The organism is Pseudomonas sp. EA_15y_Pfl1_P101, assembly GCF_963970835.1.
Classification (GTDB): Bacteria; Pseudomonadota; Gammaproteobacteria; order Pseudomonadales; family Pseudomonadaceae; genus Aquipseudomonas; species Aquipseudomonas tritici.
This window is the reverse complement of the sequence record NZ_CAXAPA010000018.1, coordinates 57,672-115,342: the sequence shown is the minus strand read 5'-3', so window position 1 is coordinate 115,342 and position 57,671 is coordinate 57,672. Positions and strand designations below refer to the sequence as shown.

Here is a 57,671-nt window from a genome sequence, read left to right as displayed (position 1 = left end):
CAGCGGCCTGATCAGTACCAATAATCGCTCCACCGTCAGCAAGTTCCCCGGGCTGGGCGATATCCCGATCCTCGGGGCATTTTTCCGCGACTCAAACATCAGCCGCGAAGAAAAAGAACTGCTGATGATCGTCACGCCGCACCTGGTGCAGCCGTTGGCCGCCAACGCCCAACTGCCGTCGCTGCCTGGTGAAAAATTGCGCAGCTACGACCCGAACTGGTACCGGCTGTTCTTCCTGGAAAACGGTAATTTCGACCGTCGCAGTGGACTTTCCCAATGAGCGATAGCCTGAACCAGACCTTCCTCGCCATCACGCGCAACACCACCGACCTGGAGTGGCTGCAGGGTGCCCTTGCGCCCCTTGGCCAAGTCGTCAGTGCCGGCACCGGCAGCCTGGACGAACTGCTGGCGCTGGTGGACGTGACGTCCGCCAATCTGGTGTTCGTCGGCCTCGACCGAGAAAACGTCGTGGCCCAGAGCGCGCTCATCGAAGGTGCCCTGGAAGCCAAGCCGATGCTCGCCGTGGTCGCCCTCGGCGATGGCATGGACAACCAACTGGTACTCAACGCCATGCGCGCCGGTGCCCGCGACTTCATAGCCTACGGCTCGCGTTCCAGCGAAGTGGCGGGGCTGGTGCGTCGCCTGAGCAAGCGCCTGCCAGCCGTCGCCCACAATGCACAGCTGGGTGGGCTGACCGTACTGTTTGGCACTCAGAGCAACGCTGACGGCGCAATACTGGCAACCCACCTGGCCTTGGTCGTGCAGAAAAGCGGGCAGCAGACCTTACTGCTCGACCTGGGCCTGCCACGCAGCGACAGCCTGGCCTTGCTGGGCCTGGAGAGTACGTTCAATTTCGGTGATGCGTTGCGGCATTTACGCCGCCTTGATACCACGTTGATCAACAGTGCGTTTACCACCGCCCTGGATGGCCTGCGCATCCTGGCGTACGCCACCGGTGACGAGCCACTCAAACTGACCAGCGCCGCCGAGCTGTACATGTTGCTCAGCGCTCTGCGCCAACACTTCCAGCACATCGTCGTGAACATCACCGGGCAGCCAGACAGTGAAGCGCTGCGCACCTTTGTCAGCCATTGCGACAAGCTGCTGTGGTGCACCGACCAGAGCGTACTGGACTGTCGCCGCAACCTCGCGGTGATAAGCCGCTGGCGCGAAAAAGGCATGAAGCTTGATCACGCCAAGCTGGTGATCGACCGCTACATCAAGGCCTGTGCGCCGGACACCGACGCCCTGGAAAAAAGCTACGGCCTTGAATGCGTCGCCGTGCTGCCCCTGAGCGCTGAGCTGCGCCTGAACGTGAAAAACCAAGGCCAGACCCTGTTCGCCCTGGCCCCACGTGAACCCCTGACCCAAGCCGTACGCACCTTGGGCGAGCGCCTGGCAAAACGCTCCGAGGGCCTTGCAAAGCCCTCAATGCGCTGGTTTGAACGCATCCTGGGGTCGGGACGATGAGCGGCGAAAAACTGTTTGGCGGCCCGGCCCGCAGCGTCAGCGGCAACAGCGATCACGATGGGCTGAAACTGGTGCTGCATCGCTACATCATCGACGCCATCGAGGAGTCGGGCAAAAACCTGCTCGAAGGCACGCGCCAGTCGCTGGCGCAATTTGTCATCGACAAGGTTTCGGAATACATCACGCGCATGCGCCTGGCGATTTCGCGCTATGAGATAGAGCGCCTGGCCGAAGAGATAGTCGACGAACTCACCGGTTTCGGCCCACTGGAAGTGCTGTTGCGCGACCCATCGGTCACCGAAATCCTGGTCAACGGGCCGCACCGGGTGTTTATCGAACGTGATGGCCTGCTGCACCAGAGTGACTTGCGCTTCATCGACGACCACCACGTGGAACGCGTGATGCAACGTATCCTTGCGCCGCTGGGCCGGCGCCTGGATGAGTCCTCGCCGATGGTGGACGCACGCTTGCCCGACGGCAGCCGGGTGAACGCGATCATCCCGCCGATTGCCCTGGACGGCCCGTGCCTGTCGATTCGAAAGTTTCGTAAAGACATGCTCAAGAGCAGCGATCTGGTCGCCATGCAGACTATCGACCAGAGCATTTTCGGGTTCTTCCAGGAGGCCGTGGGCAGGCGCTGCAACATCCTGATCAGCGGCGGTACGGGTACCGGCAAGACCACTTTGCTGAATATTCTCAGTCAGTTGATCAACCCCCACGAGCGCCTGGTAACGATCGAAGACGTTGCCGAGCTGCAATTGGGCCACCCGCACGTGGTCCGCCTGGAAACCCGTCCGCCCAACGCTGAGGGACACGGCGAGGTCAGGTCCAGCGACCTGATCCGCAACGCGTTGCGGATGCGCCCGGACCGCATCATTCTCGGGGAAATTCGTGGTGTGGAAGTGCTCGACGTAATGACCGCGATGAACACCGGTCACGACGGTTCCATGAGCACGGTACACGCCAACAATGCCCAGGATGCGTTGCTGCGCCTGGAAACCCTGGTGGGCCTGACCGGCCGCGTGATCGCGGAAAAAACCTTGCGGCAGATGATCTGCGCCGCGCTGGACGTGATCATCCAGCTGACGCGCATGCCCGATGGCCGTCGCTGCGTGAGCGAGGTAGTGGAAGTGGTCGGCGTGCGCGATGACGTGTATGTCACCAACACCCTGTTCCGCCTGGATCGGCGCACCGGCTTTGGTTTCTTGCGCGAAGCCCTCAACCCGGCCGGCGACAAACTGCGCCGCGAATCGGCCTTGCCACCCTAGGGAGCGCGTGATGACTGGACCGGCGTTGCTGCTTGTCTGCCTGCTGCTGATCGGCTTGTCGTTCTGGCTGCTTCAACATGGCCTGCGCAAGGCCCGGACGGATCGCGTGCTGGAGCGCCTCGGCGATGGCCAGCCCGAGGCCCAGGAGCCGAGTACCCGATGGACCGGCCTTGAACGCATGTTCCTGCGCGCGGGGCTGGGCAAACCTACAGACCGTTTGGGCCTGTGGCTGAGCGCCTGGGTCATCGGCGCATTGTTGGGCGGGTTGCTCGCCGACGGGCTGGGCCTGTTCGCGATGATCGTGGGACCGCCGCTGGTTTTGCGCATGTACATCAGCTGGCGCTACCAACGTCGCGTGCAGCGTATGGTCGAGCAACTGCCGCAGTTGCTCGACCACAGCGTACGCAGCCTCAAATCCGGCAGAACCCTGGCCGATGCCATATTGGGCGGCGTCGATAGCGTTGAAAACCCACTCAAGGATGCGATGGGCCGCGTGCAGCGCAACGTGCGCATGGGGGTCAGCCTGCCGGATTCGGTCAGCGACTTCGCCGAGTTCTACGAACAGGACGAATTCCGCCTGTTTGCCCTTGGCTTGAAGGTCAACCATCGCTACGGCGGCAACGCCAGCGAACTGCTGGAAAACCTGATCAAAATGATTCGCGAGCGAGAACAGGGCGCACGTCAACTCAAAGCCATGACCGGCGAAACGCGCATGACGGCCTATGTGCTGGGCGGCCTGCCCGTGTTGATCGTGGGTTACTTCATGGTGGTCAACCCCAGCTATTTGATGACCATGTGGAACGACAGCACGGGGCGCATGATGCTGTTCACCGCGCTGGCCATGGACCTCGGCGGCACTTTTATCATGTGGCGCATGCTGAGGAGTGTCTGAGATGGCACTTCTGGCCTGCGCCTTGTTGTTGCTCGCAGCCGTGGTATTGGTGGGCGGCCAAGAGCTCGAGAATCGACGTCGCAAGCGCCGGGTGGCTGAACGCTTGCAGGGGCGGATGAGCGGCGATGCAAGGTTCGGCACGCTCATGCGTCAATTGGGCGCAAGCACCCTGGCGCAGCGCTCGGTCAGCCTGGACAACGAGACGCAGGTCCTGCTCAACCGGGTCGGCTGGCGCAAGGCTAGCCAGCGCTCACTGTTTGCTGCGTTCCAGATTGGTTTGCCTGTCGTGCTGCTGGGCCTGACGCTCCTCGGCCAGCAACTGCTGTTTCCTCATGCAGACCCTGCCTGGATTGCCCCGATATTTGCGCTGGGCATCGGTTACCTGTTGCCAAAACGCGTGCTGGCTGCGGCGGCCAAATACCGCCAGCAGGCCATCGCCAAAGAAATCTCAACGTTCATTCCGCTGCTGCGCATCCTGTTCGAGTCGGGCATGGCGATTGAGCAGTCGCTGCGCGTGCTGGGCAACGAAGCCGAACGCCTGCTACCCGCGCTTACCCATGAATTGCGGCTGATCCTGGCGCGTGTCGATTCCGGCCTGGAGCTGAGCGAAGAGCTGGGCAAGACCGCACGCTTGCTCGAAGTGGATGAATTCACCGACACCTGCATCATCCTGCAGCAATTGATCCATCAGGGCGGCGGCGCGATGAAATCCTTGCTGGCGCTAAAGCAGTTGCTCGACGACCGACGCCTGACTCGCCTGCAGGAATACATCTCGAAGATGTCGGCAAAAATGTCAGTGGTGATGATGGTGTTTCTGTTCCCCGCGTTGCTGATCGTGCTCGGTGGCCCTGCGTTTATCGGCATCGCCCGCGCTTTGAATCACTTTTGAGGAGACGTTGATGAAAGTACTGATTGCCGGCGTGGCCCTGCTAATGCTCGGCGGCTGCGCCACCAACGGCCAATCACCCTGGGCCGCGTTGATCTCGTCCGGCAGTTGCGCCAAGCCGAGTTCAGACCAGGGATTGGCGCTCAACCTGTCGGACGACCTGGCCAACGAAGGCAAGCTGCACGCCAGCCTCGCCAACCTGCAAAACCTGCCCGAGTCCTTGCCCCAGGTGCGCCAGCGCAAGGCACGCGCTTACCGCTTGCTGGGGCGCAGCGAGGCCGAGCCGTTCTACCGCAGCCTGCTCGGCACCTGCATGACCGCTGAAGGCGAACACGGTTTGGGGCAATTGGCGGCGGCCAAGGGCGACAACGACCAGGCGATGGCGCATATGCAGCGAGCGGCGCGGCTGGCGCCCACGGACGAAAAAATCCGCAATGACCTGGGCGTGGTGTACCTCAACCAATTGCGCCTGGAAGACGCCCGCTTTGAATTCATGACCGCCATCGAGCTCAAGCAGGGCAATCCCTTGGCTGCCGTCAACCTGGTGACGCTGTTGATCTATCAGGACGACTGGGGTCAAGCGGCGAAAGTGGTCAGCCAGTTGGGCCTGACCCCCGAGCAAGTCACCGTTGCCCAGGCACGCGCGGAAAAACTCAAGGGCTCCCGCGCGGCGACGCGCAAAGTAGCGGCGGTGAGCGATGCCCTGCCGGTGACCCTAAAGTAAGGAGTGATTGATGAAAGCACATTACCTTATTGGCCTGGCGATGCTACCGCTGAGCGCACTGGCCCTCGAACCCGGCCCGTCGTCCCCGCAACAAGCGGAGACGGAAAACTGGCTGGCCTTGCAGGTCAATGGTCGGGCTGCTTCGGCGACGCCGCAAAGGACCACTCCCGCAGAACGGGAGCAAGCCTTGCAGCGCTGGCTGGACAGTAATAAGCATCCGATTCCGGAGTTCTTTGAATCGGAGTCGGGAGGGTCTGCCCAAGGCGGGAAGAGCCAGTGACACCCTAGTGGGCGGTGAACCGTTGGCGAATCGCGGAGTTATTCGGTGACAAGGCCAACGCCAGCTGGGTGCGGTTGCGCATGTGGGTGAGGCGAAGCACCTGGGACACGTACAGCTTGACGGTGTTCTCGGTGATCCCCAGCTCACAGGCAATCTGGTAGTTGGTCTGGCCCTTGCCCACCAGACGTGCAACGTCAAGCTGGCGCGGCGACAGCTGGTTGAAAATGGTCGGAATCTCCACGGGCCCAGCCTCTTCGGCGACCAGCTCGCCATCGTCCACCAAGCCGGGACTTGGGCTGCGGCGCACTTTATCGAGGTCCTGGTACAGGTCATTGATGGATTCGGAGAGGTATTGCAGCTTCTGGTTCAAGTGCCCCAGTTGCAGCTCTTTTTGCCGTTCTTCCAACGCCGCTTCCTGGCGTTGCAGGCCTTCGAGCAACTCATCGAGATTGATCGGCTTCTGGTAGTAATCCGAGATCCCTGCGCGCAGGGCCTTGATCACGTCCTGCTTGTCGACACGCCCGGTCAGCATGATCGCTTCGAACGCCCGCTGCTTGCCCGCCACCTTCTGCATGGCCTGCACCAGCTCGATGCCATCCATGTCCGGTATATGCAGATCGCACAGGACCAAGCCAATGTCGGCATCCTCGCCGAAGCGTTGCAACGCATGCCGACTGGATTCACAAGGGACGCAGCGGTAACCACTGCCTTCAAGAAATTCGCAGAGTTCTTCCACGATCATCGGCTGATCGTCGACAACGAGCACTTTCACCGCCGAGGTAAGCTTGTTCACACGCCACTCCATGCCCGGAAAGCCAAAAGATTGAGCTATCCCTTTTGACAAAAAATCCTACACATCCAGTTAATAAACGTAGACCTACTTTCTGACTCTGTACACAGTGACAGAGGCCTCGTCAGCCTAATCGATCCAAAGCCAATATAGCCCAAACCCAGTCAATACAAAGGGCGCAAAAGGCTGTTTTGTTGACGCTCCCGCAGCCGCGATTAGAAGAGGCGCGCTAAGCCTTTGACGCACAATCACCCAGCCACTTTGGAACAGCGCTGCGCCGATTAAAGACCACAATAAATAGTCCAGCGTACTGGCCAGCGCCAGGGCGGCCAGCAGCTTCACATCACCCGCGCCAAAGCGGCCCAGCGCATAGCCGGGCAAGGTCAGCAGCAGCGCCACGGCAAAGGCCCCGCCACCTTCGCCGGCGGGCGCTCCGAGCCAGGTGGTGCCCGTCCATGACAGGTAGAACAGCGCCAGCAGCGCCGCCCCCAGGGTCAAGCCGTTGGCGATTTGCCGTTGACGCATGTCCTGCCACGCACAGAGCCCCAACCAGAGCAGTATCACCACGCCATGGATCACGTAAAAAACATCCCTTTTTGCTGAATGATTCTATGCTCATATCAAGTAGTAGCCGTCAGGGTAGACGCAGTCATGAAAACAAGCCTCCCTAGAAAGCAAAAAGGTGCGGCGGCGATTGAGTTCGCGCTGGTCTTCGGGATCTTTTTTGCGGTGTTCTATGGATTGATCAGCTATAGCCTGCCTCTGTTGTTGATGCAGTCGTTCAACCAGGCGGCAGCGGAGGCCGTACGCCAGGCGATGGCGGTGGACCCGGTCGCTGCGGGCACTGCCTATGGCACCGAGCTGATTGATCGCGCCAAAACCAAGGCGATCCTGCAGTTGGACTGGATTCCACCCAGCTTCCAATTTACCGACGATTTAATCACCGCCGCCTACAACGGCACTACGCTGACTGTGACGATTAAATACCCCACCAGCCGCCTCTATTCAGTGTTTCCGGCGTTGGTAGTGCCGGGCATAGGCACCGTGCCGAATCTGCCGGCCAACCTGACAGCCATTTCGAGTCTGCAGTTTTGACCTCGGGGGATAGCCTCTTCGGGCGCCTGCTCGGCCGCACCAGCGCAACGCCCCTCGACACGCCCGGCGCACCCACGCCAGGGTTGCACCTGCAACTGGATCACCAGGGCCACGTATTGAGCATCAGCGGCACGCTGCGCCCGCAGCTCGCGTCGCATGGAGTGGGCGAAACCCGGCCGCTATTGCGTGAACTGTTGTGCGCCAGCAGCACCTTGAGCATTGAAGGTCGCCCGGCCGACTGGCAGCGCCAGAGCCTGGACCTGGACCTGGACTTCCAGGGTGCTACCGGCCAGGTCTTGCACACCCGCGGCTGGATCGAAGCCGAGGGTGACGGCTGGAGCCTGCGCCTGCTGGACGTCAGCGACTTGCTGGCTGGCTCGCAACTGGCCCAACACCGTGAGCAGAACCATCAACTGACCTGCCAGATGAGCGGCCAGTTGCGGGTGTGCAGCCTGGCCCGACTGCCCGAGGTGTTCAACGAGCACCTGCGAAGCGTGGCGCAGCGCTGGCGCATGCCCTGCCTCGCGCTGGCGTTGCTCGATGAAGAAGACCAGGGCTGGCGGATCTACAGCCACTACGCCGCCCACGATGCCCCCGCCTTGTGGCGGACCGGCCAACACCTGGGCACCAGCCTCGACAGTGTGAGTGGCAACACGCCGTTGAGCCTGGCCCAAGAGCGCAGCGACAACCTGCGCCTGCAGAGCATTTTCGGCAACGCCGATGGATTTTTGGTGCCCTACCGTGACAGCCAGGGCGTCGCCGCATGGTTACTCTGCGGCCTCTACAACGGCCAGCAACACACCCGCGAACAGGACTGGCTGAACCTCACCGCCGCCCTCGCCGCCCCACTGCTGAGCCGCTTGCGCGAGCAACGCTATCATCAACAGCTCGACCGCATGGAAGCCCTGCAAGGCCTGCTCGGCACCGGCTGGTGGGAGCTGCTGCCGGCTACCCAAGAAATCCAGCTCGCCCCGCAGTTGCTGCACAGCCTCAGCCCGGAAGACGGTCCCACCCGCCAACCGCTGGGCCTGTGGCTGGAACTGATCCACCCCGCCGACCGCCAGGAACTCAACAGCCGCCTGCACGATCTGCAAGCCCTGGGCAAACCGCTGCTGACCACCGTACGCCTGCAACGCACCGACGCCGAGCACAACCCCCTCTGGTACCGCGTACAGGGCCAGGTGCTGGGCATGGGCGATGACCGCCGCTGGGTCGGCTTCATGCTCGACATCAGCGACATCAAGAACCAACAACTGCAAGCCGCCGCCGCCCATGCGCGCCTGGACAACCTCATCGCCAGTTCACCAGCAGTGATCTATGTGCAGCGCTATGTCAGCGGCGCCCTGCACCCTGCGTTCTTCAGCGATAGCCTGCTGCCCCTGCTGGGCTGGACGTTGGCCGAGTGTAACCACGACAGCCTGGCATCGCTGATTCACCCCGAAGACCGCGATTTGTACTTCGAACGCACCCGCCAACTGTTGCGCGAAGGCGCCGTGCGCAGCCGCTACCGCCTGCGCGACAAACAAGGCCAATACCATTGGCTGCTGGATGAGGCCAAATTACTGCGCGATGACCTTGGATTGCCGCTGGAAGCCGTCGGGCTGTGGCTGGACGTCACCGAGACAACCCAGGCTGCCGAGCAGATCAAACAAAGCGAAGAGCGCTACCGCATGCTCGTCGAAGACTCCCCGGCAATGATCTGCCGCTACCGCCCGGACCTGACCCTGACCTTTGGCAACACGCCGCTGGCCAATTACCTGGAATGCCTGCCCGCACAGCTGCCGGGGCAGAACCTGGGTAACTGGCTGTCGGAAGAACAACACCAGGCCTTTGTGCAACGTATCGGCCAATTGAGCGCGGAATTTCCGGTCAGCACCGCCGAAATCAGCCTGGAATTGCCCGGCCGCGAACACGCCTGGTGGGTATGGTCAGACCGTGGCGTGTTCGATGAACAGGGCACGCTGGTGGAAGTGCAAGCGGTGGGCCGCGACAACACCGAAGTGCGCCGCTCCCAGCAGCAACTGACCCAAAGCGCAAAAATGGCCACCCTTGGCGAAATGGCCACGGGCCTGGCCCATGAGATCAACCAGCCGCTTAACGTGATGCGCATGGCGATCGTCAATGTGCTCAAGCGGCTAAGCACTGGTGATGCTCAAATCGACTACCTCACTGACAAGCTCCAGCGCATCGACACCCAGGTGCAGCGCGCGGCGCGGGTGGTGGACCATATGCGCGTGTTTGGCCGCCGCTCGGAAATCGAACAACAGCCCTTCGACCCGTCACAGGCGGTAGAAGGCACGCTGTCACTGCTCGGCGAAGGCTTGCGCGGCAAAGGTGTGGAGGTGCGCGTCACGCCAGCGGACGCTGCGGTGCAGGTCAAAGGTTACGTCGACCAGCTTGAGCAGGTGCTGATCAACCTGGTGGTCAATGCCCGTGATGCGCTGTTGAGCAAACAGGACAAGGACCCGGCGTTCCGCCCCTGGATCGCAGTGCATTGCGAGCACGACAGTCGGCATGCGCGGATCTGGGTGGAAGACAACGCGGGTGGCATTGACCCTCGGTTGCTGGAGCGGATTTTCGAGCCGTTCTTTACCACCAAGCCGATTGGCGTGGGCACGGGGTTGGGGTTGTCGGTGAGCTACGGGATTGTGGACAACATGGGCGGACGGTTGAGCGTTGCCAAGGGGGAGCACGGTGCGCGGTTTTGTGTGGAGTTGCCGATCAGTTAGATCACCAGGTAGGCGCGACCCATGTGGCAACTGAGGTTGGCGCCGACTTCGGAGTTGCCGAGGCTGATCCCTAGGGCTAAGAGCAGCGTGTTGACGATGGGGTCGAGTATCGGAGTCAGGACGCTTTTTACAAGCGTGATCACCGAACTGATGATGGTAGCCATAGCACTTGTGACAGTGCCGTTCGCCGCACCGGGTGTGCTGCCGCTGGGCGGTACGTAGGTGACCTCTAGACCGTTCAACGTAGCCCCCAGGCTACTGACGATATTGGCGGTGCCAGGTGGGCTTTTATAGATCGTCGCCGCGTTGATGTCATTCACCGGAGAAAACAGCAACGTATTAGTCTGCGCGCCCACCGTGGACAACGCTCTCAGATTCAAGCCGCCGCCGACGCCTGCTGTGCGCGGACCGCAAACCAGTGTCAGCAGGCAAAAGCGCTGGCCAAAGTCGATCAGCCTCACTGGCTGCACGTTGACAGGCGCAGACGATGAAAATGCCGCCACCGGATCCACATAACCAACGCCCAGGGTAGCGAGTGAGGTGGTGGCCTGCACCGTCAAAGACTTAGTGGCCGGTGTGGCGCAACTGAAGTCGGTTACATGGCTTTGCGCACTGGCCGCCTCGATATAAATGCTCAAGGGCTGGGTGATATCCACGTCAGTGAGATTGCACCCCAATAAGCACACGACACCGGCCACCGTATCAACAAGGTTCAGGTTCAACAAACCGCCGACCACCTTTGACACTGGCGTCGCAAGCCCGGTCAGAATCGGTGAAACCCCAGAAACCATCTTGATTACCGGCGCATCAATGGTGACCAAAGTGCGCACTTGGGCGGTTCGTACAAAAATCTGATCTGTCTGCGGGTTATTCAGGAGTCCGGCCTTGGCCTTTGCGGGATTGCCAATCGCCGACAGTTGCGGCGGCTTGATGACTTTGGTCTGGATCGAGACATTGCCCACCAGTGGAATATTCACCTGCGTTGCGGCACTCACCGCGCTCTTGCTATTGGACAGTTGCGCCACAGTCTCAAGCAGTTGAAACAACTGCAGGCTGGTATTCAAGGCAGCGGCCGGTGTTCCAGTGGCGACCTTCAGCAGGTCTCCGACCTTCAACAGCTGTGTGTTGGGCGCGATTGCTTTCACTGAAATCACGTCGTTAATGATCGCCGTGGCCACCGAGCCATTTTTTTGCAGCACCTTTACCGCGGCTTCGATCAACTGGCTGGCGGACACAGCGGTGTTGAGCAATGCATCGTAGTCACCTGCCTTGACATTCAATTCAATCGCCAACTGATCCAAGTAGCTGAGCAGATTAACGTTCGTCGTCAAAAAGCCGTTCCAGGCCGCCGCCGTCAGGGACAGGTTGCCGCCCAAAAGATTGCCGATGACCATGTTCAATATAGGAGATTTACTGGCATCGACCGTTCCTAGGCTGCTGCGAATCGTCAGCTGCGCCACCGGTGGCGCATATGCAGCAACGGCGGTGGCACTCAAGATCATCTGGGTGGACATTGGCCCGCCGCTGAACATGCTCCAGATCCCACCGGCAATGCTGGTCATCACGCTACGCGTGGCCACCACACGCACGGCATCGTTTTTGGTGGCGTCTGCGGTGAATACGCGGATATTGCTGGCATTGGTGGTCAATGTGCCGCAGGTCACGGCCAGGCCACGGCTGTTGTCGCCGGCGACCACGGTGAAGCCGTTGCGCGTGGCGTTTTCCTTGGCGTAGTCATTGGCGCTGGTGGTGGGCGTGCACAGGCCACCACGGCTGGCGGCCTCCACGGCCGAGGTGTCGGCGATGGATTGCAATTTGCGCTTTTCCAGGTGGAGGCGGCCGCTGTCTACCGCGAGCAGCATGAACACCAGGGCCACTGCGAGGGTGCCCGCAGCCATCAGGCCAATCGCACCACGCTGACGGGAACCAAGTCGGGGAGACATCAGGCACTCCTTAGCGCTTACTCTCCTTAGTTGGTATTGAGTGTAGACAAGGGCTGGCCAGTCTCCACAAATCAATGTGGGGGCTGGCTTGTGTGGGAGCCGGGCTTGCCCGCGATGCAGGCACCTCGGTTTTTCAGATGCCCCGAGGTGATGCTATCGCAGGCAAGCCAGCTCCCACAGGGTTCAGCGGTGGTTTTAGTGGGGTGGGTAGCTGGAGAGGATTCGGGTGATCGTGGTGCGGATGGCGTTGTTGCGGTCCTGCGGGCTGGGCGAGTTGGCCATCATTTGCTCGTCGCTGCCGCGCCAGACCAGTTTGCCGTCTTTGCCGTCGAGCAGGTCGATCTGGAGGGTGGCGACTTTGTAGGTGATGTTGCGGGTTTCATTGTACATCGGCGCGCCCCAATAGCCGTTCCATGGGCCGCCCCATGCGCCGCCATAGTTGGTGGTGACTTGTTGCTGGCGGTCTTCGACGATCAGGTAGGCCTGTACGTTCAAGTCGGCCTTGCTGCCCGGTGCCGCTGAGCGCAGGCCGCGTTGGTCGAGTTGTTCGCCCACCGCCTGACGGATGCGTTGTTCGGTGAGGTCGCTCTTGATGCGCGGGTCATCCGGGCGATATTGCAAGGCCGGGTCTTTCCAGGCCCAACTGCGGTAGGCGCCAAAATCACGGCTGGCGTCAAAATCGTGGTTGACTTGGCTGGTCTGGCAACCGCCCAGCAACATGACAACAGCGAGCATAGCGATACGACAAAACATGGGTTTTCTCCAAAAAGCGACCCGCGCTCAGGATGAGAATAGCTGTTAACTGGGAGGATACGCCGTCATTGCCTTTTGCACCGCCTGGCGCAAGGCATCTCCCCGTTCACTGAGGCTGCCCTGGCTGCCCGTTTCCGCGCTGGCACTCCACACCGGCTGCCCCGTGCGGGCATCGAATAGATTGACGCGCACCACCACGACCTGGACTTCATAGGTGCGTACGATCGGCACCGAGTTGTACATGCCATAGCCATTGCCATAGCGGTTGTAGCCGCCGTAACCGTAGCCATAATCATCCTGGACCTGCTTGAGGCGCTTTTCCTGGCGCACATCGGCGCTCACCAGCAGGTCTGCCGGGCGGTTGTCGTGCAAGGGACGCAGACCGCGCTGGTCAAGCGCGCCGCTGACCGCTTCGGCAATTTGCGCCGAATCCGCCCAGGCCGTGCCCGCCGGGAGCTGGCCATTGCGCCACGCCCAGTTGCGGTAGGCGCCGTAGTCGCGCACGGGCGCGGGATAGGCGCTGGCATCAAAGGTATTGGCTGCCTGCGGCGGCGCCGGTGGAATCGGCGCCGAAGCGGAGACATAAGGGTTGGGGCTCGAACACGCACCCAAGCCGAGAGATAACAGGATCAAACAGAGACGACGCATTTCGACCTCCGCAGACTGGGCCGTTTAAACCGGACGGCAGACCCAGTGCAAATAACGCCCAAGTCCGGCAAAGCTTGGGTGACGACGGTGAGCGAGTTCCATCTCCAAAAGGCCCTGCAAATCCGCGCGGGCCTGGAATTCCACCGGCATATAGTCGTGGAATACGCGAACGCCACTTTGGCTTTCGACCTGCCAAAGGCCTTCGAGTTGCGCCGCCAATTCACGCGGGTCGAGCGGCTGCTGCGGGGTGAGGCTCTGCTTTTCGCCGGCCATGTCGTTCTTGCGCATTTTGCGGAAGTGGCCTTTGAGCAGGTTGCGGTAAATCAGCGCATCGCGGTTGTAGAACGCCAACGACAACCAGCCGCCAGGCAGCGTGAGCTGATGCAGCACCGGCAGGATCGCATGAGGTTCGGCCAGCCATTCCAACACGGCGTGGCACAGCACCAGGTCGTAGGGTTCGGTGAGTTGGCCGAGCAGGTCTTGCCAGGGCGCATGAATAAAGGTCGCGGTCTGCCCGGCGTCGGCAAAACGTTGGCGGGCGCCGGCGAGCATCGGTTCGGCAGGTTCGGCCAGGGTGACCTGATGGCCTTGCTCCGCCAGCCACAGCGACATGTGGCCCAGGCCTGCGCCGATATCCAGAACGCGCAAGGGGCGTTTGGGCAGGGCTTCGGTGAGGTCGGCCTGGAGCACCGCCAGGCGAATCGCGCCTTTGGCACCGCCGTAGATTTTTTCGGCAAAGCGCGTGGCCAGTTGGTCGAAATGACGATCACTCATGGGCAAACCGCCGTTCGCTGTCGGCCAATTTGGCGCGCACCACCTCGTTCATGTCCAGGCCCAGTTCGCTGCACAGCAACAGCAGGTACAGCACAATATCGCCGACTTCCTGGCCGGCGTGGGCGAGTTTCTCAGCCGGGAGCTGGCGCGATTGGTCTTCGCTCAGCCATTGGAAGATTTCCACCAGTTCAGCCATTTCTACGCTGGCGGCCATGGCCAGGTTTTTTGGGCTGTGGAACTGTTTCCAATTATTTGTATCGCGAATGCGGTGCAGGCGTTCGGTGAGGTGTTCGAGGTTCATGCGGGGGCTCCTGAAGATGGGTAGCTTCGGGGGGATTGGCGGTTAAGGCAAGTGAATCTGTGGGGGGTTGAGGAGGCTCGACAGCTGCTACGCAGAGGGCCCGCTCTAGAGGTGTAGATGCCTGGGCTGCAATGAGGCTCTAGTCGATGACGCTGAATTCTAGGCGGGCGGTTTGGCCGGCTTCGTCGAGGACGCTGAGTTGGTAACGGCCCAGGTGTTCGAAGCTGGCGTTGATGAAGTCCTGGTTGGCGCTGTCGCCCAGTGGCGCGCCGTTGAGGAACCACCAGCGCCGACCACTGCCGCCGAGGGCGGAGATTTTCAGGCGCAAGGTTTGCTGGCTGGCGGCGGGCAGACGCAGCTGGTCGCCCTCGCGTACGCCAACGATCGACAGCGGTGAAGACGCGGCCAGCGCCGGTGGCGGGCAATCGGAGTCAGCGGGCGGGATGCGTGCTTCGCGGCGTTCGGCCCTTGGCAGCCAGGGTTCCAAGGGCGCAGGCCACAGGGCGATGTTTTTCGGCTCTGCCCCCGGGCAATGGGCGTCGACCCGCGAGCCTTTGGCATTGACCCATACGCTTTCCATCAGGCCCACGCTCAACGGTTGGTCCAGTGCCTGCAAGGTCGGCGGCGTGGTGTTGTCCAGCGTCCAGGCGAAGCGCTGGCGACGGCAATTGGGGTCGCTGCGGCTCATGGGCTGGCCTAGTGGCCAACAGATCGCTGCCACGCCGACATTGGCAGGCACAGGTTTGACCGGCGCGCTGATGCCGCGCTGGCTGTCGCGGTTGCTCAGTACGTCGTGCACCTGCAACATCAACGGCGCCGCCGAGGCCAGCCCGAACTGGCCCGGCACCGGTGTGCCGTCCGGGCGGCCGATCCACACGCCGATCAAGTAACGCGGCCCCACCCCAATCGCCCAGGCATCACGAAAGCCGTAGCTGGTGCCGGTCTTCCAGGCCAGCATCGGGCGCTGCACCAGTTCGGCCCGCGGGTCGCGGTCGGGACGCGCCTGGCCGCTGAGGATGCGCCGCACAATCCAGGCGGACCCTGGCGACAGTAATGGTCGCTCCCTAAGCGTATCATCCGGCTGTAATCGAATAGTTGCACTCCTGCCGTTCCGGGCGAAGGCGCTATAGCCGCTCACCAGATCTTCCAGACGGCTGCCTGCGCCGCCCAGGATCAAGGCCAGGTTCGGCTCGGCCAACGCCGGCAACGCCAAAGGCACGCCGCCAATACGCATCTCGGCGGCGAACCGCTTCGGCCCATAGGCTTCCAGCAACTGTACCGCTGGCAGGTTGAGCGAACTGGACAACGCCGTACTCGCCGGCACTGCGCCGGTAAAACCCAGGGAGAAGTTGCCCGGCCGGTAATCCCCGTAACGCCGCGGCACGTCCTGCAGCAGGGACTCAGAGTGAATCAGCCCGTCATCAAGGGCCATGCCGTAGAGAAAGGGTTTCAAGGTGGAGCCCGGCGAACGCAGTGCGCGGATCATGTCCACATGGCCAAAACGCTTGGCATCATTGATGTCCACCGAGCCGAGGTAGGCGCGTACCGCCATGGTTTCTTCCTCCACCACCAGGATCGCGGCGGAGGTGTGCTCCGGCAAGCGTGCACGCCAACCCAACAGCAGGTCTTCGAGGCGGCGTTGCAGGGTGGCATCCAGGGTGGTGCGGATCAGCGGCGGGCTGTCGGGGCGGTTCAGGCGGCGCGCGAGCAGGGGCGCCAAGCTCGGCTCCAGCCGCGGGGCGAGCAGCAGCGGTTCCTGCAGGGTTTCATCGACGGCGGCTTGCGGCCACACCTTGAACTCGGCAAGACGACGCAGCACTTTGTCGCGCGCTTCCTGGGCACGCTGCGGGTGACGGTCCGGGCGCAAACGGCTGGGTGCCTGGGGCAAAACCGCGAGCAAGGCGGCTTCGGCATGGGTCAATTGTGATGGAGACTTGCCCAGATACGCCCAACTGGCCGCCGCCACGCCCTGCAATGTTCCGCCAAACGGTGCGCGGTTCAGGTAGAGGTTGAGGATCTCCTCCTTGGACAGGTGCCATTCCAACTGCGCCGTGCGCCACAACTGGCGCAACTTGCCGTGGAAGGTACGCGAATGCGGATCCAACAACCGCGCCACCTGCATCGACAACGTACTGCCCCCCGACACCACACGCGCCCCGGTCAGGTTCTGCCACGTCGCCCGCACCAGCGCCAGTGGGTTTACGCCAGGATGCTGATAGAACCAACGGTCTTCATAGGTGAGCAACGCATCCAGGTAATACGGCGACACTTCGCTGGTTTGCACTGGATAGCGCCACACCCCATTCGCATCGGCAAACCGCCACAACGGCGTGCCATCCTCAGCCAACACCACCCGCGCCAAATCATCCTGAGGCAACGGCAACGGCCAAACCCGATCCGCTCCCCACAACAACACCACCACCAACACCACTGCCCCCAGAGCCCAGCGCAGTAAATGTGGGAGCGTACACCCGCAAATGACGCAACTTAATCGCAAATTCAACCGGGCAAACCTCTATGCTTGTAGGGAACTAGCCAGTCGCAATAACAACCAAAGACACGGATACGCCCACCTCTTCATCAGGACACACACATGCAGGTAGAAAGCTTTTTCGAATGGCTGGGCCAGGCGCTCGGTTCCATCATCCGCTTTATCGTCGACGGCCTCAGCGGCCTGTTCGGTGCCCTGACCAACGCCGGCGGCAACTTCGTCGAAGGCCTGTCCCGCACCTTGGGCATGGATACCTCGATCATCAGCATCATCACCCTGATCGTCGGCCTGCTATTCCTGTATTCAGCCGTACGCGCCTTCATGCGCGCCTCGGTCATCATGGGCATCATCTGGCTACTGCTCGGCCTATGGCTCCTGAGCTGGGTCGTCCACTAACCCACAGAGTATCCCCAAACTAATGTGGGAGCGAGCAAGCCCGCTCCCACATTTAGCCCCTATTTTATGTTGGAATATCAGCGCCCCTTGATCACCAAATCTGCCGGCGTCTCCCCCACCGCCTGCCAATTCGGCCGATACATCGACTCCACCTGCGGCGGTGGTACGCGATAAGTCCCCGGTGTCACCGCCCGCGCCAGATACAGCAGGTGCGTGGTGCCAGACCCCTCCAGATTAATCGCCGCCACATACCGATCATCCCTGAACTCCTGATGCTTGAGCGACGCGTTCTGCATCGACTCACGCCACTCCTTCACTTGGCTGCTGGCGTTCTCCAGGCTGGCGGCACTCTGCGCCAGGTTCTGGTTTTCAAGCTCCAGGCCAGCGGGCAGCAAATCCACCACCAAGGCATCCGGCACACGCTGCTTGGCACCGACCGCCAGATGCACCAGCACCAGGTCCCCACTGTTGAGGTTACGAAGATTCAACGGCTGGCCATTCATGCCCAGGTACTCACGGCGAATGCTCAGGTTGTCGCCGCCGGCAGCCGGTGGCAGCTGTGGATAACCCGAAATCGTCAGTTGCTGATACACCGGCGTTTCGCCCTGATTGCTCAAGGTTAAATCACTGGAAAGCAGCTTGCCTTCCAGCGCCAGCGTCGACTGCTGATCATTCAACGCCTGCACACCGCCACTGCCGGTGAGCGACACCTGCCAGTTCGAATCCGGCTTGGCGAAACCGAGGCGCCCCGCCAGGAACAGCGAATTACGCTCCTGGGTCGACAGATACGCACTGGCCGCCAGTTGATCCGACAGCGTAAACAAGCGCTCCTCACGCTTGCCCTTGGCCAAGTCATTTTCTTCCAGCAACGCCAGGATCATTGCCTGGTCGCGCAGCGGGCTGCCGTAATCGGCCAACCATTCACTGGCACTGCGCTGCGCCGCCAGCCCCGCCAGCAAGGCTTGGTCCGCGCGCGGCTGGTCGCCCATCTTCTGCAACGCGACAGCCAACTGCACCAGCGGCAAACCGGAGCGCGCGTCGCTGCGTCGTTCAAAAATGCTGCGCAACGCACCCAACGGCGCCTGCTGACTGCGCGCCAACACCATGCCGGCGTAGGCCTGCACGGCAAAGCGCGTGTGATCAGCGTTATCGCTGTAGTCGACATCGATCAAGTTGCGCTCCTGTACATAACGCAGCAGGCGTTCGCTGGCCTTTTTCATGGCTTCAGGCGGTACCGCGAAACCCTGATCTCGGGCGCGCAACAGGAAATCGGTGACATAGGCGGTCAGCCAGTACTCCTCTTCACCGTCGGCGCCCCACAAACCAAAACTGCCGTTGTAGCGCTGCATGCCCAGCAAACGCTCTATGCCCAGCTCGATCTTGCGCTTGCGCTCGCTGTCCGACTCGCCCTTTATCGACAGGCGCTTGAGCAACGCATCGTCCGCATACAGCGATGGGTACAGGCCGCTTGCCGTCTGTTCCAGGCAACCGTAAGGGTAAGCTTTGAGTGCACTTATCTGCGCACCGAGGTTCAACGGCGGCCGGCTCGACAGGCTCAGCAGCGCCTGACGCCCCGAGGTATCGAATTGATCCAGGGTACCCGGTGGCAAGGTCCACGGCTGATCCTTGAGTACCGCGCGATAATGCTTAAGCAGTGCCGGATAGGCCGGCCGCACGCCCAAGGTCCATTCACGCGTGAACGGCGGCAGGTGCTCACCTGGCAAGTCCAGCCCATTGACGGTCACCTTGACCTTGCCCTGCCCCAACCCGCCCCAGGCTTTTACAGGGATGCGCAGCGTGGTGCGTTGGCCTTGTGTCAGCTCGACGGTTTGCGCGCCACTGTTGACCAGTTCCAACTGCCCCTCGGCAGTCAGTTGCACATCAAGCTTCTGCGCCTTGCCCGACAGGTTGGACAGGTCCAGCGCTAACGTTGTCTGGTCACCACCGGCCAGGAAGCGTGGCGCCGACAGTTCGGCAATCAGCGGCGCGGCAATCACTGTCTTGGCTTCGGCCATGCCATAGCGGTCATCGCCCCAGGCCTGGGCCATCAGGCGCAGTTCGCCGTTGAAGTCGGGAATGTTGACGCTGACTTCGCCCTCGCCCTGCTCATTCAACGTCACCGGCGCGCTTTGCAGGGCGACGATGGTCACACTGGTGTCCGGACGCTTGCCGCCCTTGGCCAGCGCCGCGTCACCACCAAACGCCAGGCTGGCCAGGCGACCCTGGCCGGCCTCGATCAACTGGCCGTAGATATCGAACTGGTCCACGCCATACGCCTTGCGGCCGAACAGGCTGGAGTACGGGTCCGGTGTCGGGTATTCGGTGATATTGAGGATGCCCACGTCCACCGCTGCCACCAGTACGTGCACCTGTTTCGGCACGCTGCCATCGGCATTTTTTGCCGATATCTTCACCGTCAGCGGTTGTTTGGGGCGCATTTTTTCCGGCGCAGTGAGGGTCACGCCCAGTTTGCGCTGGGTGCGATCCAGCGGCAGGTGCAGCAGGCCCACTGCGCGTTTGGGGGTGATATTGGCTTTACGCTCGCCTGGGCGAATCACCAGGGCACTCACGTACAAGTCATGCCGCGACCATTTCGGGTCGAGCTTCACAGCGAAGCTTTTGCCCTCGGCCGGCACGTCGATTTCCTGCCACCACAGCGGCCCTTCGGCGGACTCCACCAGCAGGTAGCCTTTACCGGCTGCCGGTGGCGTCACGGTGACATTGGCGGTGTCACCATCGCCATACGCTGGTTTGTCCAGCGCCAGCTTGACCTGATCGGGGCGCACGGCGCCGCCTTCGGTGTTGTCCTGGGCCTGGTAACCGGCCCAGAAGCGCAGGCTGCTGACCAACCCGGTCTGCGGGTCTTCGACCTCGACGCGGTACGGGCCCCACTCCACCTGGAAGCTGACCTTGGCGGTGTCGCCAGCCTTGATAGTCAGGGTCTGCTCGTCGAGGTTGAGGAATTTCTCGTTGAAGTGATAGCTCCAGCCATCGTTCTCTGAGTAATTCCAGTAATAGTCACGGCGCTCGCGAACCAGGCGCACCTTGAGGTTTTGCGCGGCGAGTTTCTGCCCATACTGGTTGGCCAGCAGTACTTCAAATTCCGCCGGGCCATCGCCATTGGTTTCGGTGCCGTCAAACAACCCGCGCAGGCCCGGAAGCTGCTCGGCGGGCCAGATCGGCTGCACCAGACGCCGCGTGATCGGGCGCCCGCCGGACTCTTGCAGGCTGGCTTGCACGATTAATTGCAACGGCGACTTCGCGTCGGCCCACTTGCTTTCCAGGGTCAGCGCTTCCTGGCCCTTGGCGTCGAGCACGCTTTCATCCAGTTCGAAATCCTGGCTCAACTCTTCTTCGGTAACAGAGCCGAACTGGTAGCCCGGCAACGACTTGACCGCTTCGCGCAACGGGCGCACATAAACCTGACCACTGACGCGGTTGCCCGATGCTGGCGCACCGTACAGGTAACGGCCGTTAACCTGAATGACCGGGTTGTCCGCGGGGCTCAGCGCGGTGTCGCTGCCCTTGAGTTCCAGCGCCAGGCGCTCGGGCAGGAAGTCTTCAACGAGAAATTCATACAACTGCGGTTTGCCATCGCCCAGGTCGAACACCAACTGCCAGCGCCCAGTCGGCGCTTCGCCGGCCAGTTGCAGCGGATATTGATAAAGACCGGAGGCATCCGCATCCCAGACAAATTTGCGGCTCACCTGCTCATCCGGGCGACGCACTTCCACGCTCACCGGCTGCGGTTTGACGGCATGGCCATCCTTGTCCCGCAACAATGCATTGAGCAGCACCGTTTCACCGGGGCGATACAGATCACGCGGGCCGAACACAAAGAACTGCAAGGGGTGGGAAGGCTGGCCGCCAATGTCGAACTCGGCCAGGTCCAGTGCAGCGCTGTCGAGGCGCAACAGACTGGTCTGCTCACCCTGCTTGGCCAGGAGCACCTGAGCCTTTTTCGGCAGCGGCAACTCAGCGTGGCCGCCCTTCTCGGTCTTGCCCTGGCCCAACACACGGCCTTCGGCGTCGAGCACTTCGAGGTCAACCCCGTCCAGTGCCTTGCCGCCTTCCAGCGCCTGGGTAAACACATCTAATCGGTTGGCGTAGCGGTGCACCGACAGGCCGATGTCACTCAAGGTGAACAGCGTGGCCGGTTGCGAATAGTTGTAGGTGCCCGACGCACGCATCACCGCCAGGTACACGCCCGGCTGCTGCAATTGCTTGAGGCCGGCGATCGGCAGTAAAAGGGTTTCGCGGGTGTTGCGCGCTGGGTTCAAGTCGAAACGGCCACCGTAGACCAGGTCGGCCAGCGGCAGCAGTTCGCGGGATTCGTAACTTTGCAGGCTGGTATTACGCCCCCACTGCGCCAGGAATGACGGCAAGGATTCGGGCTTGATGCGGAAGAACTCGACGTCGATCTTGTCGACGTTCAGCGCGATCACTGGCAGGCCTTCGGCCAGGCGCGTCGGCAACAAGGTGCCACGGCTGGCGAAGCCGACAGTGGCTTGCAGGTCGCGGGTTTCCAGACGGGCGATGTACTCGGCGGCGAGCGTGTTGTCGTTGACCGCCTTCACCCCGGCATCCACCGTAAGCACCAGTTTGCGCTGTGGCTCCAGGTGGCGAAGGCGCAGTTCCATGAGGTTGTCGGAGATTTCCCAGGCGCCATCGACCTTGCCGGACTTGCTGTCCACCAAGTGCAATTTGTCGGCGAATTTCTGATCGCGGTCCAGCGGAATGGAAAAGCTCACCGACAAGGTACTGGCCCCATCGAGCTGCACTTCAGACACGTCCACCACGCTCAACTCACGCCCGGCGTAGCGTTGCTTCAGCGCCGCCACATCCACCGCCGCTTTAGCCGGCGTGGTTGCAACCGTTGCCACCGCAGGAGCGCTCGGAGCAGTCGGTTTATCGGAAGAATCGCAGGCGCTGAGCAGGGCCAGCGCGCAGGCCAGGAACAATCCTTTGTTAAGCATGAGACACTCGTAGTGAGAGGGACCGAAGGGCTAACTATATATCAGCCAGAGTGGGGCCGATGAGATGCTGCTCACATTGACCGACGGAGGGTGGTTTGGTTCTGAGCTGCCCCCAGCCCCAGCCAAATCCCACAAGCACTGAAGATCAAAATGTGGGACCTGGCTTGGCTGCTCCCACATTGGTTCTGCGGCGTGTCTGACGGCCAGTTACACTGCTGCTCTCCCAAGGAGCCCCCATGACCAACCTGCTCACCGACTGGCGCCACCGCCCCACCCACCGCCGCGTCTGGGCCCTGGCCGCGCCTATGATTCTTTCGAACATCTCGGTGCCGCTCGTAGCGCTGGTCGACAGCATGGTCATCGGCCACCTGCCCCACGCCCACCAACTGGGTGCCGTGGCCGTCGGTGCCAGCCTGTATACCTTCCTCGCCTGGGCCATGGGTTTCCTGCGCATGGGCTCCACCGGTTTCGCCGCCCAAGCAGCCGGGCGCAATGATGGGGCGGCGCTGCGGCAAATCCTGCTGCAAGGTTTGCTGTTGGCACTGGGCCTGGCGATGCTGCTCGGCACCGTGGGCATCCCGCTGAGCCATCTGGCGTTGCAGTGGATGCAGCCCTCCCCCGAGCTCAATCAACTGACGCAGGATTTCTTCCACACCCGTCTGTTCGGCCTGCCCGCCGCGCTGGCCAGCTACGCGCTGGTCGGTTGGTTCCTCGGCACACAAAACGCCCGCGCGCCGCTGGCGATTCTGTTGACCACCAACCTGGTCAACATCGCCCTGAACCTGTGGTTCGTACTGGGCCTGGATTGGGGTGTGGTCGGCTCCGCGCGCGCCTCGGTTGTTGCTGAATGGACCGGCGCCCTGCTGGGCCTCGCACTGACGCAAAAAGCCCTGCGCGCCTACCCCGGTCACATCGCCTGGGCGGCACTGAAGTTGTGGGAAAGCTGGCGTCCACTGCTGGCGGTCAACCGCGACATCTTCATCCGCAGCCTCGCGCTGCAATCGGTGTTTTTCATGATCACCGTGCAAGGCGCCCGCCTGGGCGACGCTACCGTGGCCGCCAACGCGCTGCTGCTCAACGGCCTGTTGCTGACCGCCCACGCCCTGGATGGATTGGCTCACGCCGTCGAAGCCCTGTGCGGTCACGCTATCGGCGCCCATGACCGCCCAGCGCTGCGCCGTTCGCTGGTGGTGGCCGGCGGCTGGTCGCTGATCGCCAGCGTCGGTTTCGCGCTGCTGTTCACCGTCGCTGGCCACGTGTTTATCGCCATGCAGACCGATATTCCCAGCGTGCGCGAAACCGCCGACAGCTACCTGCCTTACCTCGCGGTATTGCCGTTGATTGCGGTGTGGAGTTACTTGCTGGATGGTTTGTTTATCGGCGCGACACGCGCGCGGGAGATGCGCAATGGGATGCTGCTGACGGTGGTTGTGGTGCTGCCCATTGCCTGGGCGTTGCAGGGGCTGGGTAACCACGGGCTGTGGATAACCTTCCTGGTGTTTATGGCGGTGCGCAGTTTGACGCTGTGGGCGATTGCCTGGCGTTTAAATCGGCAGGGGCTTTGGCTGGGCAGCAACTGAAGGAATTAGATGCAAATGTGGGAGCGAGCAAGCCCGCTCCCACATGGGATTTATGTCAATCCAGCTTAAGAGGACAGGTACGAAGAGCGGGTCAGGCCCAGGCGCAGCGCATCCAGGAACTGGGTACGCTCAGATGCAGAGATCTTCGCACTCGCACACTTGTCGCGGTAATGCGTCATCAACTCTTCCGGCGACAAGTGCACATACCGCAGCATGTCTTCAATAGTGTCGTGGGTCTCGATACCCGCGCTGTACACCGACCCATCTTCACGCTGGTAGATGTTCACCGAATCGGTGTCACCAAACAGATTGTGCATGTCACCAAGGATTTCCTGGTAGGCACCCACCAGGAAGATCCCCAGCAAGTAGTCCTCACCTTCTTTCAAGGCGTGAACCGGCAGGCTGGTCTCGATGCTCTGCTCGTCGACGTACTGCTTGATCTTGCCGTCGGAGTCACAGGTAAGGTCTTGCAGTACGGCACGGCGCAACGGCTCTTCGTCGAGGCGGTGCAGCGGCAGGATCGGCAATACCTGGCCGATGGCCCAGGTGTCCGGCAGGCTCTGGAAAACCGAGAAGTTACAGATGTACTTGTCGGCCAGCTTGTCGTTGAGTTCGTCCAGCACTTGGCGGTGCGAGCGCTGGCGGGCTTTCAACGAGTTATGCAGGCGACGGCACACGGCGAAGTAGCACTGCTCGGCCAGGGCTTTTTCGGCCAGGGTCAGTTTGCCGTCGGCGTACTGGGTGGCCACGTCGCTCATGTAGTGAGTGGCGCGCCAGTAGGTCTCGGTGACCATCTCGATGTCGGTCGGGCCGAGCAGGTCCACCAGCCATTGCACGGTTTCCGGCAGGCTTTCCTTGTTTTCGATGGTCGGGATTTCGTCGTTGTGTTTCTCGACGTCGGTGACCTGCACCACCAGCATGGCGTGGTGGGCGGTCAGCGAGCGGCCGCTTTCAGAGAAGATGTTCGGGTGCGGCAGGCTCTGCGCGTCGCAGAACTCCTTGAGCATGCCCACGACCACGCCGGCGTAGTCGTCCATGTCGTAGTTGATCGAGCTGGCGTTACGCGAGTGCGTACCGTCGTAGTCCACGCCCAAACCGCCGCCGACGTCGATGTGGTCCACCGGCAAGCCGAGGTTGCGCAGTTCGCCGTAGTAACGAATGGCTTCCTTGAACCCGTGCTGGTAGTCGGCCAGGTTGGCGATCTGCGAGCCCATGTGGAAGTGCAGCAGGCGAATGCCCTGGTCCAGACCCGCCGCGCGGAAGCGCTCGACCACAGACAGCAGTTGCGCCGCCGACAGACCGAACTTGGACTTCTCGCCACCGGTGTCTGCCCACTTGCTCGACGCCAGGGACGACAAGCGCACGCGCAGGCCGACCTGTGGCTTGACCTTGAGGCTGGCGGCCTCTTCGATCACCAGCTCAACTTCGGACTCTTTCTCGATCACGATGAACACGTTGTGGCCGAGCTTTTGGCCCATCAGCGCGAGGCGGATGAACTCACGGTCTTTGTAACCGTTGCAGACGATGGTGCCGCCCTTCGGCGCCAGGGCCAGTACGGCCAGCAGCTCAGGCTTGGAGCCGGCTTCCAGGCCGATGGACACGTTCTGGGTGGCGATGATGTTCTCGATCACCGCTTCCTGCTGGTTCACCTTGATCGGGTACAGCGCGGTGTACTTGCTCTGGTATTCCAGGCGCTCGATGTTCGAATCGAAGGCGCCGGTCAGCTGGCGTACACGGTCTTGCAGAATGTCGGGAAAACGCACCAGCAACGGCAGCGACAGGCCGCTTTTACGCAACGCGTCGACTTGCTCGTAGAGGTCGACGGGCGTGCTGTTCGGGCCGTTCGGACGGACTTCAACGCGACCGGCTTCATTGATCGCGAAATACCCGGCCCCCCAATGGCGGATCCCGTAAACACTGCGGCTGTCCGCAACTGTCCATTGGCTGCCATCGTCTTTGCGTGTGCGTCGTACGGACATCGAAGTCCCCTATAAATGAAGGCGAAGGCGCCACCTCTCGCGGAGGCTGGCGCAGTCTAAAGAATGAAAATGACGATTTGCCTGCGAGGGAGGTAGACCTCATTCGCAGGACAGAGTTTAGACACAGGTCGGGAAGAGGCTTTCAGCCGCCGGACTTCTTGGCCTTGTAACCGAGCTTGATCAGCTCGGCCAACAGCAATTCAACGTGATCGCCCTGGATCTCGATGACGCCCTCTTTCAACGCGCCGCCGGTGCCACAGCGCTTTTTCAGCGTGGTGGCGAGCGCCTTCAGCGCGTCTTCTGCCAGCGGCACGCCGGTGATGGTGGTCACCGTCTTGCCGCCACGGCCCTTGCTCTCGCGTCGCACGCGGGCAATACCGTCGCCTTCGGGGATCAGGGTCTGTTTGCAGGTACACGCGTCCACGGGCTGGCGACAGTCCGGGCAGTGTCGACCTGCGTCGGTGGAAAATACCAGGCCGCCCAGGGCGGCGAAGGATGCGGCTTTTTTGGCCACCGGCAATCCTCTTGGGGGCTGAAAAGTGGCGCAGTGTAACGGCAAAAAGTCCACTTGCTAAGGGCCAAATGGCGCCATTTCATGCAACTTTAGCGACGTGACACCAGATAGCGCCGCAAGCCTTCTTGAGCGTCCGGGCAGTAAGGCTTTTGTTCAGCCTCCTGCAGGACTGTTTCAATAGGTAAAAAGCGCGCTTCCATGACCTCTTCAGGCTGCAGGCGCAGCGGCCCGTCCCAGACAGCGGAGTAGGATTTGCACCAGAGTTTGCTGTCACCGTCTTCGAAGTAGAAATGATCGTGCTCAGTCAACGCCACGCCGCTGACGCCCAACTCTTCCTCTAACTCGCGGGCCGCCGATAAGGCGTACGACTCGCCCGCCGCCACCATCCCACCCGCTGCCGTGTCCCAGAAACCGGGATACATGGCTTTGCTTAGGGTTCGCCGATGCACACACAGCTCACCCTGGGAGTTAAACAGAAAGATAAAGGTGCACCGGCCGATTAGGCCGCGTTGGCGCAAATCGGACCTGACAAGGGTGCCGAGCAGGTTGTCCTGCTCGTCGACCCAGCAGATCAGTTCAGCATCGGACGCCGCACGGTGCGCGGCCTCCTTTTGAATAGCGTCCATCATCAACCCTGGTTGAGGAGCTGACGCAAGTCGATCACTGCAGCGTTTGCCCGGGAAATGTAGTTGGCCATGACGAGCGAGTGGTTCGCCAGTACCCCGAAGCCACTGCCATTAAGGATCATAGGACTCCAAACCGGTTCCTGCGAAGCTTCCAGCTCACGGATGATCTGGCGCACGCTGACGGTGGCGTTTTTCTTGGCCAGCACGTCGGCGAAGTCGACTTCGATGGCACGCAGCAGGTGGGACAGGGCCCAAGCTTGACCGCGAGCCTCGTAGAACACGTTATCGATCTGCATCCATGGGGTTTCCACCACTTCTTCATCGACCTGCGGTACTTGACCCGGCGCCAGGGCCTCGGTTTTCAGAGCGGTGTTCAATTTCACCCGACCCACACTGGCCGACAGGCGTTGCGACAGCGAACCCAAGCGGGTCGCGACGTCGCCCAGCCAGTTGTTCAGGTTGTCGGCACGGGCATAGAACAGCGCACCGCGCTGATTCGGGTCAGACAGACGTGTTTCATAACGGCTCAGAGAGTTGATGCCTTCTTGGTACTCCGACTCACTGGACGGCAGCACCCAGCTCTTATTGCCGAAGTTGAAGCGCGGCTCGGCCTTGGCCAAATCGGCGTCTTCGGCCGACTGCGACTGGGAACGGGCGAAGTCCTTACGCAGAGCGCGCGTCAGGTCGCGCACCTGCACCAGCACGCCATATTCCCAACTCGGCATGTTGTCCATCCAAAGGCCAGGCGGGAAGCGGTCATTGGAAATGTAGCCACCCGGCTTGTTCAGCAAGGTGCCGGCTACGGTCTTGAGGGTTTCGACGGTCGTAAACCCTAACACCATCTGCTTGCCGTCTTTTTCGGCCGCAATCTGCGCATTTTGCTGGACCGGAAACAGCGCCGGCTCTTCGCTCCAGTACCAGCCAAGCGCGCCGGTGACCAACAGGTACAGGCAGAGGACGCTCAGCAACGCCCGGCTCAGCAGCAGCGTACGGAAGTAGCTGCGGTTGGCCGACTTGGGCTCAGGCGCAGGGCCTTTGGCGCTGCCTGCACGGTTTTTCCAGTCCAGCATGGCGATATCCTTTCAATCACTTGAGTTCATGCACTTGAATTGATGGCGTGCGTTCAAACACTCCGACCACAACCCTACCCCATCGTGCCCGCCCATGCGGGGCTTTTCGCCAAACTGGCGAACAGGGAGAGTTCGACTATAAAGGATGCACGCTTTTTCCGCTGCGCGACCACTGGGTCAGCAAATGACTATCAGGGAAGAGCAGTTTATTGACGCAAGACACTCATTCCATCGGAAAGATAGTGCTAGCATAGAGCCATTATTGGACCTCAGCGTGCCCCCTAACTAGTAGTCAGGATATGACCGAGCCAGAAGACCCCAGCCGTGAGCGTCTCAAGCAGCATTTTGCCCAGCGGGTAATTCATCAGGCACGTCAAATTCTTGAGATCTGGCAGCGCCTGCAACGCAGCGAATGGTCCAGCGCCGACCTCTGCGAACTCAGCGAAGCCAATTTGCGCCTGCTGCGCTTTGCCGAGCGCTTCGAACAACCCGAGCACGGCCAATTGGCGCGGCATATCGGCGAATCACTCAAAGCGGTGGACGACAACCGTGGCCGCCTGAGCAGCCAACTGATCACCGAACTCAACCGCTTGATGCAGCGCCTGTCGCGCACTGGACTGCGCCAGGGCGACCAGTTCGAACACACCTTCCTGCCGCCGATGCGCAAGCCAATCTACGTGATGCTGGCCGATCACGATCGCGCCGAGCGCCTGGCCAAGCAACTGGAATTCTTTGGCATGAGCGCCCAATCCCTCGACAGCGTGGCGGCATTTCGCGCGTCGATGGCCGAGCGCTTGCCTTCGGCGATTGTGATGGATGTGGATTTCTGCGGCGCAGGGCTGGGGCTCAAGCTTGCCGCCGAAGCCCAGGAAGGCCTGGAGCACAAGCTGCCGCTGCTGTTTTTCAGCCTGCACGAAACCGATACGCCGACTCGCCTGGCCGCCGTGCGCGCCGGGGGCCAGGAATTTCTTACCGGCACCCTGGAAGCCTCCAGCCTGCTGGAAAAAATCGAAGTACTGACCTGCGTCGCCCAGTACGAGCCGTATAAAGTGCTGATCATCGATGACTCGCGGGCGCAGGCACTGCACACCGAGCGGCTGCTCAACAGTGCAGGCATCGTCACCCGCACGCTGATCGAACCGATCCAGGCCATGGCCGAGCTGGCGGATTTCCAACCGGACCTGATCATCCTCGACATGTACATGCCCGCCTGTACCGGTACCGAACTGGCCAAGGTCATCCGGCACAACGACCGCTACGTCAGCGTGCCGATCATTTACCTTTCGGCCGAGGACGACCTGGACAAGCAACTGGACGCCATGAGTGAAGGCGGCGACGACTTCCTCACCAAGCCGATCAAGCCGCGCCACCTGATCACCACCGTGCGCAACCGCGCGGCACGTGCGCGCAACCTCAAGGCACGGATGGTGCGCGACAGCCTGACCGGCCTGTACAACCACACCCATATCCTGCAATTGCTCGAAGACTGCAGCTTCCGCGCGCGCCGCGAAAACAAGCCGCTGAGCTTTGCCATGCTCGATATCGACCACTTCAAGCGGGTCAATGACAGCCACGGCCACCCCATGGGCGACCGAGTGATCAAGAGCCTGGCGCTGTTTCTCAAGCAGCGACTGCGCAAGACCGACTACATCGGGCGCTACGGCGGCGAAGAATTCGCCATCGTGATGCCAGACACCGACCTGGAATCGGCCTGCAAGGTGCTGGATGAAATCCGTGAGCGCTTTGCGGAAATCCACTACCCGGCCCAGCCCGAGGATTTGTGGTGCACCTTCAGTGCAGGGCTGGTGGAACTGGGCGACGGTTCCGACAGCCTGATGATGGCCGCCCAGGCCGATGAAGCGCTGTACCGTGCCAAGAATGCCGGGCGTAACCGCGTGCAAGGGACGCACACGCCAAGGCAAAGTGCCATCTTTTCACCTGAATTCACCAATTCAGTCATAACGCTGTAATAGAAACGCAATAACTTCAGGCACTTATCTTTTGCTGTCGGTTGAAACCACGCATGCGCCTGAAGCTGCTGACCAATCTCAATACCCTTCTTCTGGTGGCCGTGTGCCTGGCGCTCGGGGCGACGCTGTGGTGGTCGCAGCGCGCTTTGGAACGGCCGTATTTATTGATGGAGCGCTACCTGGGCCTGTCGCAGGCATTTCAGAACCAGGCCGCGCGCAATATTGACGATTACATGGCCAGCGGCGACGCCCTGCGCCTGAGCAGCGCCAGCCAGAGCCTGGAAAGCCTGTTGCTGGATCTGGATCAACTGCCCGTCGACCTGGCGCAAAACGTGCGCCCCAGCCTGGTGGACCTGGATGCCTTCAGCAAGACCGACCTGCTCGCCGCCGGCAAATTAGCGGGTGACCCACAGGCCCTGCTGCTGCAAGCCGAGCGCGAACTCGGCGCGAACCTGGAGCAACTGAGCCAGTACGCCATCGGCGTCAACTCTGCAGAGGCCGCACGTTACCTGCCGCCACTGCTGGCGGCGTCCCAGCATCTGGCCAAACTGTCGCTGGCCCGCGACAAACTGGTGAGCAGCGGGCGCGCGGAACTGGCTGATGATGTGGAGCGCGAAGTCGGCAATATCCGCAGCCAGGCGGATGTGCTGGAACAACTGCCGCTGTTGGGCGTGAAGGCCAGCGCCGAATCCAGCGCGGATGATTTTTCCGCGCTGATGGGCCTGGAAAACACTGAAAAAACTGAAGCACAGGACACCGGCGTCGACCTCAAGCGCGAACTCAATAGCCTGCTGAAACGCTACCCTGCTGAACTCAAGCGCACTCGCGAACAGATCCAGCAACGCGCCGAACTGGCCGCCGCTACCCACCTGAAAATCAACGCCGTGCAGCAAGCCATCGCCGGTCTGGAGCCCGTGGTGCGCGCGCAGCACGGCAAGATCCAGGGCGAAGTGCGCCTGCTGCAAGGCGTGATGATCGGCCTGATCCTGCTGATCGCGCTGTTGATCGACACCTTGCAACGCCGCCTGGCGCGGGTGCTGACCAACTTGGCACCGGCCTTATCGACCTGGGCCGAAGGCGACTTCAGCCAGCCGATTGCCTTGGGCAAGACCAACCGCGAGCTGCACGATATCGAAGCCTCCTTGAACCGTCTGCGCGCCTACCTGGTGGACCTGGTGGGCACTATTCGCGGCAACGCCGAGGAAGTTGCCGGCAGCAGCCGCGCCCTTGCCGAACTGAGCAGCGGCCTGCATGACGGCGCCGAACGCCAAGCCGGCGATACCGCGCAGATCCGCGACTCGCTGGGGGAACTGGAAGCGACCATCCAGCAAGTCGCCGGCGATGCCAGCCAGGCCGCGGACGCCAGTCGCAGTGCCGGCCAAGCGGTAGAGCAAGGCCAACGCGTGATCGGCCTGAGCCTGACCGGGCTGCACGCCCTGGTGGGTGAAGTGCAGCAAAACGCGCAGATGATCGAAAAACTCGCCGAAGAATCCGCCACCATCGGCGGCGTGCTCACGGTGATTCGCGCGATTGCCGACCAGACCAATCTGCTGGCCCTCAACGCCGCCATCGAGGCCGCCCGTGCCGGTGAAGCCGGACGTGGTTTTGCCGTAGTCGCCGACGAAGTCCGCTCCCTAGCTCAACGCACCGCTGGCGCCACGGCGCAGATCCAGACCCTGATTGCCGGCCTGCAAAGCGCCGCCCATCAATCCGTGCAAGGCATGCGCGCCCAGGTCGAACACGCCGAAGCCACCGCCCAGCAGGCCCAGGCGGCGGACGGAGCACTGGATGAGATCGTCGGCGCGATCCAGACCATTTCCGACACCGCCGTGCGCATCGCCGATGTGACGGCGCAGCAGAGTGGGGCCGTGAGTGAGATTCGCGATAACAGCGAGCGGATTCATCAGATGGGTGAGGATAACTTGCTGCGCATTGGTCAGGGACGCCGCCAGGGCGAGCACTTGTTGGTCCTCGGTGGGCAGCTCAATACTGCGGTGCAAGCCTTCCGCGTCTAATCCGATCTCCCGCCTCACGACGATCCAAAATCATATGGAGATCAGAAATGTGTGCGGGCTTGCTCCCTCCCACATTTGATCTTCAGTGCACTCAGAACCGTATTATCAATGACCAGAACCCACTACTTGGTCACATACTTTTCGCTATCCTCGCTAATCGTGCTGCCTACTGCATAGAACTGGACAGTCACAAAGGCTTTGCGGCATAGTCGCCGGGTTCTGCCGTACTCACATCAATAACAAGGAACAGCCGATGGCGACCTTACTGGTTCTTCACGGACCCAACCTGAACCTGCTCGGCACCCGTGAACCGGGCGTCTACGGGGCAGTTACCCTGGATCAGATCAACCTCGATCTTGAGCGCAGGGCGCGTGAAGCCGGCCACCATCTGCTCTACCTGCAAAGCAATGCCGAGTACGAATTGATTGATCGCATCCATGCCGCGCGCGGCGAAGGCGTGGACTTTATCCTGATCAATCCCGCCGCTTTTACGCACACAAGCGTTGCATTACGTGACGCGCTGCTGGCGGTGAGCATCCCATTCATCGAAGTGCATTTGTCGAACGTGCACAAACGTGAACCTTTCCGCCATCACTCTTACTTCTCCGACGTAGCGGTAGGAGTGATCTGCGGCCTTGGCGCCAGCGGTTACCGACTGGCCCTGGAGGCCGCCCTGGAACAGCTTGAACAACCGGCCAAGCGCCCCTGACCGACCCTTGGGAGTTGATGATTCATGGATATCCGTAAAGTTAAGAAACTGATCGAGCTGCTGGAAGAATCCGGTATCGACGAGCTGGAAATCAAGGAAGGCGAAGAGTCCGTACGGATCAGCCGTCACAGCAAGACGCCAGCCCAACAGTTCTACGCGCCACAGATGCAAGCGCCGGCTCCGGCCGCTGCTGCTCCGGCCGCCGCACCTGCTGCCGCCGCACCTGCAGCACCCGCAGCGCCTGCGCTGAACGGTTTCGTGGTCAAGTCGCCAATGGTCGGTACTTTCTACCGCACCCCGGCACCCACTTCGCCAGCCTTCGTTGAAGTCGGCAAGACGGTGAAAGTGGGCGACACCATCTGCATCGTTGAAGCGATGAAGATGATGAACCACATCACCGCTGAGAAAGCCGGCGTCATCGAATCCATCCTGGTAGAAAACGGTCAGCCGGTTGAGTACGACCAGCCGCTGTTCACCATCGTTTGAACCGCGGAGCGCCTTCGATGTTGAAACCTGCGAAGAAACTGCAAAAAGTCCTGATCGCTAACCGCGGCGAGATCGCGCTGCGTATCCTGCGCGCCTGTAAGGAAGAGGGCATCAAGACCGTCGCTGTTTACTCGACGGCCGATACCGAATTGATGCACGTGAAACTGGCGGACGAAAGCATCTGCATCGGCCCGCCACTGGCCACGAACTCGTACCTGAAAGTCTCGAACATCATCGCGGCCGCTGAAGTGACCGGCGCTGATGGCATCCACCCGGGTTACGGCTTCCTCGCGGAAAACGCCGATTTCGCCGAACAAGTGGAAAAATCCGGCTTCGCCTTCATCGGCCCGAAAGCCGACACCATTCGCCTGATGGGTGACAAGGTCTCAGCCAAGGACGCCATGATCGCGGCCGGCGTGCCCACCGTTCCTGGCTCCGACGGCCCGCTGCCTGAAGACGAGGAAACCGCTCTGCGCATTGGTCGCGAAGTCGGTTACCCGGTAATCATCAAGGCCGCCGGTGGCGGTGGTGGTCGCGGCATGCGCGTGGTGCACAAGGAAGAAGACCTGATCGAGGCCGCCAAGCAGACGCGCTCCGAAGCGGGCGCCTGGTTCGGCAACCCAATGGTCTACCTGGAAAAGTACCTGACCAACCCACGTCACGTGGAAGTGCAGGTACTGTCCGACGGCCAGGGCCACGCCATCCACCTGGGCGACCGCGATTGCTCCCTGCAACGTCGTCACCAGAAGGTGCTGGAAGAAGCGCCGGCACCGGGTCTGGACGAGAAAGCGCGCGCGGAAGTGCTGGCTCGCTGCGTCAAGGCGTGCATCGACATCAACTACCGTGGCGCCGGTACCTTCGAGTTCCTCTACGAGAACGGTCGTTTCTACTTCATCGAGATGAACACTCGTGTGCAGGTAGAGCACCCGGTTTCGGAGATGGTCACCGGTATCGACATCGTCAAGGAGATGCTCAGCATCGCCGCTGGCAACGTGCTGTCTTTCACACAGGACGACGTGAAGATCCACGGCCACTCCCTGGAGTGCCGGATCAACGCCGAAGACCCGAAAACCTTTATGCCAAGTCCAGGCCTGGTCAAGCATTTCCATGCGCCAGGCGGCAACGGCGTTCGCGTCGATTCGCACCTGTACAGCGGCTACAAGGTTCCGTCCAACTACGACTCGCTGATCGGCAAGCTGATCACCTGGGGCGCTACCCGCGACGAGGCTATGGCCCGTATGCGTAACGCCCTGGACGAAATCGTGGTCGACGGCATCAAGACCAACATCCCGCTGCACCGGGACCTGGTTCGCGATGAAGGCTTCTGCGAGGGTGGTGTGAACATTCACTACCTGGAACACAAGCTGGCCAACCAGTAAGTGCTCCACCCAACAAAGCCGCCTTCGGGCGGTTTTGTTGTTTCTGGATCACCTGGATTTTGTGGACCCACATTTGAACGCAGTGCAGTCAGTGGTGTCGTCTTCTGCCCGCCGCTCGCGTAAACTTGCGCCCTTTCGCAGCCCCACCCCGCTGCACACTCATTTTCTCAAAGGTGCCCGCCATGCCTTGGCTGCAAGTCCGTCTCGCCATCAGCCCAGAACAAGCCGAAACCTATGAAGACGCTTTCCTCGAAGTGGGCGCTGTCTCGGTCACCTTCATGGACGCCGAAGACCAACCGATCTTCGAACCCGAACTCAACACCACCCCGCTGTGGTCCCACACCCATTTGCTGGCCCTGTTCGAAGACGGCACCGACGCTGCCGCCGTGCTGGCCCACATGGAATTGCTCACCGGCGGCCCATTGCCGGAGCATCACAGCGAAGTGATCGAAGACCAGGACTGGGAACGCAGCTGGATGGACAACTTCCAGCCGATGCGTTTCGGCCAGCGCCTGTGGATCGTGCCAAGCTGGCACGCCGCGCCTGAGCCGGATGCCGTCAACCTGCTGCTGGACCCGGGCCTGGCGTTCGGTACCGGCACCCACCCGACCACCGCACTGTGCCTGGAATGGCTGGACGGCCAGGACCTGACCGACAGCCACGTGCTGGACTTCGGCTGCGGCTCGGGCATCCTGGCGATTGCCGCCCTGCTGCTCGGCGCAAAGGAAGCTGTGGGCACCGATATCGACGTACAGGCCCTGGAAGCCTCCCGCGATAACGCCGGACGCAACAACATTGCTGAAAGCAAATTCCCGCTCTACCTGCCAGAGCAATTGCCCCAGGTGCAGGCCGATGTGCTCGTGGCGAACATTCTCGCCGGGCCGCTGGTGTCCCTGGCGCCGCAGCTGTCCAGCCTGGTCAAGCCGGGCGGCCGCCTGGCGCTGTCGGGCATCCTCGCTGAGCAAGGCGAAGACGTCGCCGCTGCCTACGCGCGGGATTTCGAACTGGACCCCATCGCTAACCGTGATGGCTGGGTACGCATCAGTGGTCGTCGGCGCTAGAATGAGCGCTTGCCTGAATCGGATGGCCGCATGACCGACAGTTTCGTCACCCAGTGCCCGCATTGCCAAGCGCGTTTTCGCGTCAACCACGCCCAATTGAGCGTGGCCCGCGGCGTGGTGCGCTGCGGCTCGTGCCTGCAAGTGTTCAATGCGGCTCGCCAGTTGCTGGAGCAGCGCGGCCCAGTGCCGGCGCCGCAGCCTGATCTGCCTGCTGCCGAGCCTGTTCCAGACATCACACTTGAGGCACCGCGGGCAATCAGCCAGAAGCAGTGGGCCGCCGAAGAGCTCGACCTGGACAACCTTGACCTGGACGAAGAACTGGCCAAGCTGGAACGTCGCGAGATTCAGCACACGCTGCCGGCGGGTGCAGAACGTCGCCAGCCCGGCGCCGAGCGTCACCAAAAAGAAGAATCCTTCAGCGCCAGCCGCGACACGGTTAAAACCGAAGAAGAAAAATGGGCCGCCAGCCTGTTCAGCGAACCGCCTGAAGAGCGCGGCCAAAGCACTGAAGCCAAAGCCGAGCCGACGAACGCACCTGCGACCAAGCTGCGCACCGAACCGTCCATGTCGCTCCACACCGACGATATCGACGATGAACCGCCACTGCGTTCAACGCCAGAAAATGACGATACCGATCCGCCGTTCACGCCATTGACCCAGTCGGCCGATGACGTTGAACCCGAAGAACGCCCCAAACCCCGGCGCAAGCGCCCGCGCGCCGAAACGAGTGTGCACGACGACCAACTGCTGGATCTCGAAGACGACCCGCTGCACCTCTACGCGCAAAAGCGTCCGGCCAGCCTGGGCCGTCGCCTGATCTGGCTGTTGCTGGTACTGATCGCTGCCGCCAGTCTCGCAGGCCAGTACATCGCCTACCAATTCGACGATCTGGCCCGCCAGGACGCCTATCGCCCCTGGTTCCAGGAACTGTGCCCTACACTGGGCTGCACCGTGCCGTCGCGGGTCGATATTGCCCATATCAAGAGCAGCAACCTGGTGGTGCGCAGCCATCCGGACTTCGCCGGGGCGCTGGTAGTGGACGCGATCATCTACAACCGCGCGATGTTCTCCCAGCCCTTCCCGCTGCTGGAGCTGCGTTTTGCCGACTTGAACGGCGGCCTGATTGCCAGTCGTCGCTTCAAACCCGCCGAATACCTCAGCGGCGAATTGGCCGGCGTTAGCGAAATGCCATCGCAGGTCCCGATTCATATCTCCCTGGACATCCTCGATCCGGGCAATAAAGCCGTGAATTACAGCCTGAGCTTTCACTCGCCCGAGTAAATCAAGGCCCGCATCTTGGATTGAATGGCTGGACCATCGGCAACCAAACCGGTGGCGATAAGAAAATAACTGTTCAGATTTTATCCAATTCAGCCTTTATCCAGTCATCGAGAGCGGGTATCATGCCAACCCTTTTTCGAACTCTAATGATCCGGCCCCACAACAGGGAAGTCCTATGTCGGCGGTACGCATCGGCCCATACACATTGCAGAACGGCTTGATTCTCGCCCCAATGGCGGGCGTCACTGACCAGCCCTTTCGTCAGCTGTGCAAACGTTTGGGCGCGGGTCTAGTAGTCTCGGAAATGGTCACCAGCGACATGAGCTTGTGGAACACCCGCAAATCGCGGATGCGCATGATCCACGAAGGTGATCCCGAGCCACGCTCGGTACAGATCGCCGGGGGAGATGCACAGATGCTCGCGGATGCGGCCCGGGCCAACGTGGAGTTGGGGGCGCAGATCATCGATATCAACATGGGCTGCCCGGCCAAGAAGGTCTGCAACAAGGCCGCCGGTTCCGCGCTATTGAAAGATGAGCAGTTGGTTGCCGAGATCCTGCAGGCCGTTGTCGCCGCAGTGGATGTGCCGGTCACCCTGAAGATTCGTACCGGTTGGGACCGGGATAACAAGAACGGCCTGACGGTGGCGAAGATCGCCGAACAGGCAGGAATTACAGCGCTGGCGGTGCATGGCCGCACCCGCGCCGACCTTTACACCGGTGAAGCCGAGTACGACACCATTGCTGCGATCAAGCAGGCGGTGTCGATGCCGGTGTTTGCCAATGGCGACATCGACTCAGCCGAGAAAGCCCGGCGCGTACTGCACGCAACCGGCGCCGATGGTTTGTTGATTGGCCGGGCCGCCCAGGGGCGTCCGTGGATTTTTCGTGAGATCGAGCATTTCCTGCGTACCGGCGAAGTGTTACCGGCGCCAGGGTTGGTCGAGGTGGAACGTATTCTGCTAGAGCATTTGAATGCCCTGCACGTCTTCTACGGAGACGTGATGGGCGTGCGCATTGCTCGCAAGCATGTCGGCTGGTATCTCGCAACCTTGCCGGGCGCCAAGGAGTTTCGCGCCCAGTTCAATCGTTTGGATGAAACGCAGGCACAGGTCGCCACCGTTCGTGAGTTCTTCGCCGAACGTGACAACAGCCTGGAAACAGGGGATGCAAAGGGGGTGGCCGCATGACGATGATGACCGAGACTTTAGTGAGTGGAACAACACCCGTGAGCGACAACGTCAATTTGAAACAGCACCTCAACACGCCGAGCGAAGAAGGCCAAACCCTTCGCGGGAGTGTCGAGAAGGCGCTGCACAATTATTTCGCCCACCTTGAGGGCGCTTCCGTCACGGACGTGTACAACCTGGTGCTCTCCGAAGTCGAGGCGCCCTTGCTCGAAAGCGTGATGAACTACGTCAAGGGCAACCAGACCAAAGCCAGTGAGTTGCTGGGCCTCAACCGTGGCACCTTGCGCAAAAAGCTCAAACAATACGATTTGCTGTAAGCATTCAATCCAAACAGAAAGGCGCCCGCGTAAAACCGGTCGCCTTTTTTGCTGACTCCTTTGCTTTTGATGGAAATTGAAATGACCGACCAGACTACCCGCCTGCCGATCCGCCGCGCCTTGATCAGTGTTTCCGACAAGACCGGGATCCTCGAATTTGCCCGGGAGCTGGAAGCCCTGGGTGTGGAAATCCTCTCCACGGGCGGGACCTTCAAACTGCTGCAGGACAACGGCGTGGCCGCAGTGGAAGTGGCGGACTACACCGGTTTCGCAGAAATGATGGACGGTCGGGTCAAGACCCTGCACCCGAAAATCCACGGCGGCATTCTCGGCCGTCGCGGTATCGACGACTCAATCATGACCGAGCACGGCATCAAGCCGATCGACCTGGTGGCCGTTAACCTCTACCCGTTCGAAGCCACCATCAACAAGCCAGGCTGCGACCTGCCGACCGCTATCGAAAACATCGATATCGGCGGCCCAACCATGGTGCGCTCGGCGGCCAAGAACCACAAAGACGTGGCCATCGTGGTTAACGCCAGCGACTACGCCCAGGTGCTAGAAAGCCTGAAAGCCGGTGGCCTGACCTACGCCCAGCGTTTCGACCTGATGCTCAAGGCGTTCGAACACACCGCCGCCTACGACGGCATGATCGCCAACTACATGGGCACCGTGAACCAGGCCGCTGAAACACTCTCGACCGAAGGCCGCAGCCAGTTCCCGCGCACCTTCAACAGCCAGTTCATCAAGGCCCAGGAAATGCGCTACGGCGAGAACCCGCACCAGAGCGCGGCGTTCTACGTTGAGGCAAAACCGGCCGAAGTCGGCATCGCCACCGCGACCCAACTGCAAGGTAAAGAGCTGTCCTACAACAACGTGGCCGACACCGACGCCGCGCTGGAATGCGTGAAAAGCTTCGTCAAACCGGCCTGCGTGATCGTCAAGCACGCCAACCCGTGCGGCGTGGCCGTGAGCCCGGACGCTGAAGGCGGCATTCGCCAGGCCTACGAACTGGCCTACGCCACCGACACCGAATCGGCCTTCGGCGGCATCATCGCCTTCAACCGTGAACTGGATGCCGAGACCGCCAAGGCGATCGTCGAGCGTCAGTTCGTCGAAGTGATCATCGCGCCAAGCGTCAGCGAAGAAGCCCGCGCCATCGTCGCCGCCAAGGCCAATGTGCGCCTGCTGGCCTGCGGCGAGTGGTCGGCTGACCGCGCCGCTGCCTGGGACTACAAGCGCGTCAACGGGGGTCTGCTGGTCCAGAGCCGCGACATCGGCATGATCGGCAGCGAAGACCTGAAAGTGGTGACCAAGCGCGCACCGACCGAGCAAGAGATCAACGACCTGATCTTCGCCTGGAAAGTGGCCAAGTACGTTAAATCCAACGCCATCGTCTACGCCAAGAACCGCCAGACCATCGGCGTCGGCGCCGGCCAGATGAGCCGCGTGAACTCGGCGCGTATCGCCGCGATCAAGGCTGAACACGCCGGTTTGCAGGTCGTGGGTTCGGTAATGGCTTCCGATGCGTTCTTCCCGTTCCGTGATGGCCTGGACAATGCCGCAAAAGCCGGCGTTACCGCCGTCATCCAGCCGGGTGGTTCGATGCGTGATGCTGAAGTCATCGCTGCCGCTGACGAAGCCGGCATCGCCATGGTCTTCACCGGCATGCGCCATTTCCGTCACTAATCCACTAGCGTGGAGCGGCAAGTTTCAAGCTGCAAGCGACAAGTAAAAGCAGGACTTTGCCGCTTTTGATCTTGCTTGCAGCCTCTAAAATTCAAAGTCGCATGCTGCACTTCAGAGCAATGCAGATTGCTCTTAACTTGTAGCTTGCAGCTTGTAACTTCCTCCGAAGGAGTCTGACTTGAACGTCCTTATCATTGGCAGCGGTGGCCGTGAACACGCCCTGGCCTGGAAAGTTGCCCAGGACCCGCGCGTCCAGAAAGTGTTCGTTGCACCCGGCAACGCCGGCACCGCCATTGAAGCCAAGTGCGAGAACGTTGCTATCGACGTGCTCGCCCTTGAGCAACTGGCCGACTTTGCTGAAAAGAATGTGTCCCTGACCATCGTCGGTCCGGAAGTCCCATTGGTTGCCGGCGTGGTGGACCTGTTCCGCAGCCGTGGCCTGGACTGCTTCGGCCCAACCGCCGGCGCTGCCCAGCTGGAAGGCTCCAAGGCGTTCACCAAGGATTTCCTGGCGCGCCACAAGATCCCGACCGCCGACTACCAGAACTTCACCGAGATCGAGCCGGCCCTGGCTTACCTGCGTGAAAAAGGTGCGCCAATCGTGATCAAGGCCGATGGCCTGGCCGCTGGTAAAGGCGTGATCGTCGCCATGACCCTGCAAGAAGCCGAAGACGCCGTGCGCGATATGCTCGCCGGCAACGCTTTCGGTGACGCAGGTTCCCGCGTGGTGATCGAGGAGTTCCTCGACGGCGAAGAAGCCAGCTTTATCGTGATGGTAGACGGCAAGAACGTATTGCCGATGGCCACCAGCCAGGACCATAAACGCGTCGGCGACGGCGACAGCGGCCCGAACACCGGCGGCATGGGTGCCTACTCCCCTGCCCCGGTCGTCACCGCCGACGTGCACAAGCGCGTGATGGACCTGGTGATCTGGCCAACCGTGCGTGGCATGGCCGATGAGGGCAATGTCTACACCGGCTTCCTGTACGCCGGTTTGATGATCGACAAAGCCGGCAACCCGAAAGTCATCGAGTTCAACTGCCGCTTTGGCGACCCGGAAACCCAACCGGTGATGCTGCGCCTGCAATCGAGCCTGGTGCTGTTGGTGGAAGCCGCCCTGGCCCAGGCCCTGGACAAGGTTGAAGCGCAATGGGACCCACGTCCGAGCGTTGGCATTGTGCTGGCGGCCGGTGGTTACCCTGCCGACTACGCCAAGGGCGACGTCATCGAAGGCCTCGACGCTGCAGCTACGCTGGAAGGCAAGGTGTTCCATGCGGGCACCGCGCTGAAGGATGGCCAGGTCGTGACCGCCGGTGGCCGTGTGTTGTGCGCCACCGCCATGGGCGCCAGTGTCGACGCCGCGCAGCAGCAAGCGTATAAGCTGGCCGCGAAAATCGATTGGAAAGGCTGCTTCTACCGCAAGGACATCGGCTACCGCGCCATCGCCCGCGAACGTGGCGAAAACAGCTAAGCAGCCGACGTCAGTAGCTATCCGTTCGGCTAGGCAAGGGCCTCAGGCCCTTGCCGTATACAGGCCTCCCCGCGCATAGTTACGCCGTGCCTCAACCTACGAAGGGATTTCGCCGTGCGCTGGCTCAGGATCGCCATAGGTTTTACTGTCAGCCTGCTGACGCTGCTCTGCCTGTTCCCGGCCCAGGCCGCCGCGCAAGGCAGTGGCTGGGCAGTATTGCTTGATGAACAGGCCGACCTGCAGCTCAGCGACATCCGCTCCCCACGCTACACCAATCAATTCAGCCCCATCGAACTGGACCGCATTAGCGCCGCGCAACCGAACGGCGCGCTGTGGATACGTTTTAAGTTGCAACCCGGCAAGCACGAGCAAGTGCTGCGGGTATTTGCCCCGGATTTGTCCCACCTGAACCTCTATGTACTGGACGGCGATACCCTGGTGGAACAACAGAGCACCGGCACGCGCCAGCCCCAGACTGAGCGGCCGTTGCCCAGCAGCGACTTCATGCTGCCGATGCCCCAGAGCCAGAAACCGTTAGAGGTTTACCTGCGCCTGGTCTCGGAGCACGAACTGCGCCCGTATATCACCCTGGAACCGGCTGTGCTCGCCGCCGCCGACCAGACCCAGACGCTGATCTACGGGCTATTGTTCGGCTGCCTGCTGATGCTGATCCTGCACAACCTCACGCGCTTCGCCTACCACCGATCGCGCAGCAGCCTGTGGCTGGCGGCCTGCGAAGCGCTGTTGATGCTCAGCCTGGCGCTATTGCTGAACCTGTTGGGCCCATGGCTGCCGAACTGGCATGCAATCCAGACACCGGGCGCCTACCTGGCGTTGCTACTGACCGCGCCCTGCGGGCTGATGTTCGCCTACCGTTTCTTCATGCCTCTGGGCCCACATCCACTGAACAAGCTGTTGATGGCCGATATCCTGATCATCGTGCTGTGCGGCCTGCTGCTGTTGTTCGTCAACACCCTGCCGCTGAACATCATCACGTACGCGCTGGTGGCCCTGGCTGGCTTGAGCATGCTGTTTATCTCGGCCTATCACTGGCAGAAAGGCTACCGCCCGGCACGCTTGTTCGTGGCGGCAATGGTGGTATTCAACATCGGTACGCTGATCATCCTGCCGGCGCTGCTTGGCCTGACGATGATTTCGCCCCAGGGCCTGATAGTCACGCTGCTGGCGTTCATCTGCCTCAGCGGCTTGTTGATGAGCCTGGCGTTAGGCGAACGCCAGCGCGCGATTGTCGAGGCACGTTTCAGCCTCAGTCGCGACCTGGCAGCGAGCAATGCCGAGATCGCCGCCAAGGCCGAGTTCCTGGCCAAGATCAGCCACGAAATCCGTACACCCATGAACGGCGTGCTAGGCATGACCGAGCTGCTGCTGGGCACGCCGCTGTCGGTGAAACAGCGCGACTACGTGCAAACCATCCACAGCGCGGGCAATGAACTGCTTACCCTGATCAACGAAATCCTCGACATCTCCAAGCTGGAGTCCGGCCAGATCGAACTGGACGACGTGCAGTTCGACCTCAACGCGCTGATCGAAGATTGCCTGAGCATCTTCCGCGCCAAGGCCGAACAGCAGAACGTCGAACTGATCAGCTTTATCCAGCCCCAGGTGCCCCGCGTGATCAGCGGCGACCCGACGCGCCTGCGTCAGGCCATGTTGAGCCTGCTGGAAAATGCCCTGAAAAAAACCGACGAAGGCGAAGTGCTGATCGTGGTTGCCCTGGACGACCGCAGCACCACGCCACGCCTGCGCATTGCCGTCCAGGACAGCGGCCTGCCGATGGAAGCGGCCGAGCGCGACGCCCTTCTGCACAGCGAACTGCACAGCAAGAATTTCTTCTCGGCCACCCGCTTGAACGGCCACTTGGGCCTGGTTATCGCCCGTCAGTTGATCCTGCTGATGAACGGCGAGTTCGGCATCAAGAGCGGCAGCCATCAGGGCAGCACCCTGTGGCTGACCTTGCCGCTGGACCCGGAACGCCTGGAACACCCGACCTCCGACCTAGACGGCCCGCTCAAAGGCGCGCGGGTGCTGGTGGTGGACGACAACGACACCTGCCGCAAAGTGCTGGTGCAGCAATGCTCGGCCTGGGGCCTTAACGTCAGCGCCGTGCCATCGGGCAAGGAAGCCCTGGCGTTACTGCGCACCAAGGCGCACCTGCGTGACTACTTCGACGTGGTGCTGCTGGACCAGAACATGCCCGGCATGACCGGCATGCAACTGGCGGCAAAGATCAAGGAAGACCCAAGCCTGAACCACGACATCCTGCTGATCATGCTCACCGGCATCAGCAATGCGCCAAGCAAGATCATCGCGCGCAATTGCGGGATCAAACGTATCCTCGCCAAGCCAGTCGCCGGTTACACACTCAAGACGACCTTGGCGGATGAACTGACCCAGCGCAGCAAGGGCAACGTGCAACCGCGCGCGGTGCTCAGCGCACCAGCCGCCGTCACCGTACCCAGCGATTTCCGCATCCTGGTGGCCGAAGACAACAGCATTTCCACTAAAGTGATCCGTGGCATGCTCGGCAAGCTCAACCTCAACCCGGACACCGCCAGCAACGGCGAGGAAGCGCTGGAGGCGATGAAAGCCCAGCGTTATGACCTAGTGTTGATGGACTGCGAAATGCCAATCCTCGATGGCTTCTCGGCGACTCAGCAACTGCGTGCGTGGGAAGTCAGCCACCAGCGCATTCGCACACCCGTGGTGGCGCTGACGGCGCATATCCTTTCGGAACATAAAGAGCGCGCACGCCAGGCTGGTATGGACGGGCACATGGCCAAGCCGGTGGAGTTGTCGCAGTTGCGTGAGTTGGTGGAGTTTTGGGTGGCGCAGCGTCAGCAGCGTCCAGAGCACGCACCCTCCTGACGTGTAATGCAGTACCCATGTAGGAGCGGGCTTGCTCACTCCCACATTTGGTCTCTGTCGCCTGATAGACTCTCAACACTTTTTCCGCCCGCGAGCCACTCACATGCTCCACGTGTTATTCAGCGTCTACCTGAAAATGCTGGTGCTTTACAGCCCTTTCTTCGTGCTGTCCTGCTTTATCAGCCTCACTCGCGGGTACTCCAGCAAAGAGCGGCGGCGCCTGGCCTGGAAAGTGGCGCTGGCGACCCTGGTCTCGAGCGTGTTGCTCTACCTGTTCGGCCGGGTGATTTTCAGCGTGTTCGGCATCACCGTCGACGCCTTCCGCATCGGCGCCGGCAGTGTGCTGTTTATCTCGGCCCTGGGCATGGCCCAAGGCAAATCGGCTGTGCAGACCGACAACGTGCAGCAGGACGTGACCATCGTACCGCTGACCATTCCCCTCACCGTCGGCCCCGGCACCATTGGCGCACTGTTGGTGATGGGTGTGAGCCAGCCGCACTGGGATGACAAGCTCACCGCCATCCTCAGCATCGCCCTGGCCAGCCTCACGGTCGGCGTGGTGCTGTACCTGTCCAACCGTATCGAACGCATCCTCGGTGACCAGGGCTTGCAGATTGTCAGTCGGTTGATGGGGTTGTTTGTGTGCGCCTTGGCCGCGCAAATCATCTTTACCGGGGTGCGCGGCTACCTGGTGCCCTAGATCCGGTACTTGGCGATCGCCAGTTGCACCTTGTCACCCGCGCTCTCGCGCATCAATTGGAGAGTCTTTTCGTTGACCACCGAGGTATTCAGCACCAGGCACGTCTGCCCGCTGAAGGCCTCGAACGAAGAACTGTCCCACTCCAGGAATGGCAGCCCTACCTGTTTACTCACGCTGTGGGTGCTGTAGGTCACCAGCACCATCATCAATTCACCCTCTGTTTCGGCACAGGACGCCAGGCCGAAATCACCGCCCTGGTGTACCGCGCTGTTGCGTTTGAACAGCTCGAAATTCGCAGGCGTCTGCTTCAATGCCTCCAATGCATCGGCGGCCAATTTAGGCAAAGCCGCGAGCAACGCTGCCGACAATGACGTCGACGCCAGCATGGCGCCGATGATATTCAACACCGCCAACTGCACGGTCAGCCCCTTGCCCGAACGTGAGACCCGCTCGAAACGGCTGCGCACCGGCAGCCAGCCCAAACCGACCATCACCTTGATAAATTCCTCGTACCAGACCTCGGTACCGCGCTGGATTTTCAACACATCGCTGACGTAGCTGCTGGCCAGCAGATAGCTCTTGCGAATGTATTCCCGGTTCAGGCCCGACAGGCCATCGGCAAACGAAATCACGCTGTTGTTGACCACCGCCGCGTTGAAATCGTCCCTAGTGTCCAGCGGCAATGCCTTCAGCGTTCCTGGCGCTCCCGGCAGTTTGTAGGCAGCAATCAATTTGCGCCTTTTTGTACTGTTGATCCTTCTGTGATGTCGCTCCATTTTGATTCTCCACAAGCACCCCAATTCGGGGCTTATGTCCACCCTAGTCCACCCACCGACGGGCTTGCCAGACGACAAACATCCCTTGACGCACCTCGTCAAACCACCGCGTCCAGCAATCGCGCGGCGTAACGGGTGAGTTTCCAGACGTCGTCGCAAAAAAAAGAAAAAGCCCCGAACAACGCCAGGAAAATCCCTGGATCATTCGGAGCTTTCCGGCAACCTGCGGGCCGTTTTCAGCAGGCAGGTTTCTCGCCGTACCAGCGCGGTGTGTATACCCATTCACCGCCACCGGCACGGGGGAATGTGCAGGTGGTGGACGAGCCGATCAGCACCATGGTGCGCATGTCCACTTGGTCCGGCGTCAGTTGCCCCAACGTGGTGACACGCAAAGTCTGCCCCGGACGGCCAATATCGCGGCCCAGCACCACCGGCGTGTGCGGCGTGCGATGCAGCGCGACGATTTCCAGGGCACGCCCCAGTTGCCACGGCCGCGAACGGGAAATCGGATTGTAGAACGCCAGGGCGAGATCGGCCTGGGACGCCAGGTCCAGGCGCTTTTCGATGATCGACCAGGGTTTTAGGTTGTCCGACAACGACATCACGCAGAAGTCATGGCCCAACGGCGCACCGGCCTGGGCGGCGGTGGCCAGGGAGGCCGAGACACCGGGCAGGATTTCCAGGTCGACCTGATGCCAGGCCGGGTCGCTGGACTCGTGCAAGGCCTCGATAACCGCGGCGGCCATGGCAAATACGCCAGGGTCGCCGGACGACACCACCACCACCGAACGGCCCTGCGCGGCCAGCTCGAAGGCGTGGCGCGCACGCTGCATTTCTTCGCGGTTGTCGGTGCAGTGCTGCACCTGATCGTCGCGGAACGGCCCGGCCATGCGCACGTAGGTTTCGTAGCCAAGCACGTCAGTGCAACGCGCCAGTTCGGCTTTCACCGCCGGCACCATCAATTCGGCAGCCCCAGGGCCCAGGCCGATCACGGCCAGTCGGCCACGGGGGCGACCGATTTGCGCCAAGTCCAGCGGTTGCTCGGCAACGTTGATGAGGATATCGGCGTTCTGGGTAACGCTGGCAAACCGCAGCGGTACGCCGAGTTCCAGAGCCGCTTCATGCAACGATGCTTCGGCCATCTGCGTATCACTGGCCAGCAAGCAGGCCAGGGATTGCACGGCGATACCCGCCTCATGCAATGCCCTGCGCACACGCTCACCCAACTGAGCGCCTGGTTTGCAGGTCACACATACATTCTTCGGATAGATCAGCAACTCATTGGCCGCCGGCGTGCGCTCGGCGCTGCCCACAAGAATCGCCAGGCGCGCCTGTTGATCCTGCGGCAAGTTGGCCTGCGCCAGCCACGGCGCCGCGCCTTCGATGCGCACGCTTTCGCCGGCCAGCAGGTCCGAGACAAAACGCTTACCCAGCTCCAGATCCGCCAGTTCATACCCCGCGGGCGGATTGAGCAGGCAGGTGCCGAAACGCAACTCACCACTGGTGGTGATTGCAGCGGCAACGTTCAAGGCAGCGGCGATTTCGCGGGCCATGACATTCACCCCGCCAAGGCCACCGAGCAACGGCACTACAGCACTGCCGTCTTCGGCCACGGCCAGCACGGCGGGTTCTTCGCCTTTTTCCAGCAGTAATGGCGCCAGGGTGCGAATGACGATGCCGGCGGCGCACAGGGCAATCAGCGGCGTGCCTTGTTGATAGAGCTGGCGCAGGGTCGCGCCGAACTCGCTATAGGCCTGGTCAGCCCCTTCAACACGTGCGGCCAAGCCGTGGATCACTGCGCCAGGGTAAACCTGCTGGATCTGGCGCGCTGTGGCCAGGCTGCCCTGCCCCAGGATGACAATCGCCGGGCGCATCAACCTTGCCACCGTTCGCCAGGCACGATGATCAGCGAAAAGTACGGCGACGACATCGGCTCCACCTGGTCCAACGGCACGATTTTCTGGTTCGCCATGGTCGCGCGCTCCACATACAGCGCACGCCCGGCCAGGCCGAGCTCTGCGAGCACCTGACGCACTTTGGGGAAGTTACGGCCCAGCTTCATGATCACCGCCGCGTCGGCATCCGCCAGGCGACGCTTGAGGTCGTCATGTGGCAACACGCCTGACAACACCGACAGGCTCTGGTTGCGATACACCAACGGCGCCCCCAGCACCGAGGCGCCACCTAGCATCGAGCACACCCCTGGGATGACTTGCGCTTCGTAGCGTTCGGCGAGACGGTCGTGCAGGTACATGTAGGAGCCGTAGAAGAACGGGTCGCCTTCGCAGATCACCGCCACATCGCGGCCAGCGTCCAAATGCGCGGCGACGTCGGCACTGGCGGCGTCGTAGAAATCGCTGATCACTTGCTCGTAGGACATCGGCGCCGGCAGCGCTTCGGTGGTCACCGGGTACACCAGCGGCATCAGGGTCTGCTGCGGCACCAGGTGATCTTCGATGATGCCGAAGGCGTTGCCCTTCTTGCCCTTGGCCACGAAGTACGCCACGACAGGCGATTCGCGCAGCAGGCGCAGCGCCTTGAGGGTGATCAGTTCGGGATCACCGGGGCCAACGCCCAAGCCGATCAAACGTCCGCGTGCCTGCATTATTCGACCTCCGTGGCCAGGGCATTCACCGCTGCGGCGGCCATCGCACTGCCGCCCAGGCGGCCCTGCATGATCACAAATGGCACGCCGCGGCTGTCGGCGGCCAGCATCGCCTTGGATTCAGCGGCGCCCACAAAACCTACCGGGAAGCCGAGGATCAACGCCGGTTTCGGTGCGCCGGCATCGAGCATTTCCAGCAGGTAGAACAACGCGGTCGGCGCGTTGCCGATCACCACCACGCTGCCTTCAAGGTGCGGGCGCCAGAGTTCCAGGGCGGCAGCGGAACGGGTGTTGCCCAACGCCCGTGCCAGCTCCGGCACGCTGTCGTCGCGCAGGGTGCAGATCACTTGGTTATTGGCCGGCAGGCGCGTGCGGGTCACGCCTTCGGACACCATCCGCGCATCACACAGAATCGGCGCGCCAGCGGCCAACGCATCGCGCCCGGCCTTGCCTGCGCCTTCGGAGAACTGCAGGCCGTCGATGGCATCGACCATGCCGCAGGCATGAATCACGCGCACCGCGAGTTTTTCCAGGTCGGCCGGGATGCGGTCCAACTTGGCTTCCGCGCGAATAATGGCGAAGGAGTTGCGATAGATCTCCTGACCGTCGCGGATGTAATCAATCATCGGTGTTGCTCCGTGGGCGAGCGCGCAGCAAGGCGCCCGTCGCTTCAATGGAAAGGTTGCGCGCGTGCAGCCGGCCGAAACCGGGATGGGCTGCTTCGCGGAAATAGAGGTCGTAGTGGCCGGGGCTCACGGCCAGCAAAGTCACCGGCGCGACGTGCGCAGCGGCGCAGGAACGTGGGCAGCCGGACAGGTGCACGTCGTGATCGGGTTTCAGCGCGGCGAGTTGCACCGCATCAGCCTTGGTGTCGGCCAGGGCTTTGCCGCACCCCCTGGAACCGGTGCAGGCTTTCATGCGCGCCAGGGGTTGGTCGATGGAGCAGAGAAAGCCCAACTGCGCCAGGCGTTCGGTCACGGTGTGAGGTTTTTCGACGGAGGGCAGTAGCACGCCCTGCCAGGGGGTGAAGCGCAAGGTGCCGTCGCCGTACTCGCTGGCGAGTTGCGCGGCGCCGTTGAGCATCGTCGAGTCCAGGCGACCCAGAGGTGCGATGGCGGCGACGTAGAACTGATTTTTTTGATCTTGTGGATAAGTGCCGAGGTGCAGCAAAGCGCCGCTGGGCGGGCGATGGAAGCTGTCGACTGGCAGCAGCGGCAGAGTTAGACGGCTCAGCAAAGTATCCACAGGCAGATGGCGCATTCGGGTCTGCTCTGGGGTAGCAAGGTCTAAAAATACTTCCAGCACGGCCACCACCAGCGCGTGGCCTTGCGTCAGAGGCACTGCCGCCAGCGGCGCATCCAGCCCCGGGCAACCGGCCAGGCCGAACGCGAGCAGCGTCTCACCCTCGCGTACAAACGCCGAAAGCCACAGGTCATGGTGATGTTCGAGCATCGCCAGGGCCTCTGCGCCATCCAACTGCACAGCGAACTTGGCCGACAGCTCATGGAAACGTGGGTGGTTTTGCAGGGTGGCGAGGATCTGATCGGCCAGCGGGCGGGTGTCGAACAGCATCTGCGGGTCGATACCGGCGCTGGGGCTGAGCATCAGGTTGCGCACATCGTCGCCGGCGGCGTTGCTCGGGCCGAGATCGGCGGACAGCAGCATGGCAATCAACGCGTCCTGCTCGGCGCCGATCCCGCGAATCTGCAGGTTGGCGCGGTTGGTCGCCTCGATCACCCCACCCGCATAGGCCTGGGCCGCGTCGGCGACCGCGTGGGCTTGCGCGGCGGTGATTGATCCGCCAGCCAATTTGATCCGGCAAATGCCGCCGTCCAGCGCCTGGACAATACGCAGCAACCCCGGACAAGCCGAGGGGCGCAAGGTATTCACAGCGGGCGTCTGGTTCACGGGGCTACCGGTTCGCGGGTAAAGGCGCGGTATTATGCCTGCTTTGTCCGGCGGCATGAAAAGCCTGCCCGTCGGATGTCGTTCAAGGAATTCATATGTCGCCCTGGCTGACGGTTGTAGGCATCGGTGAAGACGGCTTCAAAGGGCTGGGCAGGAATGCCCGGCATGCCCTGTTGCGCGCCTCGCGGATTATAGGGGGTCAACGCCAGTTGGACCTGTTGCCGGTGTGCATTCGTGGCGAGCGCGAAATGTGGCCGAGTCCGTTTTCGCTGGAGCCTGTGCTGGCGCGGCGAGGCGAGCCTGTCTGTGTGCTGGCCAGTGGCGACCCGATGTTTTACGGCGTGGGGGCGAGTTTGGCGCGACAGGTGACGGCGGATGAGCTGCTGATTTTGCCAGCGCCTTCGTCGGTATCGTTGGCGGCGGCGCGGTTGGGTTGGCCGTTGCAGGAGGTGGTGACGCTATCCGTGGTGGCGCGGCCGTTGGCGGCGTTGAAGGCGCATCTGGCCAGTGGTGTGCGCGTGTTGGTGTTGAGCAATGACGGGCGTAGCCCTGCGTTGATTGCGTCGTTGCTGAGTGAGTCCGGATTCGGCCCTAGCCGTTTGTCTGTGTTTGAACACCTGGGCGGCGCGAATGAGCGGCGTATCGACGGGCTGGCGCAGTCGTGGGAGCACACCTCGGTCGCCGATTTGAATCTCGTCGCCATCGACTGCCTGGTGTCTGACGACACACACCGCCTGTCGCGCCTCGCCGGCCTGCCGGATTCGGCGTTCAAACACGACGGCCAACTGACCAAACGCGATGTCCGCGCCATGACCCTCGCCCGCCTTGCGCCGATGCCCGGCGAATTACTGTGGGATGTGGGCGCGGGCAGCGGCTCCATCGGGATTGAATGGATGCGTGCACACCCGAGTTGCCGTGCGCTGGCGATTGAAGCCGACGAGGGTCGCCAAGGCCTGATCGAACACAACCGCGACGCCCTTGGCGTGCCCGGCCTGCAACTGATTCGCGGCAAGGCCCCCGATGCGTTGCTCGACCTGGAAGCACCGGACGCCATCTTCATCGGCGGCGGCGTTACTCGCGAAGGCGTGCTCGACACCTGCTGGCAACACCTGCGTCCTGGCGGCCGGTTGGTCGCCAACGCAGTGACCCTGCAAAGTGAAATGACCTTGATGAACTGGCGCGTCCAGCATGGCGGCGAACTGACGCGCATCCATGTCGCTCAGGCTCAGCCGCTGGGGGAATTCGATACGTGGCGCCAGGCGTTGCCGATCACCTTGCTGGAAGTGGTCAAGCCGCGATGAAACGCATCCTGCTGCTGGGCGGCGTGACTGAAGCGCTGGCCATTGCACGGACCTTGGGCCCGGAACATATCTACAGTTTGGCCGGCGTTGGCCGCGTGCCTACTGACCTGACCTGCCAAGTGCGGGTCGGCGGTTACGGTGGCGCTGAGGGTTTGGCGCAGTTTGTTCGGGATGAGGGGATTAGCCTGATGCTCGATGCGACCCATCCGTATGCCGCGCAGATCAGCCGCAATGCCGCCGAGGCTGCAAAGGTGTGCGGTGTACCGTGTTGGGCCCTGCGCCGACCGGCGTGGCGGCCGCAGGCGGGGGATGATTGGCGTGAGGTCAGTGATTGGGCTCAATTGATCGAAGCGTTGAAGCCCTTCAAGCGCCCCCTTTTCACCTTGGGTCGCGAACCGCTGCAACACCTCGATGAAATCCCGCAGGACCAGTTCTGGACGCTGCGCGCGCTGGAGGTGTATCCGGGGAATGAGCGGTGTGAAGTGATCGGGGCGCGTGGGCCGTTTTTGATCGAAGACGAACGGGCGTTGTTTGAGCGACGGCAGATTGATGTGCTGATCAGCAAGAACAGCGGCAGCACCGCGACCGAGCCGAAGCTGGAAGTGGCACGGGAGCGCGGAGTACCGGTACTGGTGTTGAAGCGGCCCGTGCTGGCTCAAGTAGATCGGGAATTCTTGTCGCCTGATGAAACACTCACCGCGTTGGCAAATTTCATTCGGTAAGTCAGGATCGCTCGCTTGCTTGATCAGTAACCTATTTGTTACCTTCAGGACGGCTAATGATTGAGATTGAAGAATACCGACGCGATAACCAGTCCAGCCCGTTCAATGAGTGGTTTTCATCCTTGAGTGTGCCGGCAGCCACCAGAGTTTCCACCGCTTTGGTTCGACTTGAAATGGGCAACACCAGCAACATCAAGTGGTTCGATGGGTTGGGCGAATACCGCATCGACTGGGGACCAGGCCTGCGAATCTATCTGATACAAGAAGCCCACCGATTAATCATCCTTTTCGGTGGTGGCGACAAGTCCAGTCAAAAACGCGATATCAAAGTCGTGAAGTCGCTGATCAATGAACATCAGCGTGACAAGAAATTGAAACAACAGAGGTAACCGACATGGCGCTCACCCGCAGCTACAAACACACCATCGCCGAACGTGCTCAGCGCGACCCTGAATTTGCCCAGGCTCTCCTTGATGAGGCTGCTACGTTGTTTCTCAATGGTGAGCCGGAAGTTTCACGTGTCATTCTGCGTGATCTGGTCAACGCCACAGTAGGCTTTGAAGGCCTTGCGAAAGAAACGGCCAAACCGAGTAAAAGCCTGCACCGAATGCTGTCGGCCAGTGGCAATCCAAGCATGGATAACCTCGCGGCAATTTTTGCGGTGATTAGAAAAGCACTGGGTGTTGATATGCAGGTCCACGGAGTTCCCACTGCATAATTTGCGACTCTACGTCACCCATTGTGTCGACGCTGTCGACACAATGTAGTGAGCGGGCTTGTCCCGCGCTGGGCTGCGAAGCGGCCCCAATAAGGCCACCGCGTTTTTTCAGGTAACACGCGATGCCAGGTTTTAGGGCCGCTTCGCAGTCCCCAGCGCGGGACAAGCCCGCTCACTACAAATTGCTCTTAAGCCATTAAAAAATGCGCAGATCCCGATGCCATCACAGGTAAGCAAGCTCCCACAGGTTTGCGCAGCGCCTTGAGCATCGCGCCTAATCTGCAAAAATTGGCAATCCGTGGTTCCCGTCTATCCTGTAACCAGTCACTGCGACACCAAACCACACCCACACTTTTTACTTATCCCCACCGATCAGGCTAAATATCCCCCTGATCGTTTAACCCTACGGATTATCCGCCATGGCCCGTCAACGCTTTGCAATCGCTTGGATCGCCTGCCTGGCAGCGCTGTTCAACGCCTTTGCCATGCCGATGGCCAGCGCGATGCAGCAATCAGACGATCCGATCAAACGCTTGATGTGGGGCAGTTTCTGCTCCTCCAATGGTGCCAGCCTGAAGACCATTGCCCTGGGCAAGCTGGAAATTCCGGCGCCGCAACAGGACGATCACTCCGCCATGCAGCATTGCTGGTGTTGCTCGGGCTCGGCGCCGTTGGTGGCGTTGCCGGGGCATATGCCGCAGTTGTATGTCACGCGGTTCGAGGCGGTGCAAAGCCTGCCGCCGCCCCAGCTGCAAAACCCTACCCCGCGCCAGCAATGGCCGAGTCTCAACCCGCGCGCGTCTCCAACGGTCTGATCCTTCGCAAGTGAACTGCGTTTAGAACCGTTCTGGAGAACTGCCATGCTTAAATCTTCCCTGCTTCTGGCCGCGTTGTTGCTGCCGGTGTTCAGTGCTGCCAATGCCGATGACTACAAGGCCGGCGACTTGCTGGTCAGCGACCCCTGGTCCCAGGAGTTGCCGCCCAACGCGCCGACTGTCGCGGCGTATTTCGTGATTCATAACACCGGAGTGACCCCGGACCGTCTGCTCAGCGTCGAGACGCCGGTGGCCGACAAGGCCGAGCTGCATGAGCATGTGATGCAGGGCGACTTGATGAAGATGCAGCAGGTGCCCAGCGTCGCCGTCCCCGCCAAGGGCGAGCTGACCTTTGCGCCGATGGCGTATCACGTGATGCTACTGGGCCTTAAGGATCGCAGCCTGTTGGCCGACGGCAAGCAATTCCCGCTGACCCTGACCTTCGAAAAGGCCGGCAAGGTCGAGGTGCAAGTGTCGGTACAGAAAGTGCCGCCAATGGCCACACACGCGCATAAACACGCCCAATAGGCAGACTCCAGATGGGCGCCCCTCGCGCCAGGCTGTCTCCACGCCACCGCGTAATGCGCGGCAGTTGGATCAGCCTGTTCGCCATGCTGATGATCTTTATCGGTCCGCTGATTTCCCAAGCGATGCCGATGGATCATCACGCCGGTATGTCGATGAGCATGTCGATGGAGATGCCAGGCGACCATGGCGATTCCCATCACAAAAAGGCCCCTGACGAACACCACGCACTCTGGGCAAAGTGCGGCTATTGCGACCTGCTCTTCAGCTGCCCCGCCCTGCCCGGCAGCGTTTCCCACGTCACCCTAGGCACCCCGCCGCCAGCCAACGCCCTTGTCCCCGCAACGCGCCTGGGCCACGCCCGGCAGAGCATCTTCCCCGGCGCCCGCAGCCGCGCGCCGCCCATCGCTTCGTAAGCACTTCACACCGTTACTTCACCCCGGCCGACTTTAGACAGACAGCCGCAGGCTGCTGGCCGTGTTGTTTACGATTGATTGATGGAATTTGTCATGTCCAGGTTTTCTGCTGACACCCGCTTGGGAAGCACGCCTGTGTTCGCCGTTCTATGCGGCGCACTCCTGGCTCCACAGGCGTATGCCGATGAGCATGCTGAGCACGAGCTCAGCCCCACCGTGATCACCGCAATCGCTCCCAGCTCACCGTTGACCGTGGTCACCAACCCCAAGGACCCGCGCCAACCCGTGCCCGCCAGTGACGGCGGTGACTACCTCAAGACCATCCCAGGCTTCGCGCTGGTGCGCAACGGCGGCACCAATGGCGACCCGGTGCTACGCGGGATGTTCGGCTCACGCCTGAATATCCTCACCAATGGCAGCATGATGCTCGGCGCCTGCCCCGGCCGCATGGATGCGCCGACCTCGTACATCTCGCCGGAAACCTACGACAAGCTCACCGTGATCAAAGGCCCGCAAACCGTACTCTGGGGGCCCGGCGCATCCGCCGGCACGGTGTTGTTCGAGCGCGAGCCGGAGACATTCGGCGAGCTGGGCACGCGCCTCAATGCCAGTGTGCTGGCCGGCTCCAACGGACGCTTCGACAAGGTCATCGATGCCGCTGCCGGCGGGCCTTTGGGCTATGTGCGCGTGGTCGGCAACCAGGCGCATGCCGATGACTACAAGGACGGCAATAACGACACCGTCGCCTCGCGCTATGACAAGTGGAACGGTGATGTAGCGGTCGGTTTCACCCCCGGCGCCGACACGCTGCTCGAACTCACCGCCGGCCGTGGCGATGGCGAGGCACGCTACGCCGGGCGCGGCATGGACGGCTCGCAGTTCCTGCGCGAAAGCCTGGGGCTGCGTTTCGAAAAATCCAACATCGGCGAGGTGCTGGATAAGGTCGAGGCCCAGGTCTACTACAACTACGCTGACCACGTGATGGACAACTACAGCCTGCGCACACCGTCGGGCACCGGCATGATGGCCGGGCCGATGGCCTCCAACGTCGACCGGCGTACCCTCGGCGCGCGGATCAAGGCCACCTGGCGCTGGGCCGATGTGCAACTGATCAGCGGCCTGGACGCGCAGACCAACGAACACCGCCAGCGCAGCAGCATGGGCATCGACACCTACAAGGAGTTGCCCAAGGTCAAGGATGCCAACTTCCACAACTACGGCGTGTTCGGCGAACTCACGTGGTACGCCGCCGACCGCGACCGCCTGATCACTGGCGCACGCCTGGATCGTGCCTCGGCCAAGGACTTCCGGCAAACCACAGGCTCCGGCATGAGCACTCGCGCCAATCCGACCGCCGACGACACCCGCGCTGACACCTTGCCATCGGGCTTCGTGCGTTATGAACACGACCTGGCCGACAGCCCCACCACCCTCTACGCGGGCCTGGGCCACTCGGAGCGTTTTGCGGATTATTGGGAGCTGTTTTCCCCCAACACCGGCGCGGCTGGTTCGGCGAATGCCTTTGACGGTGTGAAGCCGGAGAAAACCACCCAGCTCGACTTCGGCGCGCAATACAAAGCCGAGGCGCTTGAAGCCTGGGCCTCGGGCTACATCGGCCGGGTGCAGGACTTCATCCTGTTCGACTACCGGCCAGGGATGATGGGCACGACTTCCCAGGCCCGCAACGTCGACGCCCGCATCATGGGCGGCGAACTGGGCGCGGCGTACAAGCTGACACGCAACTGGAAAGCCGACGCCACCCTCGCCTACGCCTGGGGCAAGAACAGCAGCGACGGCAAGGCGCTGCCGCAAATGCCGCCGCTGGACGCACGTCTGGGCCTCACCTACAGCGAGGATGACTGGAGTGCCGGCGCCTTGTGGCGCGTGGTCGCCGCGCAAAATCGCATCGACCAGAACAAGGGCAACGTGGTCGGTAAGGACTTCGACAAGAGCGGCGGTTTCGGCGTGTTCTCGTTGAACGCGACGTACCGCATCAACAAGCACTTCAAGGTCAGCACCGGCGTCGACAACCTGTTTGGCAAGGCCTACGCCGAGCACTTGAACCTGGCCGGCAACGCCGGGTTCGGCTACCCGGCCAATGACCCGCAGGCCATCAAGGAGCCTGGTCGTACCCTGTGGACCAAGGTGGACATGAGCTTCTAAAAGCCTCGCGAGCAAGCCCGCTCCCACAGTTGGAATGCATTTCAAATGTAGGAGCGGGCTTGCTCGCGAAGGCGGCACAACTGACAAAAACTTTTAAAGCCTTTGCGGAGCACCTGATGAGCACTCAAAAAATCTCCTTTTACAACCTGGCCTGGCGCTGGCACTTCTACGCCGGCCTCTTCGTCGCCCCTTTCATGGTGCTGCTGGCCCTCACCGGCATCATCTACCTGTTCAAACCCCAGCTCGACCCGCTGATGTACGGCAACCTGCTCACCGTGCCAGCCGCCGAACATGCCCTGAGCGCCGACGAACAACTGCAACGCGCCAAGGCTGCTTACCCTCAGGGCTCAATCAGCAAATACCTGCCGCCGGCCAACGCCACCA

Annotated in this window: 50 protein-coding genes and 1 pseudogene (2 of these 51 cut by a window edge); 33 read left to right on the top strand and 18 right to left on the bottom strand. The window is 61.6% G+C overall.

All coding sequences use genetic code 11. The annotated features are described in order from the left end of the window. The 7 genes in view from AACY36_RS24430 to AACY36_RS24400 are tightly spaced (at most 10 nt apart) and all read left to right on the top strand, a layout consistent with a single transcriptional unit that may run on beyond the window. Positions 1-280, top strand: the end of a protein-coding gene (locus AACY36_RS24430; protein WP_339415785.1) for a type II and III secretion system protein family protein. 938 nt of this gene lie to the left of the window's left edge; only the last 280 of its 1,218 coding nucleotides appear in the window; its start codon lies off the left edge, out of view; its stop codon occupies positions 278-280. Continuing rightward, a complete protein-coding gene (locus tag AACY36_RS24425) occupies positions 277-1,470 on the top strand; it encodes a pilus assembly protein (protein ID WP_339435833.1) in 1,194 nt (397 codons plus the stop codon). Before AACY36_RS24430 ends, AACY36_RS24425 begins: the two co-directional genes overlap by 4 nt. After that, positions 1,467-2,738 (top strand): CpaF family protein, encoded by a 1,272-nt coding sequence (locus tag AACY36_RS24420; RefSeq protein WP_339415783.1) that lies wholly within the window; start codon positions 1,467-1,469, stop codon positions 2,736-2,738. The genes AACY36_RS24425 and AACY36_RS24420 overlap by 4 nt, the downstream gene beginning before the upstream one ends. A 10-nt stretch (positions 2,739-2,748) precedes the next feature. Then, positions 2,749-3,630, top strand: coding sequence for a type II secretion system F family protein (locus tag AACY36_RS24415; RefSeq protein WP_339415782.1), 882 nt, complete (start codon positions 2,749-2,751; stop codon positions 3,628-3,630). Between the two features lies 1 nt (position 3,631). After that, entirely contained in the window at positions 3,632-4,519 is an 888-nt protein-coding gene (locus tag AACY36_RS24410) for a type II secretion system F family protein (protein WP_339415781.1), read from the top strand. Positions 4,520-4,529: 10 nt separating this feature from the next. Continuing rightward, on the top strand, positions 4,530-5,240 hold the full coding sequence (locus AACY36_RS24405; RefSeq protein WP_339415780.1) for a tetratricopeptide repeat protein: 711 nt from the start codon (positions 4,530-4,532) through the stop codon (positions 5,238-5,240). A 10-nt stretch (positions 5,241-5,250) separates the two neighbouring features. Continuing rightward, the gene (locus AACY36_RS24400) at positions 5,251-5,520 is read left to right on the top strand and encodes a DUF3613 domain-containing protein (protein ID WP_339415779.1); all 270 of its coding nucleotides are present in this window, start codon (positions 5,251-5,253) and stop codon (positions 5,518-5,520) included. Between the two features lie 4 nt (positions 5,521-5,524). On the opposite strand, the gene AACY36_RS24395 is transcribed toward AACY36_RS24400, so the two are convergent. After that, positions 5,525-6,313, bottom strand: coding sequence for a response regulator transcription factor (locus AACY36_RS24395; RefSeq protein ID WP_339497665.1), 789 nt, complete (start codon positions 6,311-6,313; stop codon positions 5,525-5,527). 126 nt (positions 6,314-6,439) lie between these two features. After that, positions 6,440-6,889: a prepilin peptidase gene (locus AACY36_RS24390; protein WP_339427221.1), complete on the bottom strand. Its 450-nt coding sequence runs from the start codon at positions 6,887-6,889 to the stop codon at positions 6,440-6,442. Between the two features lie 72 nt (positions 6,890-6,961). Between AACY36_RS24390 and AACY36_RS24385 the strand changes: the two genes are divergently transcribed. Then, complete coding sequence (locus AACY36_RS24385) at positions 6,962-7,405, top strand: TadE/TadG family type IV pilus assembly protein (protein ID WP_339415776.1); 444 nt, start codon at positions 6,962-6,964, stop codon at positions 7,403-7,405. Then, complete coding sequence (locus tag AACY36_RS24380) at positions 7,402-10,134, top strand: PAS domain-containing sensor histidine kinase (protein WP_339497664.1); 2,733 nt, start codon at positions 7,402-7,404, stop codon at positions 10,132-10,134. The genes AACY36_RS24385 and AACY36_RS24380 overlap by 4 nt, the downstream gene beginning before the upstream one ends. On the opposite strand, the gene AACY36_RS24375 is transcribed toward AACY36_RS24380, so the two are convergent. From AACY36_RS24375 to pbpC, 6 genes are all read right to left on the bottom strand, one after another. Further along, positions 10,131-12,077: a pilus assembly protein TadG-related protein gene (locus tag AACY36_RS24375; RefSeq protein WP_339497663.1), complete on the bottom strand. Its 1,947-nt coding sequence runs from the start codon at positions 12,075-12,077 to the stop codon at positions 10,131-10,133. The two genes, AACY36_RS24380 and AACY36_RS24375, sit on opposite strands and share 4 nt — an antisense overlap. Before the next feature lie 195 nt (positions 12,078-12,272). Continuing rightward, on the bottom strand, positions 12,273-12,830 hold the full coding sequence (locus tag AACY36_RS24370) for a DUF4136 domain-containing protein (RefSeq protein WP_339415773.1): 558 nt from the start codon (positions 12,828-12,830) through the stop codon (positions 12,273-12,275). A 45-nt stretch (positions 12,831-12,875) separates the two neighbouring features. Beyond that, positions 12,876-13,478 (bottom strand): DUF4136 domain-containing protein, encoded by a 603-nt coding sequence (locus AACY36_RS24365; protein WP_049710206.1) that lies wholly within the window; start codon positions 13,476-13,478, stop codon positions 12,876-12,878. 24 nt (positions 13,479-13,502) lie between these two features. Beyond that, on the bottom strand, positions 13,503-14,252 hold the full coding sequence (locus AACY36_RS24360; protein ID WP_339415772.1) for a methyltransferase: 750 nt from the start codon (positions 14,250-14,252) through the stop codon (positions 13,503-13,505). Continuing rightward, entirely contained in the window at positions 14,245-14,553 is a 309-nt protein-coding gene (locus AACY36_RS24355) for a MazG-like family protein (protein WP_010567659.1), read from the bottom strand. Before AACY36_RS24355 ends, AACY36_RS24360 begins: the two co-directional genes overlap by 8 nt. Before the next feature lie 139 nt (positions 14,554-14,692). Next, the gene (pbpC, locus tag AACY36_RS24350; RefSeq protein WP_339415833.1) at positions 14,693-17,005 is read right to left on the bottom strand and encodes a peptidoglycan glycosyltransferase PbpC; all 2,313 of its coding nucleotides are present in this window, start codon (positions 17,003-17,005) and stop codon (positions 14,693-14,695) included. 141 nt (positions 17,006-17,146) lie between these two features. On the opposite strand from pbpC, the gene AACY36_RS24345 reads away from it, so the two are divergent. Then, entirely contained in the window at positions 17,147-17,440 is a 294-nt protein-coding gene (locus AACY36_RS24345; RefSeq protein ID WP_339415771.1) for a hypothetical protein, read from the top strand. Between the two features lie 77 nt (positions 17,441-17,517). Here the strand turns inward: AACY36_RS24345 and AACY36_RS24340 are convergent, their stop codons facing one another. Beyond that, on the bottom strand, positions 17,518-22,416 hold the full coding sequence (locus AACY36_RS24340; protein WP_339497661.1) for an alpha-2-macroglobulin family protein: 4,899 nt from the start codon (positions 22,414-22,416) through the stop codon (positions 17,518-17,520). A 236-nt stretch (positions 22,417-22,652) separates the two neighbouring features. On the opposite strand from AACY36_RS24340, the gene AACY36_RS24335 reads away from it, so the two are divergent. After that, positions 22,653-23,996 (top strand): MATE family efflux transporter, encoded by a 1,344-nt coding sequence (locus AACY36_RS24335; RefSeq protein ID WP_339415769.1) that lies wholly within the window; start codon positions 22,653-22,655, stop codon positions 23,994-23,996. 65 nt (positions 23,997-24,061) lie between these two features. Here the strand turns inward: AACY36_RS24335 and speA are convergent, their stop codons facing one another. The 4 genes from speA to AACY36_RS24315 all read right to left on the bottom strand — a co-directional run bounded on the left by speA (position 24,062) and on the right by AACY36_RS24315 (position 28,185). Next, positions 24,062-25,975 (bottom strand): arginine decarboxylase, encoded by a 1,914-nt coding sequence (gene speA / locus AACY36_RS24330; protein WP_339415768.1) that lies wholly within the window; start codon positions 25,973-25,975, stop codon positions 24,062-24,064. Between the two features lie 142 nt (positions 25,976-26,117). Further along, entirely contained in the window at positions 26,118-26,489 is a 372-nt protein-coding gene (locus AACY36_RS24325; RefSeq protein ID WP_339415767.1) for a translation initiation factor Sui1, read from the bottom strand. A gap of 89 nt (positions 26,490-26,578) precedes the next feature. Next, positions 26,579-27,115, bottom strand: a complete 537-nt coding sequence (locus AACY36_RS24320) for an NUDIX hydrolase (protein WP_339415766.1) — start codon at positions 27,113-27,115, stop codon at positions 26,579-26,581. Between the two features lie 2 nt (positions 27,116-27,117). Further along, complete coding sequence (locus AACY36_RS24315; protein WP_339415765.1) at positions 27,118-28,185, bottom strand: DUF2333 family protein; 1,068 nt, start codon at positions 28,183-28,185, stop codon at positions 27,118-27,120. 299 nt (positions 28,186-28,484) lie between these two features. Between AACY36_RS24315 and AACY36_RS24310 the strand changes: the two genes are divergently transcribed. The 13 genes and pseudogenes from AACY36_RS24310 to AACY36_RS24250 all read left to right on the top strand — a co-directional run bounded on the left by AACY36_RS24310 (position 28,485) and on the right by AACY36_RS24250 (position 45,338). Further along, positions 28,485-30,155, top strand: a complete 1,671-nt coding sequence (locus AACY36_RS24310) for a PleD family two-component system response regulator (RefSeq protein WP_339415764.1) — start codon at positions 28,485-28,487, stop codon at positions 30,153-30,155. A 1,499-nt stretch (positions 30,156-31,654) separates the two neighbouring features. Further along, positions 31,655-32,170: pseudogene (locus AACY36_RS28450) on the top strand (methyl-accepting chemotaxis protein); the annotation flags it as partial. Between the two features lie 253 nt (positions 32,171-32,423). Then, positions 32,424-32,879: a type II 3-dehydroquinate dehydratase gene (aroQ, locus tag AACY36_RS24300; RefSeq protein WP_012721999.1), complete on the top strand. Its 456-nt coding sequence runs from the start codon at positions 32,424-32,426 to the stop codon at positions 32,877-32,879. A gap of 24 nt (positions 32,880-32,903) precedes the next feature. After that, the gene (gene accB / locus AACY36_RS24295) at positions 32,904-33,365 is read left to right on the top strand and encodes an acetyl-CoA carboxylase biotin carboxyl carrier protein (protein ID WP_012721998.1); all 462 of its coding nucleotides are present in this window, start codon (positions 32,904-32,906) and stop codon (positions 33,363-33,365) included. 17 nt (positions 33,366-33,382) lie between these two features. Next, positions 33,383-34,744 (top strand): acetyl-CoA carboxylase biotin carboxylase subunit, encoded by a 1,362-nt coding sequence (accC, locus tag AACY36_RS24290; RefSeq protein ID WP_339415761.1) that lies wholly within the window; start codon positions 33,383-33,385, stop codon positions 34,742-34,744. Positions 34,745-34,926: 182 nt separating this feature from the next. Next, a complete protein-coding gene (gene prmA, locus AACY36_RS24285) occupies positions 34,927-35,805 on the top strand; it encodes a 50S ribosomal protein L11 methyltransferase (protein WP_339415759.1) in 879 nt (292 codons plus the stop codon). A gap of 30 nt (positions 35,806-35,835) precedes the next feature. Next, a complete protein-coding gene (locus tag AACY36_RS24280; protein WP_339415758.1) occupies positions 35,836-37,086 on the top strand; it encodes a DUF3426 domain-containing protein in 1,251 nt (416 codons plus the stop codon). 175 nt (positions 37,087-37,261) lie between these two features. Further along, positions 37,262-38,275: a tRNA dihydrouridine synthase DusB gene (gene dusB, locus AACY36_RS24275; RefSeq protein WP_339415757.1), complete on the top strand. Its 1,014-nt coding sequence runs from the start codon at positions 37,262-37,264 to the stop codon at positions 38,273-38,275. Beyond that, positions 38,272-38,592 carry a DNA-binding transcriptional regulator Fis gene (gene fis, locus AACY36_RS24270; RefSeq protein WP_002555375.1) on the top strand — a complete coding sequence of 107 codons (321 nt, stop codon included), beginning with the start codon at positions 38,272-38,274 and terminating at the stop codon, positions 38,590-38,592. Before dusB ends, fis begins: the two co-directional genes overlap by 4 nt. 81 nt (positions 38,593-38,673) lie before the next feature. Beyond that, positions 38,674-40,281: a bifunctional phosphoribosylaminoimidazolecarboxamide formyltransferase/IMP cyclohydrolase gene (gene purH, locus AACY36_RS24265; protein ID WP_339415756.1), complete on the top strand. Its 1,608-nt coding sequence runs from the start codon at positions 38,674-38,676 to the stop codon at positions 40,279-40,281. Positions 40,282-40,459: 178 nt separating this feature from the next. Continuing rightward, a complete protein-coding gene (gene purD, locus AACY36_RS24260; protein WP_339415755.1) occupies positions 40,460-41,752 on the top strand; it encodes a phosphoribosylamine--glycine ligase in 1,293 nt (430 codons plus the stop codon). Between the two features lie 114 nt (positions 41,753-41,866). After that, a complete protein-coding gene (locus AACY36_RS24255) occupies positions 41,867-44,638 on the top strand; it encodes a hybrid sensor histidine kinase/response regulator (RefSeq protein WP_339415754.1) in 2,772 nt (923 codons plus the stop codon). 103 nt (positions 44,639-44,741) lie between these two features. Then, complete coding sequence (locus AACY36_RS24250) at positions 44,742-45,338, top strand: MarC family protein (RefSeq protein WP_003171467.1); 597 nt, start codon at positions 44,742-44,744, stop codon at positions 45,336-45,338. On the opposite strand, the gene AACY36_RS24245 is transcribed toward AACY36_RS24250, so the two are convergent. From AACY36_RS24245 to cobG, 5 genes are all read right to left on the bottom strand, one after another. After that, positions 45,335-46,114 (bottom strand): hypothetical protein, encoded by a 780-nt coding sequence (locus tag AACY36_RS24245; protein ID WP_339415753.1) that lies wholly within the window; start codon positions 46,112-46,114, stop codon positions 45,335-45,337. The two genes, AACY36_RS24250 and AACY36_RS24245, sit on opposite strands and share 4 nt — an antisense overlap. Before the next feature lie 236 nt (positions 46,115-46,350). Then, the gene (gene cobJ, locus AACY36_RS24240; protein WP_339415751.1) at positions 46,351-47,988 is read right to left on the bottom strand and encodes a precorrin-3B C(17)-methyltransferase; all 1,638 of its coding nucleotides are present in this window, start codon (positions 47,986-47,988) and stop codon (positions 46,351-46,353) included. Beyond that, the gene (locus AACY36_RS24235; protein ID WP_339415749.1) at positions 47,988-48,719 is read right to left on the bottom strand and encodes a precorrin-2 C(20)-methyltransferase; all 732 of its coding nucleotides are present in this window, start codon (positions 48,717-48,719) and stop codon (positions 47,988-47,990) included. Before AACY36_RS24235 ends, cobJ begins: the two co-directional genes overlap by 1 nt. Continuing rightward, entirely contained in the window at positions 48,719-49,345 is a 627-nt protein-coding gene (locus tag AACY36_RS24230) for a precorrin-8X methylmutase (protein ID WP_065874298.1), read from the bottom strand. Before AACY36_RS24230 ends, AACY36_RS24235 begins: the two co-directional genes overlap by 1 nt. Further along, complete coding sequence (cobG, locus tag AACY36_RS24225) at positions 49,338-50,684, bottom strand: precorrin-3B synthase (protein ID WP_339497659.1); 1,347 nt, start codon at positions 50,682-50,684, stop codon at positions 49,338-49,340. The genes AACY36_RS24230 and cobG overlap by 8 nt, the downstream gene beginning before the upstream one ends. A gap of 38 nt (positions 50,685-50,722) precedes the next feature. On the opposite strand from cobG, the gene cbiE reads away from it, so the two are divergent. The 9 genes from cbiE to AACY36_RS24180 form a co-directional block, all read left to right on the top strand. Continuing rightward, positions 50,723-51,928: a precorrin-6y C5,15-methyltransferase (decarboxylating) subunit CbiE gene (cbiE, locus tag AACY36_RS24220; protein WP_339415746.1), complete on the top strand. Its 1,206-nt coding sequence runs from the start codon at positions 50,723-50,725 to the stop codon at positions 51,926-51,928. After that, positions 51,925-52,650 carry a cobalt-precorrin-6A reductase gene (locus AACY36_RS24215; protein WP_339415745.1) on the top strand — a complete coding sequence of 242 codons (726 nt, stop codon included), beginning with the start codon at positions 51,925-51,927 and terminating at the stop codon, positions 52,648-52,650. The genes cbiE and AACY36_RS24215 overlap by 4 nt, the downstream gene beginning before the upstream one ends. 56 nt (positions 52,651-52,706) lie before the next feature. Continuing rightward, positions 52,707-53,039 (top strand): type II toxin-antitoxin system RelE/ParE family toxin, encoded by a 333-nt coding sequence (locus tag AACY36_RS24210; RefSeq protein WP_339415743.1) that lies wholly within the window; start codon positions 52,707-52,709, stop codon positions 53,037-53,039. A gap of 5 nt (positions 53,040-53,044) precedes the next feature. Then, positions 53,045-53,368: a helix-turn-helix domain-containing transcriptional regulator gene (locus AACY36_RS24205; RefSeq protein WP_049710234.1), complete on the top strand. Its 324-nt coding sequence runs from the start codon at positions 53,045-53,047 to the stop codon at positions 53,366-53,368. A 419-nt stretch (positions 53,369-53,787) separates the two neighbouring features. Next, positions 53,788-54,183 (top strand): DUF2946 domain-containing protein, encoded by a 396-nt coding sequence (locus AACY36_RS24200; protein ID WP_339427226.1) that lies wholly within the window; start codon positions 53,788-53,790, stop codon positions 54,181-54,183. A 45-nt stretch (positions 54,184-54,228) separates the two neighbouring features. After that, the gene (locus AACY36_RS24195; protein ID WP_339415741.1) at positions 54,229-54,711 is read left to right on the top strand and encodes a copper chaperone PCu(A)C; all 483 of its coding nucleotides are present in this window, start codon (positions 54,229-54,231) and stop codon (positions 54,709-54,711) included. An 11-nt stretch (positions 54,712-54,722) separates the two neighbouring features. Beyond that, on the top strand, positions 54,723-55,124 hold the full coding sequence (locus AACY36_RS24190) for a DUF2946 domain-containing protein (protein WP_339415739.1): 402 nt from the start codon (positions 54,723-54,725) through the stop codon (positions 55,122-55,124). Between the two features lie 93 nt (positions 55,125-55,217). Continuing rightward, on the top strand, positions 55,218-57,287 hold the full coding sequence (locus tag AACY36_RS24185; RefSeq protein ID WP_339415738.1) for a TonB-dependent copper receptor: 2,070 nt from the start codon (positions 55,218-55,220) through the stop codon (positions 57,285-57,287). Positions 57,288-57,403: 116 nt separating this feature from the next. Continuing rightward, a protein-coding gene (locus AACY36_RS24180; protein ID WP_339415736.1) for a PepSY-associated TM helix domain-containing protein crosses the window boundary here: on the top strand, positions 57,404-57,671 show its 5' end (the start). 1,115 nt of this gene lie beyond the right edge of the window; 268 of the gene's 1,383 nt are visible here — the first part of the coding sequence; the start codon lies at positions 57,404-57,406; its stop codon lies off the right edge, out of view.

Excerpts from the sequence above, each read along its gene's own strand:
- AACY36_RS24235 (WP_339415749.1), bottom strand. The coding sequence starts at position 48,719 with ATGCAGGCACGCGGACGTTTGATCGGCTTGGGCGTTGGCCCCGGTGAT.
- AACY36_RS24425 (WP_339435833.1), top strand. The coding sequence starts at position 277 with ATGAGCGATAGCCTGAACCAGACCTTCCTCGCCATCACGCGCAACACC.
- dusB (WP_339415757.1), top strand. The coding sequence starts at position 37,262 with ATGTCGGCGGTACGCATCGGCCCATACACATTGCAGAACGGCTTGATT.
- aroQ (WP_012721999.1), top strand. The coding sequence starts at position 32,424 with ATGGCGACCTTACTGGTTCTTCACGGACCCAACCTGAACCTGCTCGGC.
- cobJ (WP_339415751.1), bottom strand. The coding sequence starts at position 47,988 with ATGCGCCCGGCGATTGTCATCCTGGGGCAGGGCAGCCTGGCCACAGCG.
- AACY36_RS24190 (WP_339415739.1), top strand. The coding sequence starts at position 54,723 with ATGGGCGCCCCTCGCGCCAGGCTGTCTCCACGCCACCGCGTAATGCGC.
- AACY36_RS24340 (WP_339497661.1), bottom strand. The coding sequence starts at position 22,416 with ATGCTTAACAAAGGATTGTTCCTGGCCTGCGCGCTGGCCCTGCTCAGC.
- AACY36_RS24375 (WP_339497663.1), bottom strand. The coding sequence starts at position 12,077 with ATGTCTCCCCGACTTGGTTCCCGTCAGCGTGGTGCGATTGGCCTGATG.
- fis (WP_002555375.1), top strand. The coding sequence starts at position 38,272 with ATGACGATGATGACCGAGACTTTAGTGAGTGGAACAACACCCGTGAGC.
- AACY36_RS24250 (WP_003171467.1), top strand. The coding sequence starts at position 44,742 with ATGCTCCACGTGTTATTCAGCGTCTACCTGAAAATGCTGGTGCTTTAC.
- AACY36_RS24365 (WP_049710206.1), bottom strand. The coding sequence starts at position 13,478 with ATGCGTCGTCTCTGTTTGATCCTGTTATCTCTCGGCTTGGGTGCGTGT.
- AACY36_RS24215 (WP_339415745.1), top strand. The coding sequence starts at position 51,925 with ATGAAACGCATCCTGCTGCTGGGCGGCGTGACTGAAGCGCTGGCCATT.
- AACY36_RS24310 (WP_339415764.1), top strand. The coding sequence starts at position 28,485 with ATGACCGAGCCAGAAGACCCCAGCCGTGAGCGTCTCAAGCAGCATTTT.
- AACY36_RS24415 (WP_339415782.1), top strand. The coding sequence starts at position 2,749 with ATGACTGGACCGGCGTTGCTGCTTGTCTGCCTGCTGCTGATCGGCTTG.
- AACY36_RS24385 (WP_339415776.1), top strand. The coding sequence starts at position 6,962 with ATGAAAACAAGCCTCCCTAGAAAGCAAAAAGGTGCGGCGGCGATTGAG.
- speA (WP_339415768.1), bottom strand. The coding sequence starts at position 25,975 with ATGTCCGTACGACGCACACGCAAAGACGATGGCAGCCAATGGACAGTT.
- cobG (WP_339497659.1), bottom strand. The coding sequence starts at position 50,684 with ATGCCGCCGGACAAAGCAGGCATAATACCGCGCCTTTACCCGCGAACC.
- AACY36_RS24185 (WP_339415738.1), top strand. The coding sequence starts at position 55,218 with ATGTCCAGGTTTTCTGCTGACACCCGCTTGGGAAGCACGCCTGTGTTC.
- AACY36_RS24420 (WP_339415783.1), top strand. The coding sequence starts at position 1,467 with ATGAGCGGCGAAAAACTGTTTGGCGGCCCGGCCCGCAGCGTCAGCGGC.
- purH (WP_339415756.1), top strand. The coding sequence starts at position 38,674 with ATGACCGACCAGACTACCCGCCTGCCGATCCGCCGCGCCTTGATCAGT.
- AACY36_RS24410 (WP_339415781.1), top strand. The coding sequence starts at position 3,632 with ATGGCACTTCTGGCCTGCGCCTTGTTGTTGCTCGCAGCCGTGGTATTG.
- AACY36_RS24230 (WP_065874298.1), bottom strand. The coding sequence starts at position 49,345 with ATGATTGATTACATCCGCGACGGTCAGGAGATCTATCGCAACTCCTTC.
- AACY36_RS24320 (WP_339415766.1), bottom strand. The coding sequence starts at position 27,115 with ATGGACGCTATTCAAAAGGAGGCCGCGCACCGTGCGGCGTCCGATGCT.
- AACY36_RS24205 (WP_049710234.1), top strand. The coding sequence starts at position 53,045 with ATGGCGCTCACCCGCAGCTACAAACACACCATCGCCGAACGTGCTCAG.
- AACY36_RS24200 (WP_339427226.1), top strand. The coding sequence starts at position 53,788 with ATGGCCCGTCAACGCTTTGCAATCGCTTGGATCGCCTGCCTGGCAGCG.
- AACY36_RS24280 (WP_339415758.1), top strand. The coding sequence starts at position 35,836 with ATGACCGACAGTTTCGTCACCCAGTGCCCGCATTGCCAAGCGCGTTTT.
- AACY36_RS24335 (WP_339415769.1), top strand. The coding sequence starts at position 22,653 with ATGACCAACCTGCTCACCGACTGGCGCCACCGCCCCACCCACCGCCGC.
- AACY36_RS24345 (WP_339415771.1), top strand. The coding sequence starts at position 17,147 with ATGCAGGTAGAAAGCTTTTTCGAATGGCTGGGCCAGGCGCTCGGTTCC.
- AACY36_RS24405 (WP_339415780.1), top strand. The coding sequence starts at position 4,530 with ATGAAAGTACTGATTGCCGGCGTGGCCCTGCTAATGCTCGGCGGCTGC.
- AACY36_RS24355 (WP_010567659.1), bottom strand. The coding sequence starts at position 14,553 with ATGAACCTCGAACACCTCACCGAACGCCTGCACCGCATTCGCGATACA.
- AACY36_RS24195 (WP_339415741.1), top strand. The coding sequence starts at position 54,229 with ATGCTTAAATCTTCCCTGCTTCTGGCCGCGTTGTTGCTGCCGGTGTTC.
- accC (WP_339415761.1), top strand. The coding sequence starts at position 33,383 with ATGTTGAAACCTGCGAAGAAACTGCAAAAAGTCCTGATCGCTAACCGC.
- prmA (WP_339415759.1), top strand. The coding sequence starts at position 34,927 with ATGCCTTGGCTGCAAGTCCGTCTCGCCATCAGCCCAGAACAAGCCGAA.
- accB (WP_012721998.1), top strand. The coding sequence starts at position 32,904 with ATGGATATCCGTAAAGTTAAGAAACTGATCGAGCTGCTGGAAGAATCC.
- cbiE (WP_339415746.1), top strand. The coding sequence starts at position 50,723 with ATGTCGCCCTGGCTGACGGTTGTAGGCATCGGTGAAGACGGCTTCAAA.
- AACY36_RS24360 (WP_339415772.1), bottom strand. The coding sequence starts at position 14,252 with ATGAGTGATCGTCATTTCGACCAACTGGCCACGCGCTTTGCCGAAAAA.
- AACY36_RS24370 (WP_339415773.1), bottom strand. The coding sequence starts at position 12,830 with ATGTTTTGTCGTATCGCTATGCTCGCTGTTGTCATGTTGCTGGGCGGT.
- AACY36_RS24400 (WP_339415779.1), top strand. The coding sequence starts at position 5,251 with ATGAAAGCACATTACCTTATTGGCCTGGCGATGCTACCGCTGAGCGCA.
- AACY36_RS24315 (WP_339415765.1), bottom strand. The coding sequence starts at position 28,185 with ATGCTGGACTGGAAAAACCGTGCAGGCAGCGCCAAAGGCCCTGCGCCT.
- AACY36_RS24245 (WP_339415753.1), bottom strand. The coding sequence starts at position 46,114 with ATGGAGCGACATCACAGAAGGATCAACAGTACAAAAAGGCGCAAATTG.
- AACY36_RS24210 (WP_339415743.1), top strand. The coding sequence starts at position 52,707 with ATGATTGAGATTGAAGAATACCGACGCGATAACCAGTCCAGCCCGTTC.